This is a genomic window from Sporosarcina pasadenensis (genome assembly GCF_047228845.1).
Classification (GTDB): Bacteria; Bacillota; Bacilli; order Bacillales_A; family Planococcaceae; genus Sporosarcina.
Map to the genome: position 1 here is coordinate 1 of NZ_JBFEGM010000016.1, position 57,671 is coordinate 57,671.

At 47.6% G+C, this 57,671-nt stretch carries 57 protein-coding genes, 1 tRNA gene and 1 pseudogene; 22 read left to right on the forward strand and 37 right to left on the reverse strand.

Annotated features, from left to right (window positions below; translation table 11 throughout):
* Window positions 1-402: 402 nt before the first annotated feature.
* Window positions 403-912, reverse strand: coding sequence for a YwgA family protein (locus tag AB1K89_RS16435; protein WP_413055785.1), 510 nt, complete (start codon window positions 910-912; stop codon window positions 403-405).
* Window position 913: 1 nt separating this feature from the next.
* A complete protein-coding gene (locus tag AB1K89_RS16440) occupies window positions 914-2,209 on the reverse strand; it encodes an HD domain-containing protein (RefSeq protein WP_413055786.1) in 1,296 nt (431 codons plus the stop codon).
* 183 nt (window positions 2,210-2,392) lie between these two features.
* Here AB1K89_RS16440 and AB1K89_RS16445 point away from each other — a divergent pair, with 183 nt between their 5' ends.
* Window positions 2,393-3,028, forward strand: a complete 636-nt coding sequence (locus AB1K89_RS16445) for an RsfA family transcriptional regulator (RefSeq protein ID WP_413055787.1) — start codon at window positions 2,393-2,395, stop codon at window positions 3,026-3,028.
* Window positions 3,029-3,048: 20 nt separating this feature from the next.
* On the opposite strand, the gene lipL is transcribed toward AB1K89_RS16445, so the two are convergent.
* A complete protein-coding gene (lipL, locus tag AB1K89_RS16450; RefSeq protein WP_413055788.1) occupies window positions 3,049-3,885 on the reverse strand; it encodes an octanoyl-[GcvH]:protein N-octanoyltransferase in 837 nt (278 codons plus the stop codon).
* Window positions 3,886-4,073: 188 nt separating this feature from the next.
* On the opposite strand from lipL, the gene hemQ reads away from it, so the two are divergent.
* On the forward strand, window positions 4,074-4,823 hold the full coding sequence (hemQ, locus tag AB1K89_RS16455; RefSeq protein WP_252501885.1) for a hydrogen peroxide-dependent heme synthase: 750 nt from the start codon (window positions 4,074-4,076) through the stop codon (window positions 4,821-4,823).
* 223 nt (window positions 4,824-5,046) lie between these two features.
* Here hemQ and AB1K89_RS16460 read toward each other — a convergent pair whose 3' ends face one another.
* A complete protein-coding gene (locus tag AB1K89_RS16460; RefSeq protein WP_413055789.1) occupies window positions 5,047-5,820 on the reverse strand; it encodes an alpha/beta fold hydrolase in 774 nt (257 codons plus the stop codon).
* Window positions 5,821-6,178: 358 nt separating this feature from the next.
* Window positions 6,179-7,030: an aminopeptidase gene (locus AB1K89_RS16465; RefSeq protein WP_413055790.1), complete on the reverse strand. Its 852-nt coding sequence runs from the start codon at window positions 7,028-7,030 to the stop codon at window positions 6,179-6,181.
* Between the two features lie 158 nt (window positions 7,031-7,188).
* Between AB1K89_RS16465 and AB1K89_RS16470 the strand changes: the two genes are divergently transcribed.
* Entirely contained in the window at window positions 7,189-7,545 is a 357-nt protein-coding gene (locus AB1K89_RS16470) for a spore coat protein GerQ (RefSeq protein WP_413055791.1), read from the forward strand.
* 42 nt (window positions 7,546-7,587) lie between these two features.
* On the opposite strand, the gene AB1K89_RS16475 is transcribed toward AB1K89_RS16470, so the two are convergent.
* From AB1K89_RS16475 to AB1K89_RS16495, 5 genes are all read right to left on the reverse strand, one after another.
* Window positions 7,588-8,619 (reverse strand): beta-carotene 15,15'-monooxygenase, encoded by a 1,032-nt coding sequence (locus tag AB1K89_RS16475; RefSeq protein WP_413055792.1) that lies wholly within the window; start codon window positions 8,617-8,619, stop codon window positions 7,588-7,590.
* A gap of 588 nt (window positions 8,620-9,207) precedes the next feature.
* Complete coding sequence (locus AB1K89_RS16480; protein WP_413055793.1) at window positions 9,208-9,588, reverse strand: DUF423 domain-containing protein; 381 nt, start codon at window positions 9,586-9,588, stop codon at window positions 9,208-9,210.
* A gap of 93 nt (window positions 9,589-9,681) precedes the next feature.
* On the reverse strand, window positions 9,682-9,945 hold the full coding sequence (locus AB1K89_RS16485; RefSeq protein WP_413055794.1) for a YwdI family protein: 264 nt from the start codon (window positions 9,943-9,945) through the stop codon (window positions 9,682-9,684).
* 189 nt (window positions 9,946-10,134) lie between these two features.
* Window positions 10,135-10,821 carry a uracil-DNA glycosylase gene (locus tag AB1K89_RS16490; RefSeq protein ID WP_413055795.1) on the reverse strand — a complete coding sequence of 229 codons (687 nt, stop codon included), beginning with the start codon at window positions 10,819-10,821 and terminating at the stop codon, window positions 10,135-10,137.
* 5 nt (window positions 10,822-10,826) lie between these two features.
* Window positions 10,827-11,585, reverse strand: a complete 759-nt coding sequence (locus AB1K89_RS16495; RefSeq protein WP_413055796.1) for a DUF4230 domain-containing protein — start codon at window positions 11,583-11,585, stop codon at window positions 10,827-10,829.
* Window positions 11,586-11,940: 355 nt separating this feature from the next.
* On the opposite strand from AB1K89_RS16495, the gene thiD reads away from it, so the two are divergent.
* The 4 genes from thiD to AB1K89_RS16515 all read left to right on the forward strand — a co-directional run bounded on the left by thiD (window position 11,941) and on the right by AB1K89_RS16515 (window position 15,656).
* Window positions 11,941-12,774, forward strand: a complete 834-nt coding sequence (gene thiD / locus AB1K89_RS16500; protein ID WP_413055797.1) for a bifunctional hydroxymethylpyrimidine kinase/phosphomethylpyrimidine kinase — start codon at window positions 11,941-11,943, stop codon at window positions 12,772-12,774.
* A gap of 283 nt (window positions 12,775-13,057) precedes the next feature.
* The gene (locus AB1K89_RS16505; protein ID WP_413055798.1) at window positions 13,058-13,408 is read left to right on the forward strand and encodes a YojF family protein; all 351 of its coding nucleotides are present in this window, start codon (window positions 13,058-13,060) and stop codon (window positions 13,406-13,408) included.
* 28 nt (window positions 13,409-13,436) lie between these two features.
* A complete protein-coding gene (gene bshB2, locus AB1K89_RS16510; RefSeq protein WP_413055799.1) occupies window positions 13,437-14,120 on the forward strand; it encodes a bacillithiol biosynthesis deacetylase BshB2 in 684 nt (227 codons plus the stop codon).
* Between the two features lie 183 nt (window positions 14,121-14,303).
* Window positions 14,304-15,656 (forward strand): YjiH family protein, encoded by a 1,353-nt coding sequence (locus AB1K89_RS16515; protein WP_413055800.1) that lies wholly within the window; start codon window positions 14,304-14,306, stop codon window positions 15,654-15,656.
* 47 nt (window positions 15,657-15,703) lie between these two features.
* Here the strand turns inward: AB1K89_RS16515 and AB1K89_RS16520 are convergent, their stop codons facing one another.
* Complete coding sequence (locus tag AB1K89_RS16520; RefSeq protein WP_413055801.1) at window positions 15,704-16,648, reverse strand: L-threonine 3-dehydrogenase; 945 nt, start codon at window positions 16,646-16,648, stop codon at window positions 15,704-15,706.
* Window positions 16,649-16,838: 190 nt separating this feature from the next.
* Between AB1K89_RS16520 and AB1K89_RS16525 the strand changes: the two genes are divergently transcribed.
* Window positions 16,839-17,495, forward strand: a complete 657-nt coding sequence (locus AB1K89_RS16525) for a hypothetical protein (protein WP_413055802.1) — start codon at window positions 16,839-16,841, stop codon at window positions 17,493-17,495.
* A gap of 3 nt (window positions 17,496-17,498) precedes the next feature.
* Window positions 17,499-17,669 carry a hypothetical protein gene (locus tag AB1K89_RS16530; protein ID WP_413055803.1) on the forward strand — a complete coding sequence of 57 codons (171 nt, stop codon included), beginning with the start codon at window positions 17,499-17,501 and terminating at the stop codon, window positions 17,667-17,669.
* Window positions 17,670-17,739: 70 nt separating this feature from the next.
* Here AB1K89_RS16530 and AB1K89_RS16535 read toward each other — a convergent pair whose 3' ends face one another.
* The 3 genes from AB1K89_RS16535 to AB1K89_RS16545 form a co-directional block, all read right to left on the reverse strand.
* Window positions 17,740-18,024 (reverse strand): DUF6958 family protein, encoded by a 285-nt coding sequence (locus AB1K89_RS16535; RefSeq protein WP_413055804.1) that lies wholly within the window; start codon window positions 18,022-18,024, stop codon window positions 17,740-17,742.
* 140 nt (window positions 18,025-18,164) lie between these two features.
* Window positions 18,165-19,355 carry a glycine C-acetyltransferase gene (locus AB1K89_RS16540; protein WP_413055805.1) on the reverse strand — a complete coding sequence of 397 codons (1,191 nt, stop codon included), beginning with the start codon at window positions 19,353-19,355 and terminating at the stop codon, window positions 18,165-18,167.
* A 72-nt stretch (window positions 19,356-19,427) separates the two neighbouring features.
* Complete coding sequence (locus tag AB1K89_RS16545) at window positions 19,428-20,534, reverse strand: hypothetical protein (protein ID WP_413055806.1); 1,107 nt, start codon at window positions 20,532-20,534, stop codon at window positions 19,428-19,430.
* Window positions 20,535-20,954: 420 nt separating this feature from the next.
* Here AB1K89_RS16545 and AB1K89_RS16550 point away from each other — a divergent pair, with 420 nt between their 5' ends.
* Window positions 20,955-21,245 carry a hypothetical protein gene (locus tag AB1K89_RS16550; protein WP_413055807.1) on the forward strand — a complete coding sequence of 97 codons (291 nt, stop codon included), beginning with the start codon at window positions 20,955-20,957 and terminating at the stop codon, window positions 21,243-21,245.
* 252 nt (window positions 21,246-21,497) lie between these two features.
* On the opposite strand, the gene AB1K89_RS16555 is transcribed toward AB1K89_RS16550, so the two are convergent.
* The 7 genes from AB1K89_RS16555 to AB1K89_RS16585 form a co-directional block, all read right to left on the reverse strand.
* Window positions 21,498-22,136 (reverse strand): YczE/YyaS/YitT family protein, encoded by a 639-nt coding sequence (locus AB1K89_RS16555; protein WP_413055808.1) that lies wholly within the window; start codon window positions 22,134-22,136, stop codon window positions 21,498-21,500.
* 88 nt (window positions 22,137-22,224) lie between these two features.
* A complete protein-coding gene (gene ybaK / locus AB1K89_RS16560; RefSeq protein ID WP_413055809.1) occupies window positions 22,225-22,716 on the reverse strand; it encodes a Cys-tRNA(Pro) deacylase in 492 nt (163 codons plus the stop codon).
* A gap of 39 nt (window positions 22,717-22,755) precedes the next feature.
* A complete protein-coding gene (locus tag AB1K89_RS16565; RefSeq protein WP_413055810.1) occupies window positions 22,756-23,226 on the reverse strand; it encodes a GNAT family N-acetyltransferase in 471 nt (156 codons plus the stop codon).
* 16 nt (window positions 23,227-23,242) lie between these two features.
* Window positions 23,243-23,842: a hypothetical protein gene (locus AB1K89_RS16570; RefSeq protein WP_413055811.1), complete on the reverse strand. Its 600-nt coding sequence runs from the start codon at window positions 23,840-23,842 to the stop codon at window positions 23,243-23,245.
* A 205-nt stretch (window positions 23,843-24,047) separates the two neighbouring features.
* The gene (locus AB1K89_RS16575; protein WP_413055812.1) at window positions 24,048-26,216 is read right to left on the reverse strand and encodes a DNA topoisomerase III; all 2,169 of its coding nucleotides are present in this window, start codon (window positions 26,214-26,216) and stop codon (window positions 24,048-24,050) included.
* Window positions 26,217-26,468: 252 nt separating this feature from the next.
* Window positions 26,469-27,032, reverse strand: a complete 564-nt coding sequence (locus AB1K89_RS16580) for an NADPH-dependent FMN reductase (RefSeq protein WP_413055813.1) — start codon at window positions 27,030-27,032, stop codon at window positions 26,469-26,471.
* A gap of 75 nt (window positions 27,033-27,107) precedes the next feature.
* Complete coding sequence (locus AB1K89_RS16585; protein WP_413055814.1) at window positions 27,108-29,042, reverse strand: cation:proton antiporter; 1,935 nt, start codon at window positions 29,040-29,042, stop codon at window positions 27,108-27,110.
* A 135-nt stretch (window positions 29,043-29,177) separates the two neighbouring features.
* Between AB1K89_RS16585 and AB1K89_RS16590 the strand changes: the two genes are divergently transcribed.
* Window positions 29,178-30,233 (forward strand): PseG/SpsG family protein, encoded by a 1,056-nt coding sequence (locus tag AB1K89_RS16590; RefSeq protein WP_413055815.1) that lies wholly within the window; start codon window positions 29,178-29,180, stop codon window positions 30,231-30,233.
* A 24-nt stretch (window positions 30,234-30,257) separates the two neighbouring features.
* Window positions 30,258-30,446 carry an SE1832 family protein gene (locus AB1K89_RS16595; RefSeq protein WP_413055816.1) on the forward strand — a complete coding sequence of 63 codons (189 nt, stop codon included), beginning with the start codon at window positions 30,258-30,260 and terminating at the stop codon, window positions 30,444-30,446.
* Window positions 30,447-30,496: 50 nt separating this feature from the next.
* On the opposite strand, the gene AB1K89_RS16600 is transcribed toward AB1K89_RS16595, so the two are convergent.
* The 3 genes from AB1K89_RS16600 to AB1K89_RS16610 form a co-directional block, all read right to left on the reverse strand.
* A complete protein-coding gene (locus AB1K89_RS16600) occupies window positions 30,497-31,948 on the reverse strand; it encodes a phospholipase D-like domain-containing protein (protein ID WP_413055817.1) in 1,452 nt (483 codons plus the stop codon).
* 166 nt (window positions 31,949-32,114) lie between these two features.
* A complete protein-coding gene (locus AB1K89_RS16605; protein WP_252503162.1) occupies window positions 32,115-32,660 on the reverse strand; it encodes an RNA polymerase sigma factor in 546 nt (181 codons plus the stop codon).
* 377 nt (window positions 32,661-33,037) lie between these two features.
* Entirely contained in the window at window positions 33,038-34,285 is a 1,248-nt protein-coding gene (locus tag AB1K89_RS16610; protein WP_413055818.1) for a hemolysin family protein, read from the reverse strand.
* Window positions 34,286-34,449: 164 nt separating this feature from the next.
* Here AB1K89_RS16610 and AB1K89_RS16615 point away from each other — a divergent pair, with 164 nt between their 5' ends.
* Window positions 34,450-35,847: a dipeptidase gene (locus AB1K89_RS16615; RefSeq protein ID WP_413055819.1), complete on the forward strand. Its 1,398-nt coding sequence runs from the start codon at window positions 34,450-34,452 to the stop codon at window positions 35,845-35,847.
* Between the two features lie 19 nt (window positions 35,848-35,866).
* Complete coding sequence (locus tag AB1K89_RS16620) at window positions 35,867-36,028, forward strand: hypothetical protein (protein ID WP_413055820.1); 162 nt, start codon at window positions 35,867-35,869, stop codon at window positions 36,026-36,028.
* A 171-nt stretch (window positions 36,029-36,199) separates the two neighbouring features.
* On the opposite strand, the gene AB1K89_RS16625 is transcribed toward AB1K89_RS16620, so the two are convergent.
* On the reverse strand, window positions 36,200-36,793 hold the full coding sequence (locus AB1K89_RS16625) for a nitroreductase family protein (protein ID WP_413055821.1): 594 nt from the start codon (window positions 36,791-36,793) through the stop codon (window positions 36,200-36,202).
* A 181-nt stretch (window positions 36,794-36,974) separates the two neighbouring features.
* On the opposite strand from AB1K89_RS16625, the gene AB1K89_RS16630 reads away from it, so the two are divergent.
* Together AB1K89_RS16630 and AB1K89_RS16635 are read left to right on the forward strand one after the other, a co-directional pair.
* Entirely contained in the window at window positions 36,975-37,817 is an 843-nt protein-coding gene (locus AB1K89_RS16630; RefSeq protein ID WP_413055822.1) for a DegV family protein, read from the forward strand.
* Between the two features lie 388 nt (window positions 37,818-38,205).
* Window positions 38,206-38,406, forward strand: coding sequence for a cold-shock protein (locus tag AB1K89_RS16635; RefSeq protein WP_147058293.1), 201 nt, complete (start codon window positions 38,206-38,208; stop codon window positions 38,404-38,406).
* 84 nt (window positions 38,407-38,490) lie between these two features.
* On the opposite strand, the pseudogene AB1K89_RS16640 reads toward AB1K89_RS16635, so the two are convergent.
* A pseudogene (locus AB1K89_RS16640) lies at window positions 38,491-38,973 on the reverse strand (amidase domain-containing protein); the annotation flags it as partial.
* Between the two features lie 150 nt (window positions 38,974-39,123).
* Here AB1K89_RS16640 and AB1K89_RS16645 point away from each other — a divergent pair.
* Both AB1K89_RS16645 and AB1K89_RS16650 read left to right on the forward strand, forming a co-directional pair.
* The gene (locus tag AB1K89_RS16645) at window positions 39,124-40,062 is read left to right on the forward strand and encodes a 3-hydroxyacyl-CoA dehydrogenase family protein (RefSeq protein WP_413055823.1); all 939 of its coding nucleotides are present in this window, start codon (window positions 39,124-39,126) and stop codon (window positions 40,060-40,062) included.
* A 99-nt stretch (window positions 40,063-40,161) separates the two neighbouring features.
* Entirely contained in the window at window positions 40,162-41,127 is a 966-nt protein-coding gene (locus AB1K89_RS16650) for a c-type cytochrome (RefSeq protein WP_413055824.1), read from the forward strand.
* Between the two features lie 82 nt (window positions 41,128-41,209).
* Here the strand turns inward: AB1K89_RS16650 and AB1K89_RS16655 are convergent, their stop codons facing one another.
* The 5 genes from AB1K89_RS16655 to AB1K89_RS16675 form a co-directional block, all read right to left on the reverse strand.
* Window positions 41,210-41,992 (reverse strand): alpha/beta fold hydrolase, encoded by a 783-nt coding sequence (locus AB1K89_RS16655; RefSeq protein WP_413055839.1) that lies wholly within the window; start codon window positions 41,990-41,992, stop codon window positions 41,210-41,212.
* 139 nt (window positions 41,993-42,131) lie between these two features.
* Window positions 42,132-42,839, reverse strand: a complete 708-nt coding sequence (locus AB1K89_RS16660) for an FAD-dependent oxidoreductase (RefSeq protein WP_413055825.1) — start codon at window positions 42,837-42,839, stop codon at window positions 42,132-42,134.
* Window positions 42,840-43,232: an SRPBCC family protein gene (locus AB1K89_RS16665; RefSeq protein ID WP_413055826.1), complete on the reverse strand. Its 393-nt coding sequence runs from the start codon at window positions 43,230-43,232 to the stop codon at window positions 42,840-42,842.
* Between the two features lie 3 nt (window positions 43,233-43,235).
* Window positions 43,236-43,556, reverse strand: a complete 321-nt coding sequence (locus AB1K89_RS16670; protein ID WP_413055827.1) for an ArsR/SmtB family transcription factor — start codon at window positions 43,554-43,556, stop codon at window positions 43,236-43,238.
* A 218-nt stretch (window positions 43,557-43,774) separates the two neighbouring features.
* Window positions 43,775-43,847, reverse strand: a tRNA-Ala gene (locus AB1K89_RS16675).
* A 67-nt stretch (window positions 43,848-43,914) separates the two neighbouring features.
* Here AB1K89_RS16675 and AB1K89_RS16680 point away from each other — a divergent pair.
* Together AB1K89_RS16680 and AB1K89_RS16685 are read left to right on the forward strand one after the other, a co-directional pair.
* Window positions 43,915-44,934, forward strand: coding sequence for a DUF2804 domain-containing protein (locus tag AB1K89_RS16680; RefSeq protein ID WP_489686575.1), 1,020 nt, complete (start codon window positions 43,915-43,917; stop codon window positions 44,932-44,934).
* Between the two features lie 302 nt (window positions 44,935-45,236).
* Window positions 45,237-45,707 carry a YusW family protein gene (locus AB1K89_RS16685; RefSeq protein WP_413055828.1) on the forward strand — a complete coding sequence of 157 codons (471 nt, stop codon included), beginning with the start codon at window positions 45,237-45,239 and terminating at the stop codon, window positions 45,705-45,707.
* A gap of 67 nt (window positions 45,708-45,774) precedes the next feature.
* On the opposite strand, the gene AB1K89_RS16690 is transcribed toward AB1K89_RS16685, so the two are convergent.
* The 3 genes from AB1K89_RS16690 to AB1K89_RS16700 form a co-directional block, all read right to left on the reverse strand.
* A complete protein-coding gene (locus AB1K89_RS16690; protein WP_413055829.1) occupies window positions 45,775-47,604 on the reverse strand; it encodes an ABC transporter ATP-binding protein in 1,830 nt (609 codons plus the stop codon).
* Window positions 47,585-49,330: an ABC transporter ATP-binding protein gene (locus tag AB1K89_RS16695; protein WP_413055830.1), complete on the reverse strand. Its 1,746-nt coding sequence runs from the start codon at window positions 49,328-49,330 to the stop codon at window positions 47,585-47,587. The genes AB1K89_RS16690 and AB1K89_RS16695 overlap by 20 nt, the downstream gene beginning before the upstream one ends.
* Before the next feature lie 480 nt (window positions 49,331-49,810).
* On the reverse strand, window positions 49,811-50,734 hold the full coding sequence (locus AB1K89_RS16700; protein ID WP_413055831.1) for a DMT family transporter: 924 nt from the start codon (window positions 50,732-50,734) through the stop codon (window positions 49,811-49,813).
* Between the two features lie 132 nt (window positions 50,735-50,866).
* Here AB1K89_RS16700 and AB1K89_RS16705 point away from each other — a divergent pair, with 132 nt between their 5' ends.
* Window positions 50,867-52,516 (forward strand): sensor domain-containing protein, encoded by a 1,650-nt coding sequence (locus tag AB1K89_RS16705; RefSeq protein ID WP_413055832.1) that lies wholly within the window; start codon window positions 50,867-50,869, stop codon window positions 52,514-52,516.
* A gap of 224 nt (window positions 52,517-52,740) precedes the next feature.
* Here AB1K89_RS16705 and AB1K89_RS16710 read toward each other — a convergent pair whose 3' ends face one another.
* Complete coding sequence (locus AB1K89_RS16710) at window positions 52,741-54,897, reverse strand: beta-propeller domain-containing protein (RefSeq protein WP_413055833.1); 2,157 nt, start codon at window positions 54,895-54,897, stop codon at window positions 52,741-52,743.
* Window positions 54,898-55,038: 141 nt separating this feature from the next.
* Here AB1K89_RS16710 and AB1K89_RS16715 point away from each other — a divergent pair, with 141 nt between their 5' ends.
* On the forward strand, window positions 55,039-56,352 hold the full coding sequence (locus AB1K89_RS16715; protein ID WP_252501836.1) for a short-chain fatty acid transporter: 1,314 nt from the start codon (window positions 55,039-55,041) through the stop codon (window positions 56,350-56,352).
* Between the two features lie 48 nt (window positions 56,353-56,400).
* On the opposite strand, the gene AB1K89_RS16720 is transcribed toward AB1K89_RS16715, so the two are convergent.
* Window positions 56,401-56,928 carry a histidine phosphatase family protein gene (locus AB1K89_RS16720; RefSeq protein WP_413055834.1) on the reverse strand — a complete coding sequence of 176 codons (528 nt, stop codon included), beginning with the start codon at window positions 56,926-56,928 and terminating at the stop codon, window positions 56,401-56,403.
* A gap of 126 nt (window positions 56,929-57,054) precedes the next feature.
* The gene (gene pcp / locus AB1K89_RS16725) at window positions 57,055-57,657 is read right to left on the reverse strand and encodes a pyroglutamyl-peptidase I (RefSeq protein ID WP_413055835.1); all 603 of its coding nucleotides are present in this window, start codon (window positions 57,655-57,657) and stop codon (window positions 57,055-57,057) included.
* Between the last annotated feature and the right edge of the window lie 14 nt (window positions 57,658-57,671).

Below are 57,671 nucleotides of genomic sequence, written 5' to 3' on the forward strand. Positions count from 1 at the left end.
GCGGATGGCTCCCCTTTGAGCGCGCGGCCGGCTTGCTTTGAGCGCGGATGACTCCCCTTTGAGCGCGCGGCGGCTTGTTTTGAGCGTGGATGGCTCCCCTTTGAGCGCGCGCAGCTTGCTTTGAGCGCGGATGGCTCCCCTTTGAGCGCGCGGCCGGCTTGCTTTGAGCGCGGATGACTCCCCTTTGAGCGCGCGGCGGCTTGCTTTGGACGCGCGGGCACTCGCTTTGGACGCGGAGCACCACACTTTGGACGCGCGGGCAATCACTTTGGACGCGTGAGCACTCGCTTTGGACGCGTGAGCACTCGCTTTGGACGCGTAGGCACTCACTTTGGACGCGGACGCCTCCCATGACGCGATTCCAACAAAAAAACCCCCTCGTCAAAAGGGGATTTCCGTAACTTATGCTATGACCGAACACGCCTGCAGCTCTGCAATGAAATCAAATGCTGCCTGCATTTCGTCTTCGGTGAAATTCAGTTTATTTTTTACAATATGCACTTTCGCAACTTGCTCGTCCTTCGGCAAGTAATCGAAATAGAGCAACGTCGATACGAGCTCCAAGAATCTTGAGCTTTTTCCGTTCAGCCGATCAATGCAGTCCGCAAGTTTTTCATGCGGCGCTGCAGCCGTTTCGAGGAATCGCCCGCCCTCTTCCGTCACGTTGTAGCTGTATTGGACGTACGATCCTTTGTCCGTGCAGCTCTCCGACAGGAAGCCCATTTCGCAAAGCTCCTCGACCCGGAGCGTCAATTCCTCCGAATAGGGGCCGTACATATGCAACTCGTATTTTTCAGCGAAAGGGAAATCCATCTTTTTCGCGATATAGATCATCTTCTGCAGTTTCTTCCGCCCGCGCACTTCTTCTGCCATGGAAATGAATTGCACAATCCTAGCATGTTCCTGCAACAACTTACTCACCTCTTAACATTTGTAAAATCTTTTCATATAGCGGATTTCCCTTTGACTCTAAAACATCTTGGGGGAAATATATTTTATGGTCGGTACGCCGTTTGCCTGAAATGGCATCGACGATTTCCGATGAACGCGACAGCTCGCTCAGCTCGCCGTTTGACAGTTGCAAATAGATCGGCACGCGCTCATTTTCTTCGCCGGGCCGGTAAAAATCATACGGCAGATCTGAAGAGGAATCCGTAACGAGATAATATTCCGGATCGATGCCCGCCTCCTTGAACAGCTTTTCAAGCTCGCCGATTTTCCGGTATTCCGTCGCCGGGTCGAACTCGGCGTATTGGAACAGTCTCCGGTTGAGGAAACGGTCGCACAAGTCCGCTAATATAGCATCCTCTTCTTTGCGCCACCATTGGAAATACGTCATGAGCACGCCTTCGTCCAATGATAGGTACTCCTCGAGGCCGAATGTGCGATCGAAGAACGACTTGAAGTGGACAGGCTCATACTTGAACGGATAGCTAGTGTTATGTAGATATTTAGCACGATGAAGGATTTTCATGAGGATGACTTCGGCACTACGTGAGACTGGGTGGAAATAGACTTGCCAATACATTTGGTATCGGCTCATAATATAATCTTCCACTGCGTGCATTCCGCTAAACTTGATAACTACTTGCTCCTCGGCCGGCCGCATAACGCGCAAAATCCGCTCCATATCGAAATGACCGTAGGAAACGCCTGTATAATATGCATCCCGCTGTAAATAATCCATCCGGTCGGCATCGATCTGGCTGGAAATGAGGCTGACGACAAGCTTGTCCGGGTATGTTTTCCCGATGACATCCGCCACTTGCTGTGGAAAATCGGGCGAGACGCGGCGAAGGACTTGATTCACTTCCGTCTCCCCTGTTAAAATCGCTTGCGTGAACTTTTCGTGATCGAGCGTGAACACTTTTTCGAATGCATGCGAAAATGGGCCGTGGCCGAGATCGTGCAGCAAAGCCGCGCATAGCGTCAACAACCGTTCATCATCGTTCCATTCGGCACGTCCGCTGAATCCGTCGTCAATGATCCGCCTTACAATTTCATAGACGCCGAGCGAGTGTTGGAAGCGGCTATGTTCCGCCCCATGGAAAACGAGATACGTCGTCCCGAGCTGGCGAATCCTGCGAAGTCGCTGGAATTCCCGCGTCCCGATGACGTCCCATATGACTTTGTCGCGCACATGGATATACCGGTGGACCGGATCCTTGAATACTTTCTCTTCGAAAAGTTTTTCGTTTTTATAGTCCATCGCGCACCTCCGTCGACGCATTTTAATTAAGTATATCAAAATCTGAGCGAGAGAAAAGAAAGGTTTTCATAAAAATGATTGCAATTATTTTGACCTACGTTCAAGTTTGGATGAATAAAAGGCTTGAACACTGTACACACTGACCGTAAGAAAGAGACTATGAACATGGCAGGAGGCAAGGAGATGGTGAAAGTTAGACAGGATGCTTGGCTTGAGGAAAATGATATTTTATTAGCCGAGACGGTGCTACGGCACGTCCGGGAAGGCAGTACACAGCTAAGCGCGTTTGAAGAGGTTGGCGATAAGCTTAACAGGACCGCGGCCGCGTGCGGTTTCAGATGGAATGCAGTCGTCCGACGCGATTACGAAAAAGAGCTGGCAGAAGCGAAAAAAGAACGGAAGCAGGCTATGCGCGTTTTAGGCGCGGACTTTAAACGACGCAGCCAGCAATTATACAATCCTGCGCAAGGTGTTGACCAGGATGAAAAGACAGCTGTTCCTTTATCCGCTTTATCGCTTGATACAGTCATAGCTTATTTAATTCGCTTACATCATACGGGCGGTGGAGACACCGAATCGCTCAGATGGAAGCAGACTGCTAAAATGGCAAACGACAAAATTGATGCTCTCCAAAAAGAAATCGAGAAATTGCAGCAGGAGAATAAAACCCTCCGGAATGACTACGAACAGTTCGTACAAATCATGAACCGGGCACGCCGCCTCGTTACATTGGAAGATGAAAACGAACGCACCGCTCCCGTCTTCACGATGGAGCGGAATGGAAATCTCGTATCCAAAGAACCGCCGATCAATCACTGATCCGGCGGTTTTTTCATTTGTTATCGGCCTTTTGCAAGCATTTTCTGATTGCGCTCGACGACCCGATTCAAATAAAACAAATAAAGCTCCATCTCTTCAGGTGTAAAGCCGCCCGTCTGGACTTCATCCTCGGATAGCGCACGGAGCAGCAGCTGAACGCGGATGCCTACCTCTCCAACCGTCAGCGGCTCGCCGATCAGCTCCGACAGCGACGCCATCACTTCCGGGCGTATTTCCGGATAGGCGAACTTCGTCTCTTCTCCTTGCAGACCGACTTCATATAAATCGCGAATGAGGCGAGCGCGCTCGGCACCGCTGCCTTCCACGCACAAGTACACTTGGACCGCGACGCCTTGGCGCAAACGCCTTTGCGAAATCCCCGCGAACTTCCTGCCGCCGATGCTTAAGTCATACGAGCCGGGACAGTAGGAACCGACAATTTCATACGCCTCAATCTGCTCCGCGACTTCCGGGAACAGCATGCGGACGAATTCTACCATCGCTTCATACCCTTCCGGAATATCGATGGACCCTTCCTGCTCGGAAAGGACGATGGAAATATTGAGCACGCCTTCATCCAAAACGACCGCGAGACCGCCTGAATTCCGGACGATCGCCTTATAGCCGGCTTCTTGGAACATAGGCAGCGCCTTTTCGATATGCGGAAGCCGATGGTCCTGGATGCCGAGGACGACCGTTTCGTCATGCACCCAAGTGCGGACCGTCGGCACCGACATTTTCTGGCCGACGAGATGACAGAGCGTATCGTCCATCGCGAAGGACTCCAATGCAGAACGGTTTTTGGCGGTTATCGATTCGTCGATGAAACGCCATTGGGGAAGTTGTAAATTGGACATATCTATATCTCCTGATGATCTTTTTGCTTTCGTTTTTTTCCGATATAAGCATACACCAGTTCTGCGGGCGGGAACAGTCATTCATTCTTGTCAAATGTATGACTTCTATGCGCAATAACCGTGTTTTCGATTCGTTTATGCTACACTAAGGGTAGAATCACATCACGTTTAAAGGAGTTTGAATTCATATGAACGAAGCAGCTATTACACTCGATGGTTGGTATGTGCTACATGATTTACGCTCGATGGATTGGGCATCCTGGAAGTTGATTTCAAAAGAGGAACGCCAGGCAGCTATCGACGAATTTATGGCTTATTTGGATAAACTTCAGCAAGCGGATGACGCGAAGACGGGCAGCCATGCGTTTTACACGGTCGTTGGGCAGAAAGCGGATTTCATGCTCATGATCTTGCGTCCAACAATCGACGAACTGCAGGAGCTCGAGGCTGAATTCAATAAATTAACGATTGCCGATTATACGATTCCGGCTTATTCCTATGTATCTGTCGTAGAGTTGTCCAACTACCTTGCGGGCGAATCGGATGAAGATCCGTACCAGAATCCGTATGTGCGTGGACGTCTATATCCGGAACTGCCGCGCAATCAGTACATCTGCTTCTACCCGATGGACAAGAAGCGCGACGGCGAAGACAACTGGTATATGCTCAGCATGGACAAGCGCAAGGAATTAATGCGAAGCCACGGAATGATCGGCCGCGGATACGCAGGCAAAGTGAAACAGATCATTTCCGGCTCCGTAGGTTTCGACGATTTCGAATGGGGCGTTACATTGTTCTCGGACGACGTGCTCCAGTTCAAGAAGTTAGTATACGAAATGCGCTTCGATGAAGTGAGCGCGCGTTACGGCGTATTCGGTTCGTTCTTCATTGGTACGATTTTGGATGGCGAGAAGAAGCAATCGTTTTTCACAGTTTAATGGAAAAGAGCCTCCTGCGATGAGGCTCTTTTTTTGTGCGTAACCGGCTAACCGCCTGATTTGACAACGAGACCTCCTGATACTGCTTGCTAACCGCCTGAACTGACGACTAGACCGCCTGATACTGCTAGCTAACCGCCTGAATTAACGGCAAGACCGCCTGATACCGCTAGCTAGCTAGCCGCCTGAATTAACAGCGAGAACGCCTGATATCGCTCTGCTATTATTCCAAGAAGTTCGAGACGACTTCCATGAACAGACTATGCTGTTCCACATTCGGCGCGTGGCCCGATAACTTGAATTCCAGGAAGGCACCCGCTGGAATAAGTCCGGCAGTCTCTTTTCCGTAATCGGGCGGATTCAGTCCATCGTGCAAACCGCCAATGACGAGCGTCTCGGCACTGATCCGATGCAGATCGTCCCGGAAATCGAATCCTTCCAATGCTTTCGAAGCAATCGCTTGTTCATGCAACGTTAATTGTTCGCTGTTTTCAGCCGTTTCATGGAGCCATTTTCCAACTGCAGTCTGATTGTGGAACATGTATTTCGAGGCGGCGACCATTTTATCGATCGGCGTCATGCCCTTCATTTCATCGGCATACCGATCGAAAAGCTCTTCCATGGAAGCCTGCTTGCCATGGGATTTCGTCGCGACGAGCACGAGCTTCTTCACCCGATCGCCCAATTCGATGGCAACGCCCTGCGCTATGTAACTCCCCATCGACACACCGATCAGGTAAAATGAATCCAATTTCAGATAATCGACTAGCCCGATGACATCACGTATATGATCCTCCAATTCATAGTGCGGTGGTTTCCCTGAATTCCCATGCCCGCGGGCGTCAGGTGCGATGACCCGGTAGCTCTTTTTGAACTCGTCGATTTCATGCCGGAACATTTCGCTGTTGCTCGTCAAGCCGTGCAGCAACACAAGCGGAAGGCCCTCACCTTCCTCCTGGTAATAAATCTCTGTCCCATTCGAGTTGAATGTCGGCATCCTACCACTCCTCTGTATAACTCTTTGCTTATCCATACCCCAAATTCGTTTTTTCAATAAAGAGCCCGTTTATTTGCCAAAAGCATTAAGCGCGACAAGCCGCACTTCATTCACGCATAAGTCCGCGAAAAACGCATAACGCCACAAATTAACGCATAAATGTCTACATTTACGCATAAACGTAAAATCCCGCGCATAAACGGGTGTATTTACGCATAAAGTTGTTTTCTCACGCATAAATCACTAAAACGACGCATAAGATCCATTTTCCGCGCATAAATCGCTAAAACGACGCATAAACCCCAAAGAAACGTTTTCCGCAAACAAAAAAAGAGCCATCCAAGACGGCCCTCATCGTTCATTTTCCTAACCACTCCACAATATCTGCCTTCAAATCATTCCCATTCCAATATGTCAGCGCAGCATCCTCCCCGATCCGCTCGACAAGTTGTTCTACGTAGTCCGTGCCGAGGATGTAACCGATTCGGTTATAGCCGAAATAAGCGCCGCCAGATAGACGGAACCATTCCCTCTCCTTCGCCATATCCCATTCCCCTAAAGCGTCCTCCAAAAAGCGTCGTTTCACTTCAGCTTTATTGTCCTCATAGCACTTCACCCATGGCTCACCCTCGTCATCGAATGAAAAATAGACCGGCTTCTGAAGGCCTGGAACTGTCCGCTTCGATAAATACGTGGCCGCTCCTTCCGTGAAAAGCGTCGTCAAGCCATGCCCCCAATCGACAGTGGACCAGTCCAAGCCGTCTCGTGTTCCCATCGCAAAATGCGTGACATGCCCAATTTCATGCGCCGTGATCACTTTCAAATGGTCGCGCTCCGCAGAAAGCTTTTCAACGGCAAAATAGATTTCGCGTCGATTATCCCTCGTCACGAATGCATTCGACCCGAACGTGCCGACCATCAGTTTGAACGAAAGGTCCAAGCCTAACCCGAATGTCTGCTCATACTTCTCATCCACTTCCCGAATAACGGCGGGCAAACTGGCAGAGATGGAACGGATGTCGTCAATCTTGCCTTCGTATTTCTGGAGTGCTGCTGACAATCGCTCTTCCGTCCTCGGACAATGCATCGGAAAATACTTTTCATATATTTCCACATGCTCATTGAGATACGATTCCAAGTCGGCGAGCGCAGGCTCTTCATTCGATTCCCAGAACTCCAAGAAAACCGGAATATTATTTTCATACTGCATTTGATCTCCCCCCTCCCCAATAGTATACATATTTTTCAGTCATCAACGAAAGCCCAAAAGCATATGGTGGAACCGAGGGGGTTATCCCGTGGCGCATTGCTTCTATTCCCCTACGGAACAGGATTGCCCGCAAGCTTAAAAATGAAAGGATGAAAAACATGGTTCAATATTATTGGTATCCCGGTTTTCAACAGCAGCAGCAAATGCAAATGCCTGCAACACCGCCACAGATTCCTGCCAGTGACGGTGGAAGACCTCCTTTTCGGGAGCAGTCGTATATCGAAAACATTCTCCGTCTCAACCGGGGCAAGCCCGGCGTCTTCCATTTCTCTTTCGAACATGCCATTGAACCCGGAAAGAATACACTGGCGATTCCAGGGATGGTGGAAGCGGCCGGCCGGGATCACGTCATTTTGAGCACAGCTGCCGGTAAACGCTATTTAATACCGATGATCTATTTCGACTATGCAGAGTTTAACGAAGAACTAAATTATTTTAACCAGCAACCAATGTGAACAAAAAATCTTCCATTGCTCCTCGCAGTGGAAGATTTTTTATTATCCCAACTTCTTTTCAAGCGCATGGCGGAATCGTTCCGGTTCATCCAAACGGATGGCGGCGGAGCGGAACTCCCTCTCCACACCCATAAACAAGGTCGCCTTCAGTGGCTCCTTAAAATGAAGGATGCAATTCGGCTTAGATTCCTCCATATCCTTCGCAATGAACTCGATCAGACCCACGGCCTTCAAAGGGTAACGTTCCGCCCCATCACCCCATTCGATTTGTTCAATCGCGTCATAAGGAATTTCCATGCGTTTCCCGAGTCCAAGGGAAATATGCATACGGTTTTCTTTCATTGCCAAAGGATTGAGACGCACTGTTTGAATATCCGCAATCACGTAAATGACAGAGTAGATATTCAAGATAAGCAGGACAATGGACAGGATCATGGATTTCCCATGCAGCCACCAATGAATGCCGATTGTCTCAATAACGATTGCATGGATGAGCATGACGTAAAATGCAATCATGCTCGTCTTCTGATGCAAAGTAAACATGGTTTCCCCTGCGGATGGCTTCCTCTTCCACGAAGCAAATGCATAATAAAACATAAGCGATTCTGCAGTTATGATGGAAACGAACGGATGGGTCGATACCTTATTCTTCACAAGCGCTGGGCCGGAGTTTGTGCTCCTCACTTCCTTCATAATCGTCGGCAAATGCTTTGCGAGCAAAAACAAGAGGCCGATTTCCGCCAGTAGGAGGAACCCCTCGAAGCCAATCGCAACATATGGAATGAATTTGAAAGGCTCGAAATACTCGCCAGGAATGACGAACCGGGCCGCGACGAGACCAATCACCATGAATGTGAAAAAGCGTTTCAACGTGAAGCCCTTTTTGCGCGTCATTGCAAGTATGAGAAGCGGTGCAACGATTGCCAAGTCCAGCATAGAACCGATGACAACACCACGCGGATCCGCCGGCAATGGTATGGCGGGAAGCCGATAAGCCAAATAATTACTTACAAGGACAAGCAACAGCAATACGGCAAGGATGCTTTGCTTTGAACGTTGACGGGTCAACACCATGGAAACTCCCCCTTTTCTTCTAGTTTACTAAGAAGTGGGAAAAGGATTACAGGATAGTTTTGACAGATTTATGGAGAATTTCATGAGTTTGGACGTGCGGAGGAACTTGCCTTGGGCGCGCGGGGACTCGCTTTGGACGCGGGAGCACGCACTTTGGGCGCGGGAGCACGCACTTTGGGCGCGGAAGCACTCACTTTGGACGCGGAAGCACTCACTTTGGGCGCGGAAGCACTCACTTTGGGCGCGGAAGCACTCACTTTGGGCGCGGAAGCACTCACTTTGGGCGCGGGAGCACGCACTTTGGGCGCGGAAGCACTCACTTTGGGCGCGGAGGCACTCACTTCGGGCGCGGGAGCACGCACTTTGGGCGCGGGAGCACGCACTTTGGGCGCGGAGGCACTCACTTTGGGCGCGGAGGCACTCACTTTGGGCGCGGAGGCACTCACTTTGGGCGCGGGAGCACTCACTTTGGGCGCGGAGGCACTCACTTTGGGCGCGGAAACACTCACTTTGGGCGCGGCCCCCCTCCCCCATGACGCGATTCAAAAAAAACGGTCTGAAGAACAGATTCTTCAAACCGTTTCCATGTTATTTTCCGAACTTCACCGTTGCGATGATGAGCATGATCCAGCCCACGATGAAGGCGACGCCGCCGATTGGGGTGATGGCGCCCAATATGCCGATGCCGGACAGGCTGAGGATGTAAAGGCTGCCGGAGAAGATGATGATGCCGGCGAGCAGCAAGTATCCTGCCCACGACAAAGCGGTCGACGGGCCGAAGAGCGATGTGCTCATGAGGATGCCGATCGCGATGAGTCCGATAGCATGGAACATTTGGTATTGGACGGCTGTTTCCCAGATGGCGAGGTACCGTTCGGATAGGCGCTCTTTCAGTGCATGCGCTCCGAATGCGCCAAGTGCAACGGCAAGTGCCGCGTTGACGGCGCCTGCGATAATGAAAAATGGCATATGATTCCCTACTTTCCGCTCTAAATGCTTTCTCCCTAATGATAAACGCTTTTACCTTTCATTCAAACCGCATTCACGACAAGTTTCTAACAATTAGAAGTCAAAGATCGAGCCGCCGTTTGCGTCGTCTTCCTCCAAATGCCTGCCTTCCAATGACGAAATTTGCGGCTTATGGGAAATCGCCATCGTTCTCGGCGTAATGATCGGCTCGTCTTTCTTGTCGTTGCTAGCGAGAACGACTTGGCAGAGTGCCCGAATCGCTGTCAGCGCCTCGCGGACGGCTTGATCGTCTTCTGCGGTTTTCGCGTAATTAAGCTGGCGCTGCATTTCCTCGATGATCCGGTCTGTTGTAATCATTGTCTAGCACCCCCTTTCTTCGGTTCATATTTCAAACATTCCATACCCGATGATCGCCTCACAACGATGGACGGCAGTTCCCGGGCTTTGAAACCATACGCCTTGCACCCGCGCGGGCTTTTCGGATCCCATGTTACGAAAAAGTATTGACATTGAAAGCAATTTACAGCCATGCGGCCACCTCTTCCCTTACAGCCCGTCCCTAGTCCGGCACCAGTCGATCGGCGTTTTATTCCACTCTTCCAAAATTGCATTCGCCTTGGTGTATGGACGACTGCCGAAAAAGCCCCGGCTTGCGCTAAGCGGGCTCGGATGGACTGCTTCGATGACAGCATTTTTATTTAAATCGATGAGCTTCTTTTTCTCTTGCGCCGGGCGCCCCCAAAGGATGAAAACGACCGGCTCCTCGCGCTCGGACAAGTTACGGATCACTTCGTCGGTGAACTGCTCCCAACCTTTCTTCCGGTGGGAGTGCGCCTCCCCCTCCCTCACAGTGAGGACGGTGTTGAGCATAAGCACGCCCTGGTTCGCCCAGCCCGTCAATGTTCCCGTTTCCGGAATGGCGCACCCGATATCGGACTGCAATTCCTTGAACATATTCCGCAAACTCGGCGGAATCTTGACGCCGGGCTTCACCGAAAAGCTAAGGCCATGCGCTTGTCCTGGCCCGTGATACGGATCCTGGCCGAGCACGACCACTTTCACGTCGTTGAACGGGGTCAGTTTGAAGGCTGTCCACATATCATCCATGAGCGGATACACATTATGGCTTTCGTATTCTTTTTTGAGGAAATCGCGAAGCTGCAAGTAGTATGGTAGCTGGAATTGCTCCGCAAGCACTTCATCCCAATCATTCCCGAATCTCTTTTTCTCCAAGCATCTCACTCCTTGAATTCAATCGTCACGTCGTACCCCGCGAATGAAAACATTTCCTTTAACGTCTTCTCCGCGTTGAATTGCGCCGTCTTCAGCACGCCTTGGCCGGTCGCCTCCTCGACGATGAGTTTCTTCGCCTCAGCAGCAAGTTCGTACGCCTCTTCAATGTCCGCCTTTTGACGGAAAACGCCTTCATAGGAATACACTTCGACTTGATCGAAATAAATTTCCGCCCCTCCGAGGAAGGTCGCGGCTGGCAATGTGAGCTTCGCGGTTTTATTCTTTTCATCTATAATGACATCTTTTTCAGTAAGCTTGGACAAATCGACGCCCGCCTTCACCGAACCTGGTACGACGACAAGAAGCTGCCGCTTCGTCCCTGGCACGTTCAGGCCGATGCTTTGTCCGAACAGCTGGTTGTCCTGGCGTTCGATGATGACTTTCGTATACGCCTCCGCTGTCGCCATTTCATTCAGATCTTGTATATGTTCGAGGAACACACCTTTCTGCTCCGTGAAAGTGCTCCCTAGTTTCAAAAATTGAAAGGCTACGAATGGTAATGAAATGACGGTGATCAAAATGAGAACGGCCAGTAAGAGAGTCCATCGTTTCCACATAAAAAGAAACTTGAACGGCACGCGCGGACGCCAAGATCTCTTTTTCCTGCCGAGCGCTTCTTCAACGGTGACCGCACTTTCAGATTCAGACGCCTTCAATTCTTTCAACAGTTTTTCAATTTCTTGCAGTTTCTTTTTATCTTCCATACCCTTTTTCACCTTCCTTCGACACTCGTAATCGCACATATTTACATATAGTTGTACGTTTAGACTATCTAAAAGTTTCGAAGCCGACAACAGATAAGCCTATGTTCATCAGCCTTTTATTTCAAAACCCCCAACTACGCATAAATCCGTAGATTCACGCATATATTCATCCATTTACGCATAAACGACTGCAAATGCGCATAAATTCTATTATTTGCTCATAAGTCCTCGTATTTGCGCATAAACGACGAAAATCACGCATAAACCGCTACCGCAATTGGAATAATTGTATATTTTCATAAATTTGATTACTATTAACTGTGAATGTAATCCAACACGAAGGAGACATCCAGCTATGACTATGAAAAAGACATTGACGATCGCAGGATCAGATACATCAGGCGGCGCGGGAATCCAAGCCGACCTGAAAACGTTCCAGGAGCACGGGACATACGGCATGACAGCTTTGACGGTCGTTGTGACGATGGATCCCGATAACAATTGGAGCCACGGCGTCTATTCACTTCCGATCGATGTATTGAAAGCGCAACTCAAAACAGCTCTTTCGACAGGCATCGACGCCATTAAGACAGGCATGCTCAGCACGGAGGAAGTCATCCAAACTGCAGGCGAGGCGATTGCGGAATCCGGGCTCGACCACGTCGTCATCGATCCCGTCATGGTATGTAAAGGCGAAGACGAAGTCCTCAACCCGGGAACTGTCGACGCGATGGTGGAATACTTGCTTCCAAAAGCGGAAATTGTGACGCCGAACTTGTTCGAAGCCGGCCAACTGGCGAGCATGAAAACACCTTCGACGATCGAGCAGATGAAATCGGTGGCCGAAAAGATCCATTCTCTCGGCGCGCGCAATGTCGTCATTAAAGGCGGCAAGCAGCTTCAGCATGACAAAGCAGCGGATCTGTTTTACGACGGCAAGACATTCACGTTGCTCGAAGCAGAAAAAACGGATACGCACTATAACCATGGTGCGGGCTGTACGTTCGCCGCTGCCATTACAGCGAATCTCGCAAATGGCCTTGACGTGAAAGAAGCGGTCATCGAAGCGAAGAAATTCGTTACAGCCGCAATTGCGAACGGCTGGAAGTTGAATGAATACGTCGGTCCCGTAATGCACGGCGCAAAAAACCGTGTAGGCGCACCGGACATTACAACGACAGAAATTTGATTTCATAAAGGCCAGAAGAGCATTCGATTCTTCTGGCCTTTTTTTGTCCGTCAAAAAGTTTCGATCAATTCCCGGCGGTTATCGATCATTTCCCGTAGGATATCGATCAATTCGGCGAAGTTATCGGTCATTTCCCGAAACTTATCGATCATTTCCCAAGTTATATTGTCATTTCGTGACCTTTGACCTACAAACTTAAAATGTTTTGAGGCACGCTAATCGCATTCATTTACACTTTTCTATATACTTGGGATATGTGCTTTTGTAAGAAGGAGGATTTTTCATGGACATCGTGAAACCGGATCGGTTGCAGGAATTGCTGAATTCCTATGCGAATAAAGACGTTTACATCCATCTTGAAACGACGAATGGCGCGTATGCCGCCCATTTCAAGGAAGGATTTTTCAATGCGGGGGCATTCATCCGGAATGTCGTCGTCAAATATGAACTTGGCAAGGTGGCGGGCGAATCGCCGCATCGAGTAGGGCTGAAGCTTCCTTCGGGTTGGATCTATGCGCAAGGGATCACCCATTACACGGTCGACGAACACGACAGACTGCTCATGGCAGGGCTCGATCCAGACGGAAAACTTGCAGTCGCGCTCGAAATTAGTGAAACACCGTTTACATATTAAGCTGTTTGATTGTTAAGGAGGCTTTTCGATGATTAAAGAAGAACGCCACGTACTCGTCATTTTTCCGCACCCGGACGACGAAGCTTTCGGCGTGTCGGGTACGATTTCCACATATATCGAAATGGGGGTCCCTGTTACGTACGCCTGTCTGACGCTAGGCGAAATGGGACGGAACCTAGGAAATCCCCCTTTCGCAAACCGCGAAACGCTGCCGCAAATCCGCAAGCAGGAATTAAAAAACGCGGCGGCCGCCATGGGACTTACGGATCTTCGGATGATGGGATTGCGCGATAAGACGATTGAATTCGAGGATGACGAAAAGATGATCAAGCTCGTCACCGATTTGATCGAAGATACGAACCCATCCCTCATCATTACATTCTACCCAGGACTCTCCGTCCATCCAGACCATGACGCAACAGGACGCGCCGTCGTCCGTGCCGCCAGAAGGATGAAGGAATCTGAACGTCCGACATTATATACGATCGCGTTCGCAAATAATACCGCGGAAGTGCTCGGCGCACCCGACATCCTCCATAATGTCGAAGGGGCTGCGCAAAAAAAGCTCAATACATTGAACGCACACGCTTCCCAAACCGTCTGGATGATGCGGGATATGGAAAAAAGATTGGCCGAAAAAGACCCTGAAGCATTGAAATGGCTGCACGAAGAGAAGTTTTTCACGTACCGTTGGAATAAGGACTTCGAATGACAAGGAACTAGACGTGAAGCAGCTGCGCCCCGTCGCAAACGCAGACGGGGCCTTTTCATAACTTAATCAATAGACTGAAAAGGTCAATTTCTTTCCATTGTATTTACAACTGGATGAAAAATCGATAGTATGTATGATTATACAAGAATACTGATACTTTATTCATAAAGGGGCAAGAGAGAGTTGAAAACACATCATTTATCCACATGGCTCTACTTTCTAATTCCATCTATACTCGGCATTATCCTCTTCATGATTCCTCTGAAATTTGGGGAAGAATGGAAGGTTCCAATTGCAAAACTTGCGGATATCCTATCCGGCTGGCTCGAACCGGCCATGCCGATGACGGCAATGATTATTATTATAATCGCGGCGCTCGGATCGTTGCTCTATGCCTTCATCCCGCGTTCAAGTTCTAACCCTTCTCTTATGGAAGGATTGTTCAAAGTGACGCCATTTTGGGTCGTCACTCGTATTATCGGCGCTATTTTCGCCATCATGGTCACGTTCCAAATTGGACCTGAGGCAATCTGGAATGAAAACACGGGCGGCTTGCTTCTAGCACCGGATGGCCTTGTTTCGTTCTTATTTACGATTTTCCTATTTGCAGGTCTTTTATTGCCATTGTTATTGAACTTCGGTCTTTTGGAGTTTTTCGGTACGATGATGGTGAAAGTAATGCGTCCATTGTTCAATTTGCCAGGACGTTCCTCCATCGATGCGCTCGCTTCATGGATCGGCGATGGTACAATCGGCGTCCTGCTGACGAGCAAGCAATATGAGGACGGCCATTATACACAAAGGGAAGCAGCGATCATCGCAACGACGTTTTCAGTTGTTTCCATTACGTTTTCACTCGTTATTATCGACACGGTCGGCATGTCCAACTACTTCCTTCCGTTTTACGGAACAGTGCTTCTCACTGGTGTCATTTTGGCGCTCATCATGCCGCGCATTTATCCGCTCAGAGGCAAGAAGGCTGAGTATATCGACGGCCGGAAGTTCACGGGCGAAGAAGAGCAACTGCCTGAAGGTTATAACGTGTTTAGCCACGGACTGGAAAATGCGTTAGATACCGCTTCGAAGAACCGCTCCATCGGGAGGATCTTCACCGATGGCATGCGCAATGTGCTTGATATGTGGATTGGCGTCGCGCCGGTCGTTATGGCATTTGGTACGGTTGCACTCATGCTTGCGGAATATACAGGCGTCTTCACGTTCTTAGGGAAGCCGTTCGAGCCGATTCTTGCCGTATTGGGCATTCCGGAAGCTGCGGCAGCTGCACAGACAATGGTGGTCGGTTTTGCGGACATGTTCTTGCCAGTCATTTTGGCTGATGGCTCAATCACATCGCCAATTACGTTGTTCACGATTGCGACGATTTCAGTCGTTCAGCTTATTTACATGTCCGAGGTCGGCGGTTTGATTCTCGGAACAAAAATCCCTATTAATATTCTAGACTTGATCGTCATTTTCCTATTGCGTACGCTCATCGCACTGCCAATCGTTGCAGGCGTTGCACATCTACTGTTTTAATGAATAAAAGCCGCTGATCCCAATTCCGGATCAGCGGCTTTTTCATATTATGCATTCAATTTCTTTTTCAGTTTCTCCAACATGTCGACTGTCATCGAATCCAAATCGTAAGTCGCATGGAATCCCCACTCCGCAACGGCTGCTGACGGGTCGATGCTATTTGGCCAGCTGTCTGCAATCGCTTGACGGACCGGATCGACGTTGTAGGACATTTCAAAGCCAGGGATATGCTTACGGATGGATGCTGCTATCTCGCCCGGCTCGAAGCTCATCGCCGTCACATTGAACGCATTGCGGTGCGTCAATTTCGCAGGATCCGCTTCCATAAGGTCGACGATTGCTTGCAAAGCGTCAGGCATATACATCATGTCCATATACGTACCTTCTGCTATGAAGGACTCGTACTTCCCTTCCGTAATCGCCTTATAATAAATATCCACTGCATAATCCGTCGTTCCCCCGCCCGGCTGCGCCACGTACGAAATCAATCCTGGGAAGCGCACACCGCGCGTGTCGAGGCCGAATCGATGATAGTAATAGTCGCATAATAACTCACCCGATACTTTATTGACACCATACATCGTCGTTGGTCGTTGCAGAGTGTCCTGAGGTGTATTCACCTTCGGAGTGGAAGGTCCGAATGCCCCAATCGAGCTCGGGGTGAAAAATTGCATGTTAAGCTCACGCGCCACTTCAAGCGCATTCATGAGGCCTCCCATGTTAAGATTCCATGCAAATAGCGGCTTTGCTTCGGCTGTGGCGGATAGAAGTGCCGCCATATGCATAATTGTGTCTGCGCCGAAATCCTTCGCCACGTCATACATCTTCTTACCATCCGTCACATCGAGCACTTCAAACGGTCCCGCAACCGGTTGCAACGGCTGACGGATGTCTGTCGATAGCACATTATCTTCACCATATTCTTTTTGCAATTTACCAATCAATTCCGAACCTATCTGGCCTAGTGCGCCAGTCACCATTATCTTTTTCAATCTTAACTCCTCCTAAAATTCATATGTATTTATGGGCAGGACATTGTTTTTTAATAAATAAGTAAACTCATTCATATCAACACAGAAAGATTATATTATGTGTGCCTGCAAAACACAACAGCTATTCCTCCTATATCATCTTTTCCTTTTATTTTTCTGGTATACTATAGAAAAAACATTGAGGTGCACGATGTTCAGTAAATATGCCAATTTTATAGTAGTCATTATTATCAGTGCCTTGTTGGCGGTTGCATTATTTTTAACAGGACTGCAGACATGGCTCGTTTTCACGATTATTATGTTGTTCACTTTCATTTTGACGATGGGCTATCCTTTCTATATCATTTACAGATCAAGGAGCCTGAAACTAATTGACCGCTATTTGGCCAACCATCAGAATAAACCGATCTTCAGCTATGCTTATGCCTTGGCACACGGAACCGATAAGGAGATTCACGATTCATTGAATAAAATATTGAAGTCCTATCCACAAGCGGAAGTGCAAGATGTGTATAATGCCAATCTGCTAGTATTCCAAAAGGATTGGAGACGTTTAATAGAAACATCGAAGAAGATGACGACTACTTTCTACCGTGATTATTATGCGGGAATTGGGTATACAATGAGTAATAACAAGGAGAAGTCTTCTGAATCTTTGTCGAAGGTACGGACTCCGTGGATGGTCCACTCCCTCAAAGCGATCATCGCCTTGAAGCAGGGACAGAAGGATGCATTCCAAACTGAAGCTGCGCTAGCAACGAGAAATGCAGTCGGCATGCAGCGTTATGTCGTGCATTATATGTTGAAGAGAATGGCGGAAGGAGTCTTTTCGACCGAGGAGGTGTGAAAAATGGACTTCATGGAAGAGGCTTTCGTGGAGTTGAAGGATGGAAGACGAGGCCTGATCGTCGAAATACGGCCGAATGAACCGATGCAATATGACGTCGAACTCCCGAACGGAGAACTGACGACCGTTTTCCACGATGAAGTTGCCAAACAAGTCCACTTGCCGACGAGGTAGATGAAAAACCGAATAACGCAAAAATAGCCCATCTCTTCTAAGATGGGCTTATTTCATTTATTTATAGTGCTTACCCTACGGATTTCACGAATAATTGACCGTTAAGCAACAGGCATACAAGCTGGCCCCTCGCTTCGAGATCCGTCACAATCGCTTCCATATACCACCGATTGTTTCCATCGAACGGCGTCAATCTTTTCAATGTCCTGTTCGATAGCTCTTCGAATGAGATGATGCCCGCTTCACGAATGATCATGAGCATCACTTTTTTGATCTTTTCATATCTGAATTTCACAATCGACGCTCCGGCTCTGCCGTTCGATTGCAAAAGTTGGACGCTTTCATTGTATCGCATTCGTGGCCCACCTTTTCAAAGTGATCTGCTTCGTATCTATTACCCTCTTTCCAGAAGAATAAAACTCAATTTATACCCGAAAATCAAAAAAACTGCCGCATCAGCATTACACTGATACGACAGTCGTCTTTCATCTATTCTTACGAAATGACGCCGAGTTCTTTTCCGACTTTTTCATAGATAGCAAGTGCATCATCGAGCATTTCCTTCGTGTGGGAAGCGATCGGCATATTGCGCACGCGCCCTTTGCCCTTCGGAACAGTCGGGAACACGATTGACTTCGCGTATACGCCTTCTTCGATCAACCGTTTCGAGAATTCCTGCGTCAACTTCTCATCGCCGACGATGCATGGCGTGATCGGCGTTTCGGAAACACCAATGTTGAAGCCCAATTCCTTCAATCCTTTTTTCAAGTAGCTTCCATTCTCCCATAACTTATCATGTAGCTCAGTAGATTCCATGATTTTGTCCAGCGCGCCCATGATAGCAGCAACATCGCCTGCCGGCAAAGCTGTGGAGAATAAAAACGGACGGGAGCGTACTTTCAACCAGTCGATTAACTCCTGTTTCCCGGCAACATAGCCGCCGACAACGCCAATCGCTTTCGATAGTGTTCCGATTTGGAAATCGATCTCTTTTTCGAGACCGAAATGCTTCACAGTCCCTTTCCCTTTGCCCGTTACGCCAGATCCATGCGCATCGTCGACATAGGTGATCAAATCGAATTCCTTCGCGATTTCCACGATTTCAGGAAGCTTCGCGATGTTGCCGTCCATTGAAAACACGCCGTCAGTAATATACATCAACTTGCCGTATTGGCCGGACTCCTTCGCTTCTTTCGCTTTTGCACGCAAATCGTCCATATCCTGGTGCTTGACGCGGATGATCTTCGCGCCGGACAGGCGGCAGCCGTCGATGATCGAAGCGTGGTTCAATTCATCTGAAAGAATGGCGTCCTGTTTATTCATGACCGCAGAAATTGCCGCCATGTTACAGTTGAAGCCGGATTGGTAGGAAATTGCAGCTTCCGTCCCTTTAAATTCCGCAAGCTTCTTCTCAAGTTCAATATGAATATCTAGTGTTCCATTGATCGTACGGACTGCTCCCGCACCGACGCCGTATTTTTCCGTCGCCGCAATCGCGAGTTTTTTCAAATCTTCGTCCGTCGCTAACCCTAAATAGTTATTTGAGGATAGATTGATTAAATCTTTCCCATTAATTTTAATAACAGGACCGTTCGGACCTTCTACCGGATCGATTACATTGTAGAGGCCTTGGTCGCGCAGTTCCTGTAAATTTTCCTGTAAAAACGCATCGAGCACTTTTGACAAAATGATCTTCCTTTCAAACGATTGATGCCCCCATTTTAGCATAAGTGGGCGATTCTCGCAGAAGGAATCGTTTTATACATCAATCCATTTTGAAAGTTGACGTGCTTTTTCCTCGAAAGTCTTCCTAATAATCGCCTGATCGACGACTTCACGCAGCCTGTTCTCGCTGTGCGCATACGCATGCATATAACCTGTCGCGTCCATGATCCTCTCCTTGTATCGCCCACTGATTTCACGGATCTTCTCTTCCGCTTCCGCATCTTCCGTGCACATCGAGACGAGATCGAGCACTTCATCCAATGGACTTTCAGGATCATATTCATGCGGCTGGGTCGCGTCGAACAAGCATACCGACAACTCCGGCAACAGCAAAATGTCGACACTTGTCGGATCTAGGCCGCACCAGCCGTAGAGCACGTCAATCCCCCGACGCTCCGCCTCTTTGCCAAGGTTTTTCAGCATGGTCGATTTCCCCGTCCCGGACAACCCTTTCATAAGGATCCTCCTCTTCGTCCAGCTCGTAATGGAAGGAATGAAATCACGGGCCCCGCCTGGAGATAACGAGCCGGCGATCCGGTGCGACACTGTCGATTTCTTATGCAGCTTCATCGTGCCGAAAAGCTCATTTTTCAACGACTCGATCAGTTGCTCATGTTCATGCCACATCATCCTGACGATATTCACTTGCTCCCAGTCATCATGGATCCCTTTCGCTTCGGACATCGCTTGCATCATTTTCGTAAACACTCGACTTGATTCGTCTGCAATTTGGGCCATTTCAGTCGTGCGGCTTTGAAGTTTCCCTTCGTCGTAAGCATCATAGAAGCTGATGACGTGGTGGCGTCCGCCGATTTCGGTCGGCTCGATCGAAACAGGGTGGGACGCTTGGAGAATAAATAAGCTAAGGTCCTTCACATATATGGCATCCGTATTGTCAGGCTGGACTGGATTGTTGAAGCGATCCACGTCATAGCCCCTTTTGATGAAGTGTGCAGCCGCATCGTTCAATACTTTTGATATCGCATTTGTCGGCGGTGCTTTCAAAAAAATCGTCTTGTTAGCGGTGGCGATCAAAGTATCGTATTTATGCGCAACCCCGAGCCCTGTATAGGCTGTCCCCATGTATTCCGTTATTGTCCCGTATATGATGACCATCCTTTCCCAATTGACTACTTGCATTTCTACCATATGCCCAGACAATAAAAAAAAGCACGGCTTGTCTGCTAACGGGTTCGGAACACGGGGAGAAAACATTAAATAACATACCAATTAGGGACGCAATTCGCATATGAATTGGTGTCCCTGTTTTTGTAGTTATATCAACGTTACGTCTTAAAATTCAGGTGAATTGGCATAGCTATTAGCATGGTAATTCACAACATCGCATTAAATTATGTGCCATTGCGAATTACAGTGCTAATTGTACTCATAAAACACCTGTTAATTTGTTGAAAAACAGTTGTGAAAAAGTTTTGAAATAGTTAAATTAATTAAAGGGAAAGAGGGGCCTTTTACGATAGAATAGGATATAGTTAAAGTATTCATTTAACAAACGAGCCAGATTGTTAGAAGCATTATTTAGTTACCGGAGGAAAATTTATGAAAAAATCTTTCAGGCTATTCATCATCCTTTTCACATTATTACTCGCCTCTTGTGGGGGAGTATCAACCACCTCGTCGTTTGTTGTGATTGAAAAAGGTCAGTCGAACAACAACAAAGAATATTGGATCAAGGGATACAACCCGAACATGCCGAACAAAGAAGAAACGTTCAAGATAATGATAAAAGAGAAGATGGTTTGGAACCTTATCGAAGAAGAGGTGGATTATTTCGTCACTTATTCAAACAATGGGAACAATCCTCGGGTGTTAGAAAACATTCAGCGTTAATGGCTGGAAAAGGATAATGTTTAGTGCAATCCTCTTCCACAATCGGACGCGATTGTTAAGTAAGGCATATTGAAATAACAACAATAAAATACGAAAAGTAAAAACGCACCTAAGAAAGTGCGTTTTTTAATGCTGTTTATACTGTTACTTAAGTTGTGAAACGTATGCTGATAAGGGTGATATTTGAGGTGCGTTTTGGCATTCTCTCCCCATCAACCGAACCCGTTACTTGTCTGCCTGTGCTTTCATTCTTTATTTCCGAAATAAAACTTCCTCGTCTTCCTCGCCGGCAAGTTTCAGTAATAGCTTGCGGCATTGTGGCAAGGCGTAGTGGACGATTTGGCCGAGGAGGAAGGCGATGATGACTGTGCCGATGCCTACCGGACCGCCTAATAGCCAGCCCGCGAAGCCGACAATCACTTCATTCATCGTTCGCACCTTTTTCATGCTAATCCCGAGTTTGTCGACGAGGATGAGCATGAGGCTGTCCCGTGGTCCCGCACCGACATTGGGCGCGACATAGATGCCGACGCCGTAAGACATGACAATGACACCGAGCGTGAAGATGATCACTTGCCCTGTCATCGTTTCGAATTCCGGCAACATCCAGTTGAACAAGTCGATGAAAAGGCCGAGCAAGATCATGTTCAGCCAAGTCCCGAGCTTCGGCCATTGTTTAATCATAAGGGAGGTTAAAGTGATGAGGGTTAAGCCGCTGATGATGCTCCATGTCCCAATTGTCAGCCCGAAGTGTCGGGATAGGCCGATGTGCAGGACGTCCCACGGGCCGACGCCAAGGCGCTGCCCTTTAATCGTCATCGTAATGCCGAGCGACAATACTATTACGCCGACAATAAAAAATGTCCATCTCCATACAAAAATCTTTTTCATCTACATTCTTCTTTCCATGCTACTCCATCGTGGATAGCGAATTCTCTGTTCCATTGTAGCACGTGTCAAGAAGGCATGATATATGCGATTAGTCTTTAATGATGTCGCTGAAAGACGCTTCGGCAACATGGGCAAGGTCTGTCGGGGACAGCTTCATCTGCAATCCCGGTTTCCCTGCACTGACGACAAACTGCTCCTGCTTTTCAGCAGAAGCGTCAATCACAGTCGGATATTTTTTCTTCATGCCGATTGCCGAACAGCCCCCACGGACGTACCCTGTTTCTTTCGTCAAATCCTTCAACGGTAGCATATCGAGTTTCTTCACACCCGCTGCCTTCGCTGCCTTCTTCAAATCAAGCTCTTCCGCAACAGGGACGATGAAGACGAAAAGCTCACGCGGGCCGGCGATCGTGACGAGCGTCTTGAAGACCAATTCCTCCGCTTGCCCCGTCTTTGCAGCGACCGACACGCCATCCAACTGCCCATCGTTAATGTCATATTCCATTAGCTCATGCGGCACTTGTTCATTTTCTAATAGCCGTACTGCGTTCGTCTTCACAGATTTTTTCTGCTTCGCCATACCTTCTCACATCCACTTCCCGAAGTTTACTCATTTATATTAAAGTCGCTTTGCAAATCCAGTACTTTTTCCCCAATATCCCATTGCCTTATAGAAAGCATGCGCCGCTATACGTTCTGTTCGATTCCCACTATTCAACACAATACCAACTGCCCCTTTACTCCTTGCCCACTCTTCAGATTCAGCTAATAAAAGCTTGCCTAGTCCTTTTTTGCGATAAGTATCATCCACCACAAAGGCTACAATACGGACATATATACCATCCGACTCATAAAAAATCCCCGTGCATAAACCAGACATGCCTACCACTTTTCCTCCAACATCAATTACTAGGGTATGATAGGAAGGTTGTGCGCTTATCTTTTCAAAACGCATTCTCATCTGTTCAACCGAAGTTGTATATCCTAACTGTCCCATTAAATAGGCGAGTTGAGGAATATCACTCGAGCACGCTTCCCTTATTTTCATAATATAATATTCCCTTCCAATGCTCAAAAGGGCCGCCATCATTTGGCGACCCTCCTTATCAGGCGGTTCTATTGATACTTGGCCATTCGGCAATGAATCCATTCTGCTTCGCTTCCACTTGAATCGAGTAAGCTGAAATCGCCTTTGCAAAGCGTTTTTGTTCCAGGAGCACTTCCCGTTCAAGATCCGTTGGAAGGTCCATGGATGCCACTTTGAACTCTTCAGCCTTTGCCCGGTTTGCTTCCGCCTCCATTTGCGACTGCTCACGCTTTTGAAGGGCGAGTCTTGTTTCCGTTTCCATGATCTTGGCGGAAGCGGTAGCCGCCAGCTGATGATCCGCGGTCGTCGGTTCCTGTACCGAAACCGCTTCTCTGCGGACATCCCGCCACGCATCAATGGTTTCCTCCAATGTCTTCCCGAGAGGAAGAGCGATCTGCTTCACTTGCCCTGCGTCAAGCTTCTTGAACTCCCGGCTTTCCTGCACGGATTCCGGCTCACTCTTCCCTGTCAGTAATGCTTCCAAATCATCGAGCGTCTTCTGGTTCCGGCCATTGTAATCCGCATTGCGGTAATAGGCTTGTTCAGCACTTTTGCGCCTCACTGCGTCATACCGTTGCATTTGATCTGCAGCGGTTGCGAACGTCATGATGGCATTCATGTCACTCACCTCCCGATACGTATCCACTTTTAGTTATGTGTATTATAGCCAGTTTTCAAATATGGAAACATCCTGCAAAAGATCTAAAGTCTGATTATTCAAAAGGTATTTCAGACTGATTACTTCCACCTACTTATTCGACGCTATCTTCCTTTTATCGACCATTACTTACAAAGCAGTTTTGCCGTTTTAGCCATCGCACGTATCACTTCTCGAACATCTTTTTCAAAGCATCCGCGAGCGCGGTATTCACTGGCTCTTCCTCCTGCTTTTTCATATACTTTTGCACGTCGCGTTTGTCCGCCTTCTTGCCGCCAGACTGGGCACGTCTTTTTTCAAAAGCGGAAAGCTTTTCCCGGTGGCCGCATTTGCAGACGAAAATCCTTCCGTCCCCTTCTCCGCGCAATTCGAGCTTCTTCTTACAGTTCGGGCATCGCGCATTCGTCAATTGGGATACGTTGCGACGATGGCCGCATTCCCTGTCCTGGCAGACGAGCATCTTGCCGCGTTTGCCATTTACTTCAAGCAATGGCTTCCCGCAATCCGGGCACATTTTCCCTGTTACATTATCATGCTTGAACTTTTTATCATCCGTTTTGATTTCTTTGACGGTCTTCTTCGAGAAGTCCACCATTTCTTTCATGAAGGCTTCTTTTTTCATTTTACCGTTTGCAATCTTTGTCAGGCTTTGCTCCCATTCAGCCGTCAAAGCTGGGGATTTCAGATCTTCCGGCACGAGCTCGAGCAGTTGTCTGCCTTTTGATGTTGTGAAGATGTCATTTCCTTTTTTCTCGATGACGAACGAGCTGAACAGCTTTTCGATAATGTCAGCGCGAGTCGCTACCGTACCAAGGCCACCTGTATCGCCAAGCGTCTTGATCAGATCCTTCGACTCTCCTGCCATGAACTGAGAAGGGTTTTCCATTGCCGCAAGCAACGTCCCTTCATTGAAACGCGCCGGCGGTTTTGTCTGCCCTTCCGTCATGACGATGGCACGGATGTTGACTTCGGCACCTTTCGAGAAGGCTGGCAACCGGTCCGTATCTTCCTCTTCCTCATCTGTGGAATAAACTGCCTTCCACCCTTCATCCGTGACAGTCCTTCCTTTCGCCTTGAAGAGCTCCCCTCCCACTTCAAGCTCCGCAGTCACTTGCTCATAGCGGAATGGACCAAAGAAAACGGCAAGGAACCGCTTGACGATCAAATCATATAGGCGCTGCTCCTTATCGGAAAGGTTTTGATAGATCGGCGTCTCCTCCGTCGGGATGATTGCATGGTGATCGGAGACGCGTTTGTCGTCAATGACACCTTTCTGAGGTTTCACCGCATTTGAGCGCAACAATACATTGACTGATTTCCGGTACGGTCCGATGTCGACCGCCTTGATACGTTCTTTCAGCGTCCCTGCCATATCGGACGTCAAATGTTTCGAATCAGTCCGCGGATATGTCACCGCTTTATGCCTCTCGTATAGATTTTGCAAGGTCGACAACGTCTCTTTCGCAGACCAGGACCAACGTCTATGCGCTTCTTTCTGCAATTCCGTCAAATCGAATAAAGGAGGTGCCGGCTGTTGTTTCGGGGTCGTTTTCACGTCCCTCACCTTTCCGGAATGAACTCCGTCAAGTTGTGCCAATAGCTTTTCAATCGACTCTTTATTGAACGACTGCGTCTGCCCCGCTTTGTCGGACCACGTAAACCTCGCCGTTTCAGTCAACGCCTGCAAACCGTAATATGATTTCGGTATGAATTCGCGTATTTGCTTTTCTCTCTCCGCTATCATAGCGAGCGTCGGTGTTTGAACACGCCCCGTCGATAATTGTGCATTATATTTCACCGTCAACGCGCGCGTCGCGTTGATACCGACGACCCAGTCAGCCTCTGCGCGAGCAACCGCTGCTTCAAACAAGTTTTCGTACTGTCTTCCATCCTTCAAATTGTTAAACCCGTCCTTGATCGCTTTATCGGTGACCGATGAAATCCAGAGCCTTTTAACAGGCTTGCGGTTCTTCGCCATTTCCAATATCCAGCGTGCGACAAGTTCACCTTCACGCCCCGCGTCCGTGGCGATGATGACTTCATTTACATCACTTCGACGAAGCTGCGCCTTGACAGCATTGAACTGCTTCGATGTCTGGCGGATCGGTGTCAATTTGAACGGTTCCGGAATGATCGGCAAGTATTCAAGCTTCCATTCCTTATATTCATTGCCATACCCTTCCGGATCGGCGTGCGTCACAAGATGCCCGAGCGCCCATGTGACAATATATTTTTGGCCTTCCAAAAAGCCATTACCTTTTTTATTACAACCGAGCACCCGCGCGATATCCCTCGCAACGGATGGCTTTTCGGCCAACACTACTGATTTGGACATAAATAAATCCCCTTTCTACATAGTTCAATTATAAGGGAGAACGCCTTCCGTTGCATGTCCGGCGAAATTTGTTGACGAGGGGACTTGCTTTGGACGCGGGATGCCTCGCTTTGGACGCGAAACGACTCGCTTTGGACGCGAGATGACTTGTTTTGGACGCGCGACCACGCACTTTGGACGCGATTCAGCAAAATAAAAAAAGGCCGTCACAGAAAGTCAACTTATGACTTTCCGGACAGCCCTTATAAAAATTCAATTTGCGTCCAATACATCTTTCGAAAGATCTTTGCTCATCTCTGTATACTTCGCAAATACCCTTGCCAATTCGCGCAGACGGTTATGCACATCTTCATCGATGATGCGGTTGTCTTGATCGAAATGACCTGAATGGGTATAGACGAAATTCGGCGTTACGAGACAGCGGAAGTAATCTAAAATCGGCTTCAGCTGATTTTCAGGAACAAGATGGTGCTGGTACGTGCCGCCATTCGCGACGATCGAGACCGGCTTGTAGCGCATCGCATGAGGATGCAGCATATCGAATGCGTTTTTCAGCACGCCTGGAATGGAACCTTGGAAGATCGGAGTCGCAATGATGTATGCATCTGCTTCTTCAAACTTCCGGACCATTTCCTGCATGTCCTCGTTATATTGTTCCGACGGACGCCCATCGACGAATTGGTGATCATAATCCGCCATTTTCATCCGTTCAATTTGGAAATGACTGCTTGCTTTTTTCACATACTCTTCGACCGTATCAAGCATGGCGCCTGTTTTGCTGCCGATAATGGTCCCGTCCACAAACAAAACTTTCACTTGGCATCCTCCTCAAAGCTGTTTCTACAAAGACAATCGTACCATAACGATTGGTACGATTGCCTATAAACAGACTTATTTGGAGGTCCCGTTCGACTTCGGAGCTTCTCCCGGAATATCTCGCTTACCTTCGAAGGAATCTTCGGCGAACAATTCTTCCAATTTTTCGTATGGAATTTCCGTGTCGCTATTTTCCTCTTCCAACCGCTCCTTCACCCGCTCAATCGTTTTTGCAGGAGATGCCAGCACAACAATTACGTCACCCGCGCTCGCCTGCAGCTCAACGTTCGGCGTGAAGAATTCAATGGATCCGTCAGCCCGGAGTATATAAAGCAGAATCGATTTATCATCACGTTCACGCAAATATTGCGTATAGCTGTATTGCTTTGTGATAAGCGTCTTCCGTATGACGTGCCCGGCGTGCATCCGCTCTTCCAAACTGTAGATCGAGATCGACGGGGAAAATAACGTCTGCCCGCCCAAAATCGTGAATGCCTCGACATCTTTTCCGACGTGGAAAGCCGTTTGGAATAAATGATCACGCCCGAGATCCGGCTCAAAGTCTGCACAAACATGCGCATTGTACAGATCCATCTTCGTCATCGCCAGCATATACCGGTAAGGCGTCAAATCGATATGGTATTCAATCTGCTCCGACAGGATATCTCCTATATAGCTATCTAGTCCGCGCCTTCTTGCATCCGCTAGCGCCGCCCACGACTCATCGATGAGCAGCACTTCATTGCCCGTGTCTTTGATCGATTGCGCCAATTCCGCCCCGAAGCGCGTTCCTCCAATGATGACGACGCCCGATTCGTCTGTCGTCGTCAAGTTCAGCTTTTTGGCAATAAAACCGATTGAAAATCCGTGCAGCACGACCGTCGACAGGACGAGCGCAAATGTCAGGGCAGTGAGCAGCTCCGCATCTTCATACCCGTTTTCCAGCAAAATGGTGGCAAAATATCCCGATACGGTAAGCGCCACGATTCCCCTCGGTGCAATCCACCCGATCAGCAGCTTTTCACGGACGTTCAAATCCGTCCCGATCGTGGAAATCCAAATTGACAACGGCCGGACGACAAATAGCATCGCCGCCACATACGTCATGATTGCGGGATTGAAGATTTCTATTAATATTTTCGGATCAAGCGACGCGGTGAGCATGACGAAAATGCCTGAAATGAGAAGGACAGAAATGTTTTCCTTGAAATGACGAACATCATTCAACGTCGTCAGGCGCATATTTGCCATTTTCATCCCCATCGCGGTGACGGCAAGCAGCCCCGTCTCATGCATGATTTCATCCGCAAAGACAAAGGTGAACAGCACGACGACGAAAAGGATCGGCGCCTTCAAAAACTCGGGTATGCTCCCCCGCTCGAAAGCATTCCCGATGAACAACGCCGCAAACCATCCGAGAAGGACAGCAAATGCGGAAGCTGCGAAAAAGAGCAGCAGCGACTTCAGCGTCACTTCGGCATTGATGAATTTAATGAATTCGAATGCAAATACGGCGAGCAATGCCCCGAACGGATCGACGACAATCCCTTCCCATTTCAAGATTGCCGCTGGGCGCGGCTTCAACTTCGCCTGCCTCAATAAAGGCAAAATCACTGTCGGGCCTGTCACGATGAACAGCCCTCCGATGATGAAAGCGACTTCCCATGAAAGGCCAGCCAAATAATGCGCAGCCAACGAACCGGCAATCCAGGCGATAAATGCCCCAATTGTAACAATCCGACCGACCGGCTTGCTGAATCCTTTGATCTCTCTGACGTCCAGATTTAAACTTCCCTCAAAAAGGATGATGGCGACCGCAAACGTGATAATCGGTCCGAACAGATCCCCCATACTTTCCTGCGGATTGATCAATCCGAACACCGGGCCGACGAGCAATCCCGCCAATGCCATAACGACGATTGCAGGCATGCGGTATTTCCATGCGATCCATTGGGAAAGCATCCCGATTAAGATGACGAGCATCAAGTCGAACAATAGAGAATCGAACAATGGAAACACCCCGTTTCCTAAAGAATAAATGATAGTTTACCACATTTCCTTTTTCATTCCACGTATTTGTACATAACTCGTTTTTTGCAAACATAGGGTGAAAAGGAGAGTGTTTCATACACAGGAATAGAAAGGGTGATACCAATAGAAAACTCAAAGAAGAAAATTGTTGCATTTTACATTGCAAGGTCGGACGGCAAAGGTTCGTACCCTGCAAGGAGAGCGTCCGTGCTCGCTCGGGACATCGCAAAAGAAGTGAACGTCCTATTCATCGTCGGTGAAAACTCCCCTTCACCTCCGGAAGGATTCAAATCGATTACGATCGGCAAAAAGGCCAACCTGATACAGACATTGGCACTCATCCGTCCAAACCTCCTCATCCGCGACACAGGCCCGACGGTTTCCGAAGAAGTGGAAAAGATCCGCAACATCGTCCCATCCATTTTGCATTTTGACGATTTCGGCGACGGAGGGAAGCATGCGGACTTCGTCATTCAGACCCTCTTGGAGGAATCAATCGACGAACCTTCAGAACATGTTGTCGTGGATCGACAGCTTTTCATTGCCGACCCATCGATGCGCACTTTCGAAAGATCCGGTTTACGGAAGGCCCCTCCAGGCACCCTACCTCATCTCGTCATTTCATTCGGGGAAGAGGACGAGGGGAATTTGACATACCGAGCACTCAGGCATGTGTCCCAGTTGCAGATCCCGTTGAAAGTGACCGTCCTCATCGGAGAGCGTTACCCGCATGACGTCAGCACGCTCCGGATGATGGCGCTTGGCAGACGCAACACGCTCGTCCAGCAACCGCCCTATAATATAGCGGAAATCTATGCGACCGCAGACGTAATTTTATGCGCATCGAGCTATATGCCTTATGAAGTCGCCGTTATGGGCATCCCGTGCGTCGTCCTATCCCAGAATGACTTCGAACTGGGACTTGCATTCCCGAAAGAACAGCACGGCTTCGTCCATCTTGGCCTTGGAAGGAAAGTGAAACAGTCCAATCTATTGAACGCGATCATGGAGCCGCTGCTTCACGAACCATTGAGAAAACGTTCAATCGAACGCCAACTTGCGCTCGGACTCGGGGACGGAAAGGACAAAGTCGTCGAGACGATCTATTATTTATTGGAACACCCGAAACGCGGAGCAGGCGGAAAAGCACTGTCGGATATGCTACACTAAAGGAAAACGATTGGAGTTTTCCACATGAATAAACGACAAATCGAATCGGCGATCGCGGAATTGAAAATGGATTACATTAGCTTGCAAGGCGACGTGGAAAAGCTGGAGTCGACCGGACATGCGGATTCGGTCCATAAAGCAGAGCAACGCCTTGCCGCGATGGAAGAAAGATTAGCCGAGTTGAATAAGCAACTTGCTGAGCTGACAGAATGAAGAAAGGCTGCCGACGAATGGGGTTCCGTTCGTGGACAGCCTTTTGACGTTCAGTAGGTTGTTAGTTTCAATAATTCCTGAAGGCGGTAAATGCCCCGCTGGAAGAATGTGAACTTATCTTGGTACTCCTCGAAATCGAGTGTATAGAGGGCATCTTCATTGTGCCAGAGCCGGTCAAAATAATTGTCAACTTCGCTAGACAGCTCGCTGTCATTCGGCGCGATGACCCTCAAATTCGCTTCGAGGTTGTAATTGTTCAATGTACGGTCGGTCAAATTCGCGGAGCCGTTCGTAATGTACGTTTCGAGCTTCGTATGGACGACGACGAGCTTCGTATGGTACTGGCCGACGACCGTGTTATACCACCGGACGTCCAGCTTCCCGTCCGTCTCATCCATCATCTTCTGTAGGACCGGACGATTCGGCAAGCCCGACTTCTCATTGCCGAACGAGTTTTCATTCGGATCCAAAATCATTTGGACATGGACGCCCCGATTCGACGCATCGACAATGGCTTCCACGATATCGGGCATCGCAATGAAAAACATGCCCATCCGGATCGTATCCCCTTCTTGGGCTGCTGCAATATCGCCGAGTAGCGCATCGTGAATTTTTTTCTCAGTCAGATATTGCACTGCGTACTCGCCGCCTTGCCCCTCCTTGACGTCCACGCGCGGCAAGGAACCACCATTCGTATAGCGGACGACCGCTTCTTCCGCCTCTAAAATATCATTTAATACGCTTCCTTCCACTTTCAAGGCGACATTTCCATGGAGTCCGCTCGCGTCATGCGGATTTCCCGACGTCACGATTGCAGCCTTGTCCGTCACGAACGTCTTCCGGTGGTTCGCTTTCACATTCAAAAGAATCAAATACGATCGCAACGTCATTTTCGGCGCTTTGTTCGACATCGCATTTGCAATCCAGCCTTCCTTTTCAAAATTGACCCAGCGGAAAATAGTCCGGTAGAGGCCCGAATAGATAGGCGTCGAGTCCCGCAGCTCATCGAGATCGGTGTAGACAACTTCAATGCCGGCGTCCTCGAGCTGGTTGAACCATTTTGATTCATAGGAGCCGTAGCCTGTGTTGAGAGGGTCGGTAATATAGATGATGTCCATTTGCGGATTCTCTTTTTTCTTTTGAATTAATTTTGAAGTCAATGTTTCCGAGATGTTAGGAAAGTCGATCTTTTCATCCGTGTAGTGGTCCATGAGGAAGAAATCGAGGACGATGAACTCTTCCGCCTCGTCGATCATTTTGTAGATTTCATCAAAGATGGAGAGCTCATGCACCATCCCGTCCCCTTTTTTGTTTTGGGCATACGTCAAATCGGTGAGCATTTGAACGTCGTCCGTCCAATGGATGTCACCTTCGTAATTGACGCCTTCCGGAAGCGGTTTATATGTGTGCCAGGTGATGACCCCGACGTATAGAAATAAGAACAGCAAGATGGCCATGAGGATGAACCATTTTGGCCGTACCCATTTTTTCATTTTCTCCATTCAATCAACCCCGTAGTCTAGTTACCATTTACAAGTTCCCCTTACTTGCTGGTTGCAAACTATGTTTTATTAATTTTATTCCGCTCCAAGCGGCGCTTTCCGTACTAATAAACAAAATAAAAAATGCCCCCATTATAAAAACAGAGGCATTGATACATATATTTAATTAAGCAGTGACGTATTCTCTCACTGTTGTGTCGTCCATCATTAATTCCTTCAAATACTTTTTCGCACGGAACAGTCGGGATTTCACTGTGCCGATCGATACTTTCATCAATTCCGCGATTTCGATCAACGAATATTGATAGACGTAGAAGTATTCGATCGTCGTCCGGTAAATGCCGTCCAACTCGCCGATCTTCTGCTGTACCATGAGTTGGATGTCGTTCTGCTCGATCATTTCGACGGGTGTCGGGTTGTCACTGGGAACCAAATCCAAGATCGGAACGTCCAATGTTTCAGGTTGGTGCATTACGTGTTTGCTTCTTCTCACATCTTTGCGATAACGGTCGCGGAATGTGTTCATACAAATTGTCGTCAACCAAGCTTTCATCCGATCCACACTGTCCATCTTTCCGCTGTAGCGGACAACCTTGACCCATACGTCTTGCATAAGGTCTTCGGCTTCCTCTTTATTGCGTGTTAGTTTTAAACATAAATGATATATGTATCGGCCATATTCGTCATATAGCTCTGTCAAGTCGATTTTCATACGATTACTCCTCCGTTTTGTAACTGTTGACTTTATTATCAATGAATCTGCCCTTACAAACTATCGACTTGTCTTTCACTAAACTTACATTTTTGTAATACTCAATAGCGGAGGGCGCTTGCCATTCTGCTCGTAACGCTGCGCTTTTACTCGCAAAAGCTGTTCTTCGTGACAGCTTTAGCTGCGACAGGCATAAGGCGAAGATGCGAAGTGGCGATCTTTGCCAAACAGCAGCTTCGACTTATGACCCGAGCAAATCGAACTGCGAAGGGTTCGATTTGCCGTATTTCTGCGGTTTTGCAGAAATTAAGGCACCCTTCTAGCGCCCGGAGCTAGATGTATCAAAAAAAACCCCGCATTCATCTGCGGGGCATTCGTCATTCTTGTTCAATTTCCTTATCATACCGTTTCGTAATCTTCATCTTGATGATCCGACTACGATCCATTTCCTCGATTTCGAAGTATAGGTTTTCGTATGTAAAACGTTCCCCTTCCTCGGGTACATGACCGAGCTCTTGCATGACGAATCCACCGATTGTTTCATGGTCGGTCGGCAGTTCGACGTCAAGCAGGTCGATGGCATCGACAATCTCAAGTCGGCCATGACAAATGAGCAGGTCCTCATTCTTTTCATAGACGAGTACTTCTTCATCGAAGTCTGTTTCATCCTCGATATCCTGCCCGATCATCTCCTCGATGATGTCCTCCTGTGTGACGATGCCGAGTGTTCCGCCATATTCATCCAGTACGATGGCCATATGTTTTTTATTCGCAAGCATAAGTTTGAACACTTTTTCGACGCTCGCTGTCTGGACGACGAATAAAGGCTCTTCGTCCATCAAATCGGCAAGTTTCTTGTCAGGATGCATTGACCATTCGATGAGCGTCTTTGAATAGAAAATCCCGACGACACGGTCGATGCTTTCCTCGTAAATCGGATAACGTGTATAGAAGTATTCAAGGATCGTATCGCGCACTTCTTCATAAGTTGACTCGATCGGCAGCCCGATAACGTCTGTGCGGTGCGTTTCCATTACATCGGAGACGTCTTTTTCAGGAAAATCGAGCACGCCTTTCAACCGGAGCGACTCCTCCTGTTCGAACGTCCCTTCCGTCGATGCGATGTCCACCATGGAACGAAGCTCTTCCTTCGTCAACGTCGCTTCCGTCACGGCACCTTTCGAAATGATGCGTATGAAGATGTTCGTAAATGAAGAAAGGAGAATCGTCAACGGCGTCAGCAGTTTGACGAATATCGATATCGTAGGGCCAACGACGTAGGCGATCCGGTCGGCAAATGTCGCTGCAATCGTCTTTGGCAACACTTCCCCGAATATGATAATCACGACCGTCAAAATCCCTGTCATGACCCCCACTTTCAAGCCCCTATCGATTGCAATCATCGTTACAATTGTAGGCATCATTATATTCGCGATATTATTTCCGATGAGGATGGCCGTAATCATCCGATCCGGCTTCGAAATCAGATTTCTCAGCTTGATCGATTTCGGATCGCCCTGCTCGGCACGGAGCTGGACTTTCATGCGGTTGACCGCGGTAAGTGCCGTCTCACTCCCTGAAAGGAAGAACGACATAAGTAAAAAGAACCCTAGTGCTATAAACAAAAGTGATTCCTCCCGGAGTTTCTGTACTTCAAAGTTCGTTCAGTTAGTAACTTTTACATATCATAACATACTCCTAGCAAATTCGTCCTTTTGAATAACTTGATTCCTACCAACATGATATAATACTTTCATTCACGAAATAATTTTGAAATGAGGGGTACACTATGAGTCATTTGGAAAAACTTGACGCTTATTTCACATCCAAACGGGAAGAGCATTTGGAGCAATTGAAAGATTTCCTCCGTATTCCGAGCATCAGTGCTTTGTCTGAGCATAAGTCGGACATGCAGAAAGCGGCTGAATGGTTGAAGGATTCATTCCGCCAGGCGGGGTTGGAGAACCTGTCGATCGATGAGACGGAAGGACATCCGGTCGTTTACGGAGATTGGCTTCATGCAGAAGGTAAACCGACAATCCTGTTTTACGGTCACTACGACGTCCAACCTGTCGACCCGTTGAACCTTTGGGAAAGCGGCCCGTTCGATCCGGAAGTACGCGACAATAAATTGTATGCGCGCGGGGCGAGTGATGACAAAGGCCAAGTTTTCATGCATATAAAAGCCGTAGAAGCGCTTATGAATGAAAACGGAAGCTTGCCGGTGAACGTCAAATTCATCATTGAAGGTGAAGAGGAAATCGGCAGTCCGAACCTCGAGAAATATATCGAGGAGAATAAAGAGAAATTGGCCGCCGATATTATCGTCATTTCTGATACAGGAATGTACGGTCCTGGAAAGCCAGCGATCTGTTACGGTTTGCGGGGACTTGCCGGCGTCCAGATCGATGTTAAAGGTGCAAAAGGCGATTTGCATTCAGGCATTTACGGCGGAGGCGTGCAAAACCCGATCCATGCCATCTCTGAAATCCTTGCATCGTTCCATGATAAGGAAGGAACAATTGCAGTCGACGGGTTTTATGAAGATGTACGCCCGTTAGCCGATGAAGAGCGCGCTGCTTATGAAGCGCTCAACTTCGATGAGAATGCGTTAAAGCAGGAAATCGGCGTCAACGAGCTGTTCGGCGAGAAAGGCTATTCTTATTTGGAGCGGACGTGGACACGCCCTACCCTCGAAGTAAACGGCGTCTTCGGAGGATTCTCAGGGGAAGGCATCAAGACGGTATTGCCGTCCGAAGCCGGTGCAAAGATTACATGCCGTCTCGTTCCGGATCAAGATCCGGAAGACATTGTGAAAAAATTGAAGGCTCATATTGAAAAGCATAAGCCTGCCGGTGTTACGGTGACGGTGAGCGAGTTCGATAAAGGGAAGCCTTTCATCACGCCTTTCGACCATCCAGCTATTCAAGCTGCAGGGAAGTCCTACGAAAAAGTATATGAAGTGCCGACCGCTTTCACACGTATGGGCGGTTCGATTCCGATTGTCGCGGCATTCGATGAAATTTTGAATCTGCCGGTCGTCCTAATGGGCTTCGGACTTTCAAGCGAGAACTTCCATGCTCCAAACGAACATTTCCATTTGGAGAACTTCGACAAAGGCTTGCGCGTCATCGGAGATTATTATAATGAGCTTGCACAGTTTTCGAAAGATGAATTGAAGAAGTAAGTCTGGGTGTGGGGTGGCTTTGAGCGCGGAAGTGGACTTTTTGAGCGCGAAGCGGCTTGTTTTGAGCGTGGAAACGGACTTTTTGAGCGCGGAGCGGATTGCTTTGAGCGCGGAAGCGAACTTTTTGGGCGCGAAGCGGCTTACTCTGGTCGCGAAAGTGGACTTTTTGAGCACGGAGTAGCCCGCTTTGGACGCGAAAACGACTACTTTGGACACGGGGCAGCTCACTTTGGCCGCGGAAACACTTCCTTTGGACGCGTAACGGCTTGCTTTGGACGCGAATCTTCTTTATTAAAAAAAGAGCTGTCACAGAAAGTCATTGTTTGACTTTCTGGACAGCTCTTCCCTATTTTTATTCCTCTTCGTCATTCTCTTCCTTGCCATAAAACGTAACAATGTCCTCAAGCGGCGTTCGAACGCGGTTTTTTGGAATATCATCGTAATAGCCGAATTGCAGCATGCTAATAATCCGTTCGCCACACTTCACGCCAAGCTCATCACGGAATTTTGGATTGTCGAGGAATGGAGGTGTCTTCCAGCATGTCCCGACGCCTTGGTCCCACGCTAGGAGCATCGCATTTTGGATAAGCGCGCTTGCCGCTGCAAAGTCCTCCAGCCGTTCCTTCTGGCGTACATCTTCTTTGACGACGACGAAAACGACGGCGCCAGGAGCGCGGAACTTCTTCATTTGCTTCTCCAAGTCCTCTTCGGACAACTCTTTCCACTTTGGAATACCATATTCTTTCAGAACGTCTTGGAACTTTACGTATTCCTGGTTAGCAGCGACGATGAAGCGCCATGGGTTACGTAAGCCGTGGGTCGGTGCCCATCTAGCGTCTTCCAAAACGGACATTATATTTTCAAGATCGACCGGCTGCCCGTTGAAGTTCTTGACCGAGCGACGGTTGATGATCGCTTCCCTTACCGAAAGTGCCTGTTCATTCATAACTATGAACTCTCCTTTGTATCATACTGAAAACCATTATACACGAAAAGGGGACAACTGGGGAATCCACCGACACTTTCAACGTTTTTCCAAATAATTTCATTCAATTGGTATTTCAAGAGATTACTTTCTGTAGTATAGTAATGAAAGAAGCGAATGTTTAGAAAAGGATGACTGACTAATGACGAAAAAGCCGATAGCATGGATAACTGACAGCACTTCCTATATTACAGATGAATTAAAAAACCACCCTGATTTCTATTCAATTCCGTTGAATATACATTTCGGGGAAAAGCAATTTGTTGATGGTGTCGACCTGACGCCAGCACAATTGTATGAAAACATTAAAAATGCGACGGAGTTTCCGAAAACGTCCCAACCGGCAGCCGGCGAATTTGCCGAGCAATTCAAGAAGATTGCAGAAAACTATGAGCAGGCGATCGCCATCCATGTGTCAGCCGAGTTGAGCGGAACCCTCGCTTCCTCCATGGCCGGTGCGGATATTGCAGGCTTCCCCATCACATTCATCGACTCCAAGTCCGTTTCATACGGCATCACAGGTTTGATTGACAAAGGGATGGAATTGCAAAACGAAGGAGCATCCGTACCTGAAATTAAAACTGAGCTAGCAAAAATGGCAGGTACGTTGAAGAACTACATTTACATCGGCCAGTTAGAGCAGTTGTATAAAGGCGGCCGGATGACCGGCGTCCAGTTCTTCCTCGGCAGCTTGTTGAAAGTGAAGCCGATTATCCAAATAACGACTGACGGTAAATTGGAAGCGATTGAAAAAGTCCGTTCCGAAAAGAAAGCGCTACAATATTTGGTCGATAAAGTAGCTGAAGGACATCCGAAAGGCAATGGTAAGGTCTATTTGATGCAAGGAAATGTGCCGGAGCAGGCCGAGCAATTAAAATCGATGATCATCAGCCAAGTGCCTGGCCTTGCCGTGGAGATCGGCGATATCAGTTCCACCCTCGCCGTTCATGCGGGCGAAGGGACAATTGCGGTGTTATGGTATTAACAGAAGCCGTGGGCGGGTGTGCATCACATTTCATTTTCATCGAACGTCAAAAAAATTATTAACCTAATCATTCACAGCCTCCTCCCGATTATTTCCGGAGGGGCATTTTCGTTGTTAGGAAGTGGATTTAAAAGCGTTTGCAGCCCTTTGCCAAACCATATTTATTTAATGAAAAATCGATCCAAATCGTTGGAATGGCAGGACTTATAATATCTTCATTTTAAATAAAAGTCGTACTATTTGCTATTTCACTTAAGGTCTGTTATTCTTAAGAAGAATTATTTTTGTTCTTTTTCAGATTGAGTATAAGATTTTGTTATTCGTCTAAAGTATTTGAGCAAAGATAGTAACATATTGTGTGGAGATCCGCACATAGGAGGCAACAATTATGGAACAAGGTACAGTTAAGTGGTTCAACGCAGAAAAAGGTTTTGGTTTCATCGAGCGTGAAGGTGGAGAAGACGTATTCGTACATTTCTCAGCAATCCAAAGCGATGGTTTCAAATCTTTAGACGAAGGTCAAAGTGTAACATTTGAAATTGAGCAAGGACAACGTGGCCTACAAGCTACAAACGTTCAAAAAGCTTAATCACAGCTCGAAAAAGACCCTACTTGTAGGGTCTTTTTTATTTGCCCAAATTTGTTTTACTATTATCTCCTTCTGGATAGGCAATTACGTGAACTGATCATTGATTTTAAAGAAAACATACTTCGCATTTTCCCTCCATGCATAGGAGTCCTTATAGTCCCACGTCCGGTGATATGCATCATACGTATGGGCATTGACGAGCGGCATCGAGCCGTCCTTCGCCGTCACAATCGTCGTATGATCAAACCGTCCGTCCCCTTGGAAGTCATAGCAAATGACATCACCGAGATCCAGCTCCTCAGGCGAAGCGACTTGCCGTGCAGTCAATCCCTTCTTGGAACCCGCCAAATACCACCGCATCGAATGCGCCACCGACCAACTGAAGCTCCATGTCCCCCCTTGCATCCACCATCCCCGCCCCCGGTTCGGGTACCCATGCATCGGCGCCCCGCCAGCGCGCAGACATTGCGAAATAAAACTCGTACAGTCGACATCAAACGAAGGATAGGCTGGATTCCTTCCATTCCACCATTCATCCGCATACCTGACCGCCGCTTCCCGGTTATACAATTACTTCTACACCCCCGTGTTCCCATCGTATGATGATTGGCGAGTTGCCATGCTACAGGATAAGCAGTAGTCATCAATGGTGGCAACGTCGCTCAATAATTGAGATAATAATTAGAATAAACAAAACTTACTTAGGGGGTTTATAGTATGGCAGAGAAAGTTACAGTTTTAGGTGCAGGTACGATGGGGCACGGAATTGCCCAGCTATATGCACAAGCAGTTTATGATGTGTATATGTTTGATATTAAAACCGAGTTTTTAGAGAAGGCTATGACTAGAATCTCAGATAACTTGGATATGTTAATTCAAGAAAACTCCATTACAACAGCTGAAAAAGAAAATACACTAAACAGAATTTTTATCACTACTGATTTAACAGAAGCAGTTAGCGGAACAAATTTTATCACAGAAGCAGTTTCAGAAAATCTAACTATTAAATTCGACTTATTCAAGCAGTTAGAGGAAATCATAGAAGACGATACGATAATTGCATCCAATACTTCTACATTTTCCATACAGCAACTATCCGAAGGTGTTCAAAAGAAGGACCGATTACTCATCACTCATTTTTTCAATCCTGCACATTTGGTTCCGCTCGTTGAAATAGTAAAAGGTCCAGAAACTTCACAAACGATTATAGATCGCACAGTAGAAGTCTTGAACAACATCGGCAAGAAACCAGTTGTTTTGAAAAAAGACATCCCAGGTTTAATCGCCAATCGACTACAAGCGGCGTTAGTGCGAGAAGCATTTTATCTATTGGACAATGGGATCGCTAACGCTGAAGATATCGACTTGGCAATTACAGCAGGTCCTGGATTCAGATGGGCATTCATCGGACCATTAGAAACAGCTGATTTTGGTGGCCTTGATATATGGAAGAGTGTAGTTGAAAACCTAGCACCTACCCTATCCAAGGAAGAAAAAATCCCTCGTTTTATTGAACAGAAAGTTCAAAGCGGAAATCTTGGTACAAAAACGGGTAATGGCATATTCTCCTACTCAAGAGATGAGGAAGTTCGAAGAAGAATTATCGAACGTGATGAAAACTTTGTAAGGTTGGCCACAATTAAAAATAAGAAATGAGACAATTTATCAGAATTTCCAAAGCCCTCCCCTTCACCCGTTTACCAAAGGGTCCAAAGGGTAGAAGGATAATAAAGTAACAGAAAGAGAGGGAGGCAGATGAACAGATCAACCGTACTTACGATTGGATTCCTATTTCTGATATCACTAGGCGTCATCTTCCTATTGGCGAATCAGCTGAAGACGGATAAATCCCTCATGCAGGAGGGACCCGCTGCAGTGACAGAAGAGAATGGTGGAAAAATTGCGTATAACCCGCCTTCTATTGATGACGTTCCAGAAGGTCCAATGGGAGATGCAATTTTAAGAGGACGAGAGCTGATAAATGATACGTCCAATGCGATACGCGCAAAGGCTTCTTCAGTAGAGGATGGGGAAAATCTTGTGAATGAATTATCATGTACAAGCTGCCATGCAGGGGACGGTCTCGATAAAGACACCTCTTCTCTTGTCGGTGTTGCAGCCGTCTATCCTCAATACAATGAGAGGGCTGACAAAGTCCTTACGCTTGAAGATCGCATTAACGGATGCATGGTGCGCAGCATGAACGGCCAGCCATTTAAAGAAGGCGACGAGGACCTCGATGCAATGGTCGCTTATTTGTCGTATATTTCAGAAGGGATTCCGGTTGGAGCAGAGCTTGAGTGGCTCGGCAAAAACGATATGAAAGACGTTCCTATTCCTGACGTAGAGAATGGCGAACGAGTGTTTCAGCAATCATGTGTCGCCTGTCATGCATCAGACGGATCAGGCACTGGACCGAATGCAGGACCGGCGCTTTGGGGAGACGGTTCCTTTAACGACGGGGCCGGTATGGCACGCTTGTCCAAAAACGCAGGATTCATCAAAAACAATATGCCGCTCGGCCAACCGAATTCATTGACGAACCAGGAAGCCGCCGACCTCGCAGCGTTCATCCTCTCCCAAGACCGGCCTGAATGGAATGGCCATGATAAAGACTGGCCGAAAGGGAATCGCCCGACGGATGTCATGACGAAGGAGCTTCGCGAACAAGTGAAGAACGGGACGATTGATTGGGAGAATGTGCTCGGGAAGGATAAATGATATAGGAATAAAATTGCCCTCACAATAAGGTGGAGGGCAACTTTTTTGGAGCATACCGGGTTCGAGCCGATGACCAATATTTTTAATGAATGAATTGCGTTAATAACTGGTTAAACTTATCACGTTCTTCCCAAAAAGCACCATGTCCACTATATTTAAACGGGACTAGCTGCGAATTAGGGATGAGTTTATTTAGCTCCTTAGCTTGTGAAAATGGAATGACTTTGTCATGAATACCGTGAATTATTAACGTCGGGTCAACTATTTTTGGAAGGTCTTCATACAAATTCACTTCTCTTAATAGTTTTATTATCGCAGCGGTTGACCATCCTGCCGCCTGCATTCCCATTTGAAAAAACCAATCCGAGAAGTGGCGAGTTATATACTGAAAGAAAAAACCATCGATTACTTCTTGCATCATTTGGGGACGGTCATTTAACGTTTGCGCAAGGTATCGATCAGCCGTTTCTGCTGTAAAGCCTGTGGGAGCTGCCGCGTCGACAAGGACTAGCTGGGATACCCCGTAACCGCCATATCTAGTCATATATCGAATCGCAATGGATCCACCTGTCGAATGCCCCACAAGCGCAAAATTTTTCAGTTGAAGCGTTCCAACAACAGCACGGATATCATCGGCCAGTCTATCTAACGTATAGCCGCCGAATGGTTTATCCGAATTTCCAAAGCCCCTCCAGTCAATGCCAATACAGCGATACCCCATTGATGGGAGAACGTCAAACTGATATTCGAACTGTTTATGGCTCAGCGGCCAGCCATGAATAAAAACAATGGTCTTATTGCCTTCCGGGTTAAGATCTTCAACATACACATTCACACCTGGTTCTACGTTCACAAGATATCCGATAACGATTCCTCCGTAGTTATAATGACTTCGCCCATAAGATATTCATCGACGTATGTATATGTGCCATGCCCTGACCATTGACTAACCAAAAAAGAACCCTATCAAATGATAAGGTTCCTTCAAGTAGATCATAAAGCAATTAGTACCCAAAAAAGACATCCTTTTTAATACTCTTTTTTGAAATATCATTGCTTTGTAAATGAGCCGAAATAGATTCCACCATCGACTTAGACCCTGCAATATAGTATTTGCCATTTTTTTGATATAAGCTGGACAACTTACTTATCTCTTGATATAAGTCATTCCTGGAATCAAGGTAAGTTACATTTATTAAAGGGTTGTTTGCAATTTCATCGAGTTCATCTTTATAGACAAATGACTTTTTGCTATCCATATAAAGTAGATGTATTTGTTGTCCAACTCCATTTCCTTCCGCCTCCAACTGCTTTAGCATCGACCGAAATGGTGTAATTCCAATACCACCTGCAATTAGAATGGAAGGACTGTCATCTTTTAAATAAAACGACCCTACCGGCCCACTCATTCTTATTTTCATGCCCTGTTTTAATTCTAACATCGCCCTTTTGAAATCACTTGGAGCATCACTAATACCAAGTGTTAATTGAACTACATCCTCAGTGGGAGCCGATGCTATACTAATTGGTCGTATACCATTTTTTACTTTCTTATGAGTAATCGTAAACAGGCCATGTTGTCCTGCTTTCCAAGTTAAATCTATGTCTTTTTCAAATCGAAACGTATAGACATCTTCTGATTCCTTGTAGCTTTCTATGAATGTTAGTTCCCTCTTTTTGAAAATCGATATTGCATCTTGAAAAAAACTCATTTACATTTCCCCTACCAGTTTATTCAACTCGCCTACCATACTTGTCCAACCATATTTCGCACCATTGAACGCCGCTCGATTTTCTTCTTCAAATCCGGAGTGTTCAAGATGTAAGTAGGTTGTTTCACCCTCTTGCTTTAATGTCCATGTAACGATCGTATTGATCGGCCCACCGACCCATGTGTACGATAATTTAGTAGGCTCGTCCACTTCCAACACTTCACTCTCAACAACTAAACCGATTGCCTCGTTTCGAAACTGACATTTATATCCTACAATCGGTTTAAAATTATTTTCCATCACCCATTGGGCAAGTGTTTCCGAACGCGTTAACGCATCCCATACTTTATTGATAGAACTCTTAAATTGAAAATCCAATGATAAATCCGCCATAATTTATTCCTCCAATATATTCTTTAGTTTTGCCGCACTTTCCGTCCAAAATTCCTCGTAAAAGGCTAGCCAATCTTTCACTTCCTGTAAGGGGGCTGCGTTCAAACGATACCTTGTTTCTCTACCAATTTTACGGTTTTTCACTAAATCAGCCTCTTTAAGAATAGCCAAATGTTTAGAAACCGCAGTACGCCCCATCTGAAAATGAGCAGTTAATTCGTAAAGCGCAAGCTCATCCGAAGCCGCTAGTAACCGTATTAACTTTCGTCTAGTAGGATCTGCAATGGCTACAAAAACATCGCGCTCTTGGTCAGTAGTAATCAAAATCCTCCCCTCCTTGTATATGAATTGGACACTTTTTGGTGTCCTTATATTACGACACTAAATGGTGTCTTGTCAATTACAAATAAAGAACGGAGATGATATCAAACAATAACTGATACCTTCTCCGTTCTTGGTTTTATTATTCGTTATTCGGGCCCTTGTTATTCTCCACCAACAAAAAACCCCATCAAATGTTAATTTGATGAGGTTCCTGATGATGGAGCATACCGGGTTCGAACCGGTGACCTTCACACTGCCAGCGTGACACTCTCCCAGCTGAGCTAATGCCCCGTATATCTGATACAATATAGATTATAACATGTCATTTTAAAAAGACAATAGATTGGGGGAGATCTCCTTGCAACATGCTGAAAAAGAACTGAAGGATACGGTGTTTCTGTGCGATCCGAAAGGGATGTTGAATCCAGAAGCGATCGGATTTGCCCGCCGTCCTTTCATTATAAGCAATTTAAAAGGCCATTTCATGCGGAAGAAGAAATGGAATTATTGGTGTGTTTTCGGCGAGGACCTTCTATTTTCCGCGACGATCAGCCATTTGGATTATGCGGCTGTCTGTTCGGTCTATTTGCTCAACTATGAGACGCAGCGCTTCTATGAGAAGCAGGTTGTGCTGCCGATTGGGCGGAAAGTGAAAATGCCGGAGGACGTGCTCGGGAGCGTGAAATTCGTTAATGAGCAGATCTCCGTCCAGCTTGTGCACATGCAAGGAGAAACCCATCTATCTGTGACAATACCCGATTTTGATAATGAAGTGCTTCATGCCGACCTACATATTACGCATCCGGATGGGGACGATTCTTTGAACGTCGTCATCCCCCGCAACCGGGACCGGTTTCAATTCACGGCTAAGCACAATACGTTGCCGACAGCAGGCTTCGTGAAAATCGGGGAGAAACGGTATAATTTCAATCCTGATTATAGCTTTTCCGTATTGAATTTTGTACGCGGTGTTTGGCCACGCGAAGCGGAGTGGAATTGGGCGATGGCATCCCAGCGTTTAGGCGGACGACGGATCGGGTTGAACTTCGGCGGAAAATGGACGGACGGCACGGGCATGACCGAAAATGCGGTATTCGTAGACGGCGTCATGACAAAGGTTCATGAAGATGTCATCTTCACGTACGACAAGGACAATTTCATGCATCCTTGGCATATCGGGACAAAGTTTTCCGACCATGTTGACTTGACGTTCTCCCCTTTCTTTGAACGGGTAGCGAAGACCAATGCGCAGCTCGTCCAGACGAACGTCAACCAACTCGTCGGCTATTTTAACGGCCGCGTCAAGCTGCATGACGGTTCGACCCTTAGAATTAGGCAAATGCTCGGTTGCGCAGAAGACCACCGAGCGAAATGGTAGGAAACAACCGGTGCAAGCGCCGGTTGTTTTTTTATGGGCATAGAAAATGTTTATCACCGCTTAGTCACTCTTTATCACCGCTCACACCATGTTTATCACCGCTTAATGAACTTTTATCACCGCTCCGTGCAAGTTTATCACCGTTCGATGACAACCCCCCTCAAAAAATGAATGCGGACAGTTTCCATTCCTTCTCCACCCTCTGACGCGATTCCCCCAAAAAGCTCTGGGGACGTTTGCGTTTAATTTCTTCAATAGAAGGAAATTACTGAGTAGAAGACAACAACAGGAGGTTTGCGATCATGAGGAACAATGTGAAGGTCATCATGCTCTTATTAGTTACCGTGCTCGTATTGGGCGCGTGCGGAAATGCGAGCAAGAATGCAGATGATCCTAGGCGGGAAGATGCGACGATTGTTTATGAAAAGGAAAAGGAAGGCGGCACGTTGAATACAGGGGACGGGTATGGCTTCAATAAGTTCGATTTGGAAATAGAAGTCGACGGGAAAGATGTCATCGACGTGGAGTATGAAGTAGCGAAAAATCATGAAGCCAAGTATGTGAATAAGTTGGCGGGCTTGAATTTAAGGGATCAGGAAGCTTTCAATAAACTGGATCCGTTTTTCATGAAATTCGTGCCGAAAAAGAGTATGTCGGAAAAGGACGTCATGGATAATATTATGGAGTGGTTCGGACTCGATACGTACACGAAATTCGATTTGGAAATCGACTATGATGATGGTACGAGGCTCGATATTGAAGATCGAAAATAATTCCGAATACGCTCGGGTTTTCAATTGCAACAGGCGAAGAGTGAACTCTCCGCCTGTTTTTTCGTGCTTAAATCTTCGAATCCTTCAACATCGTATAATAAACCCCTTGTTGTTCGATCAATTCCTTTTGGCTACCTGATTCGATGAGCTTCCCTTGCCCCATGACATAGACGGTGTCGGCTTTTCGCACCGTATTCAACCTGTGGGCGATGACGAAGCTCGTCCTCCCTTCCATCAACCGGTCAAGCGCTTCCTGGATTTCAAGCTCCGTGACGGTGTCGATGCTGCTTGTCGCCTCGTCGAGCAATAGCAATACAGGGTCCGCGACGAGCGCCCTTGCAATCGAAAGCAATTGTTTCTGCCCTTGGGAAATTTCGCCGCCATCCGCTGTCAAGACAGTGTCGTATCCGTTTTCGAGCCTTGAGATGAAACTGTGGGCATTCGCCTTTTTCGCAGCCTCGATCACTTCTTCGTCTGTGGCGTCGAGCTTGCCGTACCGGATGTTTTCCATGACGGTCGCCTCGAATAAAAACGGATCTTGGAGGACGAATGCCATCTGACTCCGCAATGTTTGTCGCGGCAGTTCCTTGATTGGTATTCCGTCGATGAGGATCTGCCCTTCATTCGCCTCGTAGAAGCGGGCTAGGAGTTGCATGATCGTCGTCTTCCCTGCCCCTGTCGCTCCGACGAATGCAGCCGTCTCGCCAGGCTTGACGTGGAATGAAATATCTTCGACCGTATAGCCATCCGTGTCGACCGAATAGCCGAACGACACATTCCTGAACTCTACGTCCCCCGCTAAGACGGTATCCACGTGCCCGACCGCATCGTCCTGCTCGATTGGTTCATTCATAATTTTAAATACCCGTTCCGCTCCGGCGATTGCCGAAAGGACCGTATTGAATTGGTTGGATAGATCATTAAGCGGCCTCGTGAATTGGCGCGCGTACTCAGAAAAGATGACGATCGTACCAATCGTGACGATTCCGTCCCCTTTCAGCGCAAGCAATCCACCGACCCCCGCAACGATGGCGAACGCCGCGTTGTTCAACATATTCATCACTTTTGGAATGAAACCTGAATACGTCAACGCCCAGAACCCCGTCCGTCGCAGTCGATCACTCTTCTCCGCGAATTCCTCCATGACGCGCTCTTCCTGTGAGAACGCTTTGATAATGCGCTGTCCCGAAATCGTTTCTTCGATCATCCCATTCAATTGGCCGACCGCCTGCTGCTGCTCCTTGAACAGCAATCCCGTCCGGCGGGTGATCCACCGAATGGCGATGAACATGACCGGGACGATGACCATCGTCAGCAATGTCAAAATCGGGCTGAGGTACAGCATGACCGCGAGCGTCCCTGACAATGTCAAAATACTCGAGAACACTTGGATGAAAGACGAATTGAGCGTCTGGCTAACGTTTTCGATGTCATTCGTCACACGGCTCATCAATTCGCCGTGCTGCCTCTTGTCAAAAAACGTGACAGGCAGCTTCTGAAGATGTGAAAACAGACTTGTCCTCAACCTGAAGATTGTCTGCTGTGCAATCCCGACCATCCAGAAGCTTTGGAAATATAGGGCAAGCGATAGTCCTGCGTAAATGGCGATTAGCGTACCGATCTTCACTCCTAACCCATCGAACTCCATCGGAATGATATGCGTATCAATGATTTTTCCGATTAGGAATGGACCGAGCAATGCAAGAGCCGAGCTGACGAGTACGAGAGCAAGCACGAGGATAAGCAGTCCCCGCTGTTCATCGACAAGCTTCCAAATTCTAAGGAGCACCGATTTCCAATCATTCGCCCGCTCCACTTTCTTTTTTCCCGGACCTTTAATATCCTCTTTCTTGATGATCGGTTCATATCCGAACGGCTTACGAATTGTTCGCAACATCGGCAGCCACCTCCTCTTCCGATTGGGATTCGGCTATTTTCCGGTACAATGCCGATTGCTTCATGAGATCGGCATGCGTGCCATATCCGACGACCTTTCCTTCATCCAATAGGAGGATCTGGTCCGCACCTTTAGCCGTCTGCACTTTTTGCGTGACGACGAGCATCGTTGCCGCTTCCTCTTTCAGCGCCTCCCATAACGCATTTTCCGTTTTGACATCCAATGCGCTCGTACTGTCATCGAGGATGAGGATCGAAGGCTTCCGGACGAGCGCCCGTGCGATCGATAGCCGTTGTTTTTGCCCGCCGGACAGGTTGACCCCTTTCTGTCCGACACGCGTTCCATACTTCTGCGGGAATAAATCGATCGATTCATGGATCTGCGCCTTCATTGCCGCTTCAATCAACTCGTCAGGTTCCGCATCACTGTCCCCCCATGAGAGGTTTTCCAATATGGATCCCGTGAACAGGATCGATTGCTGCGGGACGAGCCCGATCGTATCGCGCAACTCTTTCAACGCCCACTCCTTCACTTCGATGCCGCCGACGTAAATTTTTCCTTCTGTCGGTTCGAACATGCGTGGAATGAGATTGAGAAGCGTCGATTTCCCCGAACCGGTCGCCCCCATGATGGCGAGCTTCTCCCCTGGCGCCACATGGAAGGACACTTTGTCCAAAATCGGTTCCGGCTTTCCTGGATAATGGAAAGAGATGTTTTCGAAACGAAGATCCCCTTCCAGGCTGCCAATACCCGAGCTTTCCATATCGTGGTGGCTTTCCAAATCCTCATCCGCGAGCAGCACTTCCTCCATCCGTTCGGAGGATGCCTTCGCGCGGGAGAATGCACTAATGATGAATGCAAACATTGAAAACGCACCCGTCATCCGCATCGCATAGTTGACAATCGCAACAAGCTCCCCGACTTGCGCGTCACCATTGCCGATTTCGATGGCACCGAACCAAAGGACCGCCATCAAGCTGACGTTCATAATGAACAGGAGGACGGGCAAAATGAGCTCCATCATCCGCATCGCTTTGACGGTATCTTTCCGGAGCGCCCCGGCAACTTTTGAAAACCTGCTTGCTTCGTACATGCCGCGCAAATACGCTTTGATGAGACGGACCGCCTGCAAGTTTTCCTGGATGACGCGGTTCACCCGGTCGAGCCTGTGTTGCACCTTTGAAAAGTAGCCGACCCCTTTTCTTGCCATGATGAAGAGAAAGATGAGCAGGACCGGTGCTCCGATAACGAGGTATAGCGCGAGTTTCACATTGACGAGAAATGCCATGATCAAGCTGCCGATCACAAGCAATGGCGCACGCATCATGATCCGCAGCGACATGAACAGGACGTTTTGCGCCATCGTCACATCGCTCGTCAACCGCGTGATCAATCCCGCTGTCGGGAATCGTAAAAAGGTGGCCATGGAGAATGACTGCACTTGGCGGAATAAAGCCTGGCGCAAATCAAACGCAAAACCTTGCGCGGCATGGGCGGCAAAGTAGGAATTGATCGCCCCGGAAAAGAATGCGACGAACGCCAGACCCATCATGACGCTCCCCCATGTCCAAACGACGCCGACATCTTTCGCCAATATGCCGTCGTCGATGATTTTCGCTATCAATAATGGCTGGATCAACTCTACCATCAGCTCCGTCAGCATGAGGAACAAGGCAATGAGTATCGGCCATTTATACGGCTTTGCATATGAAAAAACAGTCTTCATCTTACCGGACCCCCAAAAACTCTTTCGCATTACGAATTATTTTTATTGTCACTATTATGACACAGGTAGGCATTTCTGTATAGGGCGTATATTGATTAGTTCGGATGTTCAGACATCAGAAGTCTTAAGACTACGAACTTTATTAACAGGACATTCGGAGTTCGCGTTCCTTCAAATAAAGTTCTCATTCTTCACCCGAAAGTTCTCGTTCCTTCGAATAAAGTTCTCTTTCAATTAGATGCCCTCATTATTTATTAATAAAACCGGAACCCTCTTCAGGATTCCGGTACAGAGTGTAAACAAATCTTTATTTGGGAAAGCCATGATGCATTGTGATTTCCTCAGCCTGATTGAAAACGCTTGTCAGCCTAGGCGCGAAGTGGCGCGAAGACGCGAATAGAACTAAGGTTCATGAGCGGACGAGCGACACGAGCAACAACGGATGCGAGCGTTTGTCAACAGGCTGAGCCGGAACCCTCTTCAAGGTTCCGGAGTAATCCCCTCTACTTCTTTCGTCTTGCTTCCCGCCACTGAAAGGCCCGTAACGCCGAGGAGCATGATCGCCCCACCGACCATTTGCCATAAGCCTAAGATGCTGCCGAACCAGAGGACGGAAATGATCATCGCCGTCAACGGTTCGAAACTTGAGAGGATGCTTGTTTCAACCGGCGATATGTATTTCATGCTGCCGAGGAATAGAAGGAATGCAACAGTCCCAACGACGATGACGAGCAAGAGCATGAGGGATAAGTTCATGTCTCTGAGCGCATCGAGTTCTTTGCCGAAGTTCAAGATGTTCAAGACGAGGAGTGTAAAGCCCCCGATGAGCATCCCCCATCCGACAGAGAGGAGTACCCCCCATTCATTCATGAGCCTGACAGGATACAATGTGTAAAATGCGAATGTGAATCCTACCGCCAAACCGAAGAAAAGCGCCTCCTTCGTCAAGGCGAAGCCGGAGAGCGTCCCGTTCGTCAGAAGGAGGAATAGGCCCGCCATCGTGACGGTCATTCCAATCACTTGGGCTGCGGGCGGGCGTGCCTTTTGCCTGATCGACACGAAAAGGATGATATAAATCGGCGCTAGGAACTGAAACAGCGTCGCGATAACGGCGTTGCTCGTATGGATGGAGCCCGCGAACGTAAATTGGACACCGAGCATTCCGATGACACCAAAGATGCACATTTGACGTAGCCATACTTTATGGCGAAGCGGGCGTGTGATGTGCACGCCTTTCAGTTTCAAAATGAGAAGGAGCACCAGCCCGGCAAGGAGCAGCCGGATGATGAGCATGAAGGAGACGGACATTTTGCCTGTATCAAAAATCCACTCCATCATCGGCCCGGTCGCCCCCCATAACATCGCTCCCGTTATGATCATGAAAATTCCTTTTGCTCTATTCACATCACTCCACCTCCTATTCTTGTTGTCTAGTAAAATTGTAGATGTGCTCTTTCCGTCATAAAAGATGTACTGTATATTTACTGAACTTCCTATATAATAAAATACATATGACATCCGAAAGGGGACTAAAAGATGAAATCGGCAAACCAAACAAATAGAACTGAACTGCCGCTTGTCATGGACAGTCTTGTAGAGTTCTTAATGGTGACCCGTACGGATGGTGAAGGCTTGATCACTTATACGAATCACAACTTCTTAGCTTCAAGCAATTGGACACCAAAACGTATTCTCGGAAAATCTTTTTGGCAAATGTTTTCCGAGAATGAACATAACCAGGCGCAGGCTCATGCAATATGGAACCGTTTGTCGAACGGAAAATCCTGGTTCGGCAAAGTCGAAAAAATGACCCGGCACGGTGAACCCTATTTCGTTCAAATGTTGGCGACCCCAGTAATGGACGAAGAAGGATCACTCGAGTCCTGCACATTTTTAGAGCTCGATATTACTGAAGAAATTAAACTGAAGGAGAAGCTCCAACAAATCGCCTTCATCGATTTCGAAACCGGACTGATGAGCCGGCACAAATTAGAGACGTTGGTCAATGAATATATCGAAGAGAATAGGCATTTTTCGTTCGTCTACATAGCAATCGATCACTATTATACACTGAAAGATCTCCAGTCGTATGATTCGGAATCGGTTTTGATCCATGAATTTACGAACCGGCTGAAACGGTTTTTCCAAGGGGATCCGATCGCAAGGGTCGGCGTAAGCCAATTTGTCGTGTTGACGTCCTTCGGAGATTGGTTCGTCCAAGGATTCCTGGAATTTTTGAAAGAGCAGCCGATCTACGTTGAAAACCACTCACTGCCGTTATCTGTAAGTGGCGGCATCGTGCGCTTCCCGGAAGATCAATCCTCCTATTCACATCTATACAAAGCAGCATTGGCAGCGACGAAGACGATTACCGAGACAGGCGGAGGACGAATTTCCTCATTATCCGCCGAGTCCCATAAAGTGTTGAACCGCCGTTCCCTCATCGACAAGAAAATGCTGACAGCGCTCGACCATCACAATTTGCAGGTAGTCTATCAGCCACAATTGGATATTGCAACAGGGAAGGTTCTCGTGTACGAAGCGCTTGTCCGTTGGGAGGACGAGGAAATCGGTCATATCCAGCCGGATGAACTGATTCCGATTGCGGAAGAAAACGGCTTGATTCATGCGATCGGGGCCTACGTTATTGAAGAAGCAGCTACGCTTGCTGTGAAGCTGATGGCCGATAAGCCAGATATCCGCATTTCCGTCAATTCATCAGTGCGGGAGTTCGGCAACTCTTCACAAATGAAAGAAAAACTGACAGGCATTTTGGAAAGGACGAAGTGCCCAGCGGACAAACTCGAATTGGAAATTACTGAAAAGTTTGCTTTCCAAGCTGAGCAGGAGCACGCAATCGTCCAACAAATGAAAGCGTTTGAAGAGGCGGGCATCCGATTCACCCTCGATGATTTCGGCACGGGGTACGCCTCCTTCCGTTACATCCAGCAATTGCCGATTTCAAAAGTGAAAATCGATAAAGTGTTCATCAAATCATTGCTCACGATGCCGAAAACGAGGCAGCTCGTCGAGGGAATGATCCTTCTCGGCAAATCGATGGGGCTGTATGTCATTGCAGAAGGTGTAGAAACCGAGGAGCAGTTCGAAGCATTGAAGGAAATGGGCGTCGATGCCGTACAAGGCTATTATATCGGAGGTCCAGTAAAAGGAAATGAGATTGCATAAAAAATGGAGCCGCTAAAGCGCGCTCCGTTTTTTTTAGGGAATGAAAAGTGCTCCAAAAACGCATAAACTGGTTGAAACGCGCATAAATCGTTGCAGATACGCATAAACCGCTTCAATTACGCATAAAGTCCACCAATTACGCATAAATCTCAGCAAATGTGCATAAAACCCAATAATTACGCATAAAAGCAGAGGACGCCATACGCACGCCCTCTGCTTCCCTATCATTTCATCTGTAACTTGCTAATTTCCTTAAAGGTATCGAGTGAATAGCTTTTGACTTCGCCCATGGATAATGTAAACAAGCTTTCGCCGCTATACACCAACCGTTGGACCTGTGTTTCCCACTCTTCGTATTGCTGGCCAGATGCTTTCTTTTGCACCAAATCGCCCTTCAGCACGATTCCGCGGTCAGGTGTAATTTCATATACCAATGCACCAGCACCTTTATAGTCGATCTCGAACTCCTTGGCCCCTTCTTCATAAATGCTCACAGGGAAGCTGAAGAGATTTTTCTTTTTGTGCTGAAGCAGCGCTTTATGGTCATATTGAAGAGGTGAATACGTTCCCCGCCCTCCAATGATTTCCGTAAACTTCTCTTTCGGATTATGAAAGTCGGTTACATCGAACAGTGAGATTTTCATCCCTTTTGTCAGGATCAACGGCTCGCCACCCGACGGATTTTTCTGCGCGGACGTTTCATATCCGAAACCGATCAAATGATTTTCGTCTAATGGGTGCAAATAATTCGAGAAGCCCGGTATTTTCAATTCGCCCAACACTTTCGGATTCACCGGATCTGCAACATCGATGACGAAAAGCGGGTCTGTCTCCCGGAACGTCACCATATACGCTTTATCCCCCATGAACCTCGCCGAATAGATGCGCTCCCCTTTCGCAAGGCCTTTCACTGAACCAGTCGTCTCCATGTTTTCGTTCAAAATGTAAAGATGGTTTTTCGAAGGGTTTCTCTCGTCCCACATATTCCCTTCCGTCATGACGACCCGGAAATTCCCTTTGTATTCATCCATTGAAAATTGGTTCAAAATCGTGCCACCCAACTCCGCCGAGCGGTGAAACTCCACATTCGTGCCGTCCAGCTTGAACTTGAAGATTTCCGTATCCGCTTTTCCAGGATTCCAAATCATGATCTCGGCCCCGCGGGAATTCGTGCTCGTTCCATATTTCAATGCTGTCAAATACAAATGGTTCTTCGTCATGTACATCTGATCGCTGCTTCCGAGAAACCCTTTCGTTTCAAGCTGTGAAGTTTTCGGCGACGTCAAGTCGATTGCTGCGATGACGGAATAGGAAGGATCCATCGCGCCGGGCAAAATCGAGATGTCCTTGAATTCCATGAATTCCTTTTCTTTTTCATTCGAATCAAAGATCCGAGGACGCAATGCGTCGCCTTCGATTTCTTCCATCGCCCAAAGGTATGGATGCACATTCGTCACGAGATAAAGCATCCCATCCGTTTTTCGTGCGCTTTTTAAATAGCCTTCCACGCCGATTTCGCGTATTAACACTGGCTTTTCAGGCTTCTCAATATTGTACAGACGGACAGTCGTCAAGCTGTTCATCGGCATGATTTCCGCCTGGGAAGCCGACCTCTTCGGATAGCGCACCATTTTATCCCCGAGAACGATCAGCAAGTCGTCATGTAAAAAGAGCTGTGTCGGATAATAGTCGTCATTCGGTTTAATTTCTGCAGCGACTTTCATCTTTTTCGGATTCCGGATATCGATGACTTTCACGGATGTCCCTCCGAATACGGAGTATACATAATCGCCATCCGTTTTTACCATATCCGATTCATCGACCCCTTCCACTTGGATATTCGTCGATGAATGATCGCCTCCGCCTACTGCATCCGATGATTCGGCTTTAGCACTTTCCATGGAACCCTTATCCGAAGATTCCTCCATGTCTTCGCTCACCGATACAGACTGTATATCCTTCGCTCTCTCAAAATACAACTTCAAATCTGCGGCGGAGCTGATAGATTCGATGGAATCATAGACTATGAAATCGACTTTTTTGCGCTTAAGTGATTTAAATTGGCTATTCACCGCTTTTTGCTCCATTCGCAACGTATAGTTGCCCGGCTGCAGCCCTTCCACTTGCAATGTTCGGCCTTTATCCGTCAATACCAATTCCGCCTCGACCTTCTCCCCGTCCCGATCGGTCACATATACATACCCTTTCGTAATGGCTTCCTTCGCCAAAGGCTCAGAGAAATGCGCCTTCCACCCGTTGTCACTGAGTGCCGTACCCGTCGCGAAAACATTCACCTTCTCCATGAACATTACGACACCCGTAACGACCATAACCATGATCATAGCGACGCCAAACCAAATAACCGTTTTTTTCAAGTTCATCACCTTTCCTTATCTGCTTCTTTACAAAGTAGACTTGTAGAATACAATTACGTTTCACTTTTCGGAAAAAACATTTTTGCGGATGATTTCGAATATGGTAGTCTTATAGAGGTGGGAAAAATATTATAGGGGGTATAGGGAATGAAAACACTTACAAGATGGTCGAACACGATCATGGAAAGGTACTTGCCGGATCCATACATATTCGTCGCCATTCTGACTTTGCTCGTCTACTTGCTCGGTCTTGGCTTAACGGATTCAGGTCCACTCGACATGGTCGTCCACTGGGGGGATGGATTCTGGGGGCTTCTCTCCTTTACGATGCAAATGGTCATCGTTCTCGTAGCGGGACATGTATTGGCAAGCAGTCCTTTTTTCAAGAAATTATTAAGTTCGTTGGCGGGATTGGCGAAGTCTCCAGGCTCCGCGATTTTGCTCGTCACGGTCGTGTCGCTCATCGCTTGTTGGATCAACTGGGGATTCGGCCTCGTCATCGGAGCGTTGTTCGCTAAGGAAATTGCCAAAAAAGTGACGACTGTCGATTACCGGCTATTAATTGCAAGCGCATACTCCGGATTTATCATTTGGCATGGAGGGCTCGGTGGGTCGATTCCTTTGTCCATTGCAACGGCAGATCACCCATTCTCTGGCATCATGGGTGTCGTCCCGACGTCCGAAACGATTTTTTCAACGTATAATTTATTCATTATCGCTATCCTTTTCATAACGTTACCGTTGTTGAACCGTTTCATGATGCCAAAGCCGGAGGATACGGTTTCTGTCGATCCGAAATTGCTGGAAGAGGAAATCGAAGTGGATGAGGCTGAAGAAAAAACGCCTGCAGCACGACTTGAAAACAGCGTTGTCCTTTCGATGCTGATCGGTGCGCTAGGTGTTGTCTATCTTGTGCAGCACTTCGTCGGCAAAGGATTCGATTTGAATCTGAATATCGTCAACTTGATTTTCTTTATTCTCGGTATCATTTTCCACGGCACGCCAAAGCGTTTCCTTGCGGCAGTTGCCAATGCCGTGAAGACAGCGGGCGGAATTATCATCCAGTTCCCGTTTTACGCAGGCATCATGGGCATGATGGTAGCTTCAGGACTAGCGGGCGTCATGTCCGAATGGTTCGTCAGCATTTCTACTGAAGCCACTTTCCCACTCTTCACGTTCTACGCTGCGGGTCTCGTTAACTTCTTCGTACCGTCGGGCGGCGGGCAATGGGCAGTGCAAGCACCGATCATGCTGGATGCAGCTCAAACGCTTGGCGTCAGCTATTCGAAGACCGCAATGGCAATCGCATGGGGCGACGCATGGACAAATATGATCCAGCCGTTCTGGGCATTGCCTGCGCTAGCGATTGCAGGATTGCGCGCGAAGGACATTATGGGCTATTGTGTGTTTGTCTTAATTTTGAGCGGTATTATCGTAAGTATCGGGCTGTTTTTCTTTTAATCAAACAACAACATCCGAATCGCCTTCATGACGATTTCGGATGTTGTTCTATTTAAAATCATATTTTTTATAATTTCCATTGTCTGAAGAGAATTTTAAAATATTCCCATCATCCGGAAGCCCTTTAAAATACGCACCAATGCAACCAGTCGTGCATCTATGTCCGGATATTAAAATATTCATGTTTTTGTACCTATAGTCATTTTCAAGTTCACTCATGAATTCAAACACTCTCTTCACAAAGCTTTCGGCACCTTCAACTCCGTTGTAAACATTTGGATCGGGAATGAGTCCAGCCATCTTAACTTCACCCGTCTTCAATCCGTCCGCTTCCCCTAAGTCGAACACATCAAGTCTCGTATCAACCATTGCCGTTTCCCCAGTCACAATTTCTGCAGTTTGAACAGCCCTCTCTTGAGGAGACGAAAGAATAATATCGAATTGAATTGACTGAAGCTCCTCTCTTACGTTCCTTGCTTGTTTAATCCCCATTTCATTTAATGGCAATCCCCTTCTCCCTTGGAGCCTTCTTTCCTTATTTAAGTCTGTCTGTCCATGCCGAATTACATAGATCATTAATCTTTCCCCCTTTAACCTCGTAACCCTTGTTTTATATAGGAGCACTTGTGCAATTAATTGAGCACTCGCTTAATTACAAAAATCATAAAAACTGCTGGAAGATCGACTCCCAGCAGTTTTCTTTCAATCTAGCACTTCAATACACGTCACGATCGCCCGTTTCAAATCTTCATGAGACCAGCTTGGCACTCGCCCGTGCTCAACCGCCAGTTCGTGGGAAGCTGGGATGTGGATGAAACCCGCGAGCATGTCAGGACGATGTTCATTGACAACATGAAGAACACGGTACATGACGTGGTTGCACAAATAGGCGCCAGCCGTATTGGAGATTTCAGCGGGCAGTCCGGCATGCTTCAACGCTTCGACCATTTTCCGGATTGGCATATTCGTGAAATAGCCGTCCGCTCCTCTCTCAACAATCGGCTCATCGACAGGGGCATGGCCCTTATTATCCTTTGCGCCGTCGTTCACATTAATGGCGATCCGTTCAGGTGTAATTTTGAATCGCCCCCCGGATAATCCAAGAGATAGAACAGCATCGGGTTTGACGTTTTCAATATGGGAAATGACACGGTCTCCCGATACGCTGAAATCGACGGGCAGCACTTCACTATGGATTCGGTATCCCCCGATTTCCATCCCGTTCAATTCATCGACAATCCGTTGGGTCGGATTGACAGGATAATTCAAGAATGGCTCAAAGCCGGTTAACAGCAATGTTTTCATACTATTCTCCCCCT

What these genes read in the sequence shown, in the direction of transcription:
- AB1K89_RS16440 (WP_413055786.1), bottom strand. Translation starts at nt 2,209, where the DNA reads ATGGACTATAAAAACGAAAAACTTTTCGAAGAGAAAGTATTCAAGGAT.
- AB1K89_RS16445 (WP_413055787.1), top strand. Translation starts at nt 2,393, where the DNA reads ATGGTGAAAGTTAGACAGGATGCTTGGCTTGAGGAAAATGATATTTTA.
- lipL (WP_413055788.1), bottom strand. Translation starts at nt 3,885, where the DNA reads ATGTCCAATTTACAACTTCCCCAATGGCGTTTCATCGACGAATCGATA.
- hemQ (WP_252501885.1), top strand. Translation starts at nt 4,074, where the DNA reads ATGAACGAAGCAGCTATTACACTCGATGGTTGGTATGTGCTACATGAT.
- AB1K89_RS16460 (WP_413055789.1), bottom strand. Translation starts at nt 5,820, where the DNA reads ATGCCGACATTCAACTCGAATGGGACAGAGATTTATTACCAGGAGGAA.
- AB1K89_RS16465 (WP_413055790.1), bottom strand. Translation starts at nt 7,030, where the DNA reads ATGCAGTATGAAAATAATATTCCGGTTTTCTTGGAGTTCTGGGAATCG.
- AB1K89_RS16470 (WP_413055791.1), top strand. Translation starts at nt 7,189, where the DNA reads ATGGTTCAATATTATTGGTATCCCGGTTTTCAACAGCAGCAGCAAATG.
- AB1K89_RS16475 (WP_413055792.1), bottom strand. Translation starts at nt 8,619, where the DNA reads ATGGTGTTGACCCGTCAACGTTCAAAGCAAAGCATCCTTGCCGTATTG.
- AB1K89_RS16480 (WP_413055793.1), bottom strand. Translation starts at nt 9,588, where the DNA reads ATGCCATTTTTCATTATCGCAGGCGCCGTCAACGCGGCACTTGCCGTT.
- AB1K89_RS16485 (WP_413055794.1), bottom strand. Translation starts at nt 9,945, where the DNA reads ATGATTACAACAGACCGGATCATCGAGGAAATGCAGCGCCAGCTTAAT.
- AB1K89_RS16495 (WP_413055796.1), bottom strand. Translation starts at nt 11,585, where the DNA reads ATGGAAGATAAAAAGAAACTGCAAGAAATTGAAAAACTGTTGAAAGAA.
- thiD (WP_413055797.1), top strand. Translation starts at nt 11,941, where the DNA reads ATGACTATGAAAAAGACATTGACGATCGCAGGATCAGATACATCAGGC.
- AB1K89_RS16505 (WP_413055798.1), top strand. Translation starts at nt 13,058, where the DNA reads ATGGACATCGTGAAACCGGATCGGTTGCAGGAATTGCTGAATTCCTAT.
- bshB2 (WP_413055799.1), top strand. Translation starts at nt 13,437, where the DNA reads ATGATTAAAGAAGAACGCCACGTACTCGTCATTTTTCCGCACCCGGAC.
- AB1K89_RS16525 (WP_413055802.1), top strand. Translation starts at nt 16,839, where the DNA reads ATGTTCAGTAAATATGCCAATTTTATAGTAGTCATTATTATCAGTGCC.
- AB1K89_RS16530 (WP_413055803.1), top strand. Translation starts at nt 17,499, where the DNA reads ATGGACTTCATGGAAGAGGCTTTCGTGGAGTTGAAGGATGGAAGACGA.
- AB1K89_RS16535 (WP_413055804.1), bottom strand. Translation starts at nt 18,024, where the DNA reads ATGCGATACAATGAAAGCGTCCAACTTTTGCAATCGAACGGCAGAGCC.
- AB1K89_RS16545 (WP_413055806.1), bottom strand. Translation starts at nt 20,534, where the DNA reads ATGCAAGTAGTCAATTGGGAAAGGATGGTCATCATATACGGGACAATA.
- AB1K89_RS16550 (WP_413055807.1), top strand. Translation starts at nt 20,955, where the DNA reads ATGAAAAAATCTTTCAGGCTATTCATCATCCTTTTCACATTATTACTC.
- AB1K89_RS16555 (WP_413055808.1), bottom strand. Translation starts at nt 22,136, where the DNA reads ATGAAAAAGATTTTTGTATGGAGATGGACATTTTTTATTGTCGGCGTA.
- ybaK (WP_413055809.1), bottom strand. Translation starts at nt 22,716, where the DNA reads ATGGCGAAGCAGAAAAAATCTGTGAAGACGAACGCAGTACGGCTATTA.
- AB1K89_RS16565 (WP_413055810.1), bottom strand. Translation starts at nt 23,226, where the DNA reads ATGATGGCGGCCCTTTTGAGCATTGGAAGGGAATATTATATTATGAAA.
- AB1K89_RS16570 (WP_413055811.1), bottom strand. Translation starts at nt 23,842, where the DNA reads ATGAATGCCATCATGACGTTCGCAACCGCTGCAGATCAAATGCAACGG.
- AB1K89_RS16575 (WP_413055812.1), bottom strand. Translation starts at nt 26,216, where the DNA reads ATGTCCAAATCAGTAGTGTTGGCCGAAAAGCCATCCGTTGCGAGGGAT.
- AB1K89_RS16595 (WP_413055816.1), top strand. Translation starts at nt 30,258, where the DNA reads ATGAATAAACGACAAATCGAATCGGCGATCGCGGAATTGAAAATGGAT.
- AB1K89_RS16600 (WP_413055817.1), bottom strand. Translation starts at nt 31,948, where the DNA reads ATGGAGAAAATGAAAAAATGGGTACGGCCAAAATGGTTCATCCTCATG.
- AB1K89_RS16605 (WP_252503162.1), bottom strand. Translation starts at nt 32,660, where the DNA reads ATGAAAATCGACTTGACAGAGCTATATGACGAATATGGCCGATACATA.
- AB1K89_RS16615 (WP_413055819.1), top strand. Translation starts at nt 34,450, where the DNA reads ATGAGTCATTTGGAAAAACTTGACGCTTATTTCACATCCAAACGGGAA.
- AB1K89_RS16625 (WP_413055821.1), bottom strand. Translation starts at nt 36,793, where the DNA reads ATGAATGAACAGGCACTTTCGGTAAGGGAAGCGATCATCAACCGTCGC.
- AB1K89_RS16630 (WP_413055822.1), top strand. Translation starts at nt 36,975, where the DNA reads ATGACGAAAAAGCCGATAGCATGGATAACTGACAGCACTTCCTATATT.
- AB1K89_RS16635 (WP_147058293.1), top strand. Translation starts at nt 38,206, where the DNA reads ATGGAACAAGGTACAGTTAAGTGGTTCAACGCAGAAAAAGGTTTTGGT.
- AB1K89_RS16645 (WP_413055823.1), top strand. Translation starts at nt 39,124, where the DNA reads ATGGCAGAGAAAGTTACAGTTTTAGGTGCAGGTACGATGGGGCACGGA.
- AB1K89_RS16650 (WP_413055824.1), top strand. Translation starts at nt 40,162, where the DNA reads ATGAACAGATCAACCGTACTTACGATTGGATTCCTATTTCTGATATCA.
- AB1K89_RS16660 (WP_413055825.1), bottom strand. Translation starts at nt 42,839, where the DNA reads ATGAGTTTTTTTCAAGATGCAATATCGATTTTCAAAAAGAGGGAACTA.
- AB1K89_RS16665 (WP_413055826.1), bottom strand. Translation starts at nt 43,232, where the DNA reads ATGGCGGATTTATCATTGGATTTTCAATTTAAGAGTTCTATCAATAAA.
- AB1K89_RS16685 (WP_413055828.1), top strand. Translation starts at nt 45,237, where the DNA reads ATGAGGAACAATGTGAAGGTCATCATGCTCTTATTAGTTACCGTGCTC.
- AB1K89_RS16690 (WP_413055829.1), bottom strand. Translation starts at nt 47,604, where the DNA reads ATGTTGCGAACAATTCGTAAGCCGTTCGGATATGAACCGATCATCAAG.
- AB1K89_RS16695 (WP_413055830.1), bottom strand. Translation starts at nt 49,330, where the DNA reads ATGAAGACTGTTTTTTCATATGCAAAGCCGTATAAATGGCCGATACTC.
- AB1K89_RS16705 (WP_413055832.1), top strand. Translation starts at nt 50,867, where the DNA reads ATGAAATCGGCAAACCAAACAAATAGAACTGAACTGCCGCTTGTCATG.
- AB1K89_RS16710 (WP_413055833.1), bottom strand. Translation starts at nt 54,897, where the DNA reads ATGAACTTGAAAAAAACGGTTATTTGGTTTGGCGTCGCTATGATCATG.
- AB1K89_RS16715 (WP_252501836.1), top strand. Translation starts at nt 55,039, where the DNA reads ATGAAAACACTTACAAGATGGTCGAACACGATCATGGAAAGGTACTTG.
- AB1K89_RS16720 (WP_413055834.1), bottom strand. Translation starts at nt 56,928, where the DNA reads ATGATCTATGTAATTCGGCATGGACAGACAGACTTAAATAAGGAAAGA.
- pcp (WP_413055835.1), bottom strand. Translation starts at nt 57,657, where the DNA reads ATGAAAACATTGCTGTTAACCGGCTTTGAGCCATTCTTGAATTATCCT.